Here is a 55,693-nt window from a genome sequence, read left to right on the forward strand (position 1 = left end):
CGCAGCGCCGTGCGGCGAAGCCGCATACATCGAGAGGAGGTGCAGCGAAGCAAACCGTAGGCGATGCCCCCTGATGGACACCGTAGCGAGGGAACACTGAGCCTAAGCGAAGTGCCGTACGCCGGGGTCAAGACTTTTTGGTTACTTTTTTGGCGTTTGAAAAAAGTGACTCGCTGTAAGAGCGAAACCGCCAGCGGCAGCACCCGCAGAAACGGATATGTACTCAATCAACTAAGAACCCAGTCGGCCCAAAGGCCGCTGAGATACCCCAAACAAAAACGGCCCCCATTCTCATGGAGGCCGTTTCCGGTACAACGCTAAGACGCTATCGCAAGACAGCTTTATTTGCGGTCTTCCAGCTTGGTGATATCCCGCGACTCATAACCAGTGTACAGCTGGCGCGGACGGCCAATCTTGTACGGGCTGGAGAGCATTTCCTTCCAGTGCGAGATCCAGCCGACAGTGCGTGCCAGGGCGAAGATCACGGTGAACATGCTGGTCGGAATGCCGATCGCCTTGAGGATGATCCCCGAGTAGAAGTCGACGTTCGGGTACAGCGAGCGCTCGATGAAGTACGGGTCGGTCAGGGCGATCTCTTCCAGGCGCATGGCCAGTTCGAGTTGCGGATCGTTCTGGATGCCCAGTTCCTTCAACACTTCGTCGCAGGTCTGCTTCATCACGGTCGCACGTGGGTCGCGGTTCTTGTAGACGCGGTGACCGAAGCCCATCAGCTTGAACGGATCGTTCTTGTCCTTGGCCTTGGCGATGAACTTGTCGATGTTCGAGACATCACCGATTTCATCCAGCATGGTCAGCACGGCCTCGTTCGCACCGCCGTGGGCAGGGCCCCACAGTGCGGCGATACCGGCGGCGATACAGGCGAACGGGTTGGCACCCGAGGAGCCCGCCAGACGCACGGTGGAGGTCGAAGCGTTCTGCTCGTGGTCGGCGTGGAGGATGAAAATCCGGTCCATGGCCTTGGCGAGTACCGGGCTGATCGGTTTGATCTCGCACGGGGTGTTGAACATCATGTGCAGGAAGTTTTCCGCGTACGACAGGTCGTTGCGCGGGTACATCATGGGTTGGCCCATGGAGTACTTGTAAACCATCGCGGCCAGGGTCGGCATCTTGGCAACCAGGCGGATCGCGGAGATTTCGCGATGCTGCGGGTTATTGATGTCGAGGGAGTCGTGGTAGAAGGCCGAGAGGGCGCCGACTACACCACACATGACGGCCATCGGGTGGGCGTCACGGCGGAAGCCGTTGAAGAAGGTCTTCAGCTGTTCGTGAACCATGGTGTGGTTCTTCACGGTGCCGACGAACTGGGCCTTTTGCTCTGCAGTCGGCAGTTCGCCGTTCAGCAGCAGGTAGCAGGTTTCCAGGTAGTCCGACTTTTCAGCCAGCTGTTCGATCGGGTAGCCGCGGTGCAACAGGATGCCGTTGTCGCCGTCGATATAGGTGATCTTCGATTCGCAGGAAGCGGTCGACATGAAACCGGGGTCGAAAGTGAAGCGGCCCGTGGCCGTCAGGCCCCGAACATCGATTACATCGGGACCAACGGTGCCGGTTAAAATGGGCAGCTCGACGGGGGCTGCGCCCTCGATGATCAACTGCGCTTTTTTGTCAGCCATGTGGCCTCCTATTTATGCTTGAAATCATCAGACAGACCCCCCACGCAGGGCCCGCACCACTATAGTGAGATAAATTCGAATGTCAATTTGCCTAAAGTCTTGCTCCAGAAGGCTTTAACCGCACTTTTTCCTCGAAATTGCCTGCCATTTACGCCTTTTATACAACTTGTGCAATCAGCTATTGGGGGTAGGCGATTGCGTTGTCATTAGTAGCCTAACTGTCTATACTCGGCGACCGACCGCCAAGGGCTTTTGGGCTTGCTTTCATTGGGGGTCGCATCCCTGGGTGGTGGTTACCTGACCAGTGCACTCCCCAACAACTTTGCCCTGATTGTTAGGGGCTCTTCAGTGTGAAAAAAAAGCCGTGAAAAGCCAACGACCTGTAAACCTAGACCTAAGGACCATCAAACTCCCCATCACCGGCGTTACGTCGTTTCTTCACCGTGTTTCCGGCATCATCCTCTTCCTGGGCCTTGGCATCATGCTTTATGCATTGGGCAAATCCCTGGGTTCCGAGGAAGGTTATGTCGAGGTGAAGGCATGCTTGACCAGCCCGCTGGCCAAGTTCGTAGCATGGGGCCTCCTGTCCGCTCTGCTGTATCACCTGGTTGCCGGTGTGCGCCACTTGATCATGGACATGGGCATCGGTGAGACGCTGGAAGGCGGCCGCCTGGGCTCGAAACTGATCATCGCCGTTTCCGTGGTGCTGATCGTTCTGGCAGGAGTTTGGATATGGTAACCAGCGTTACAAACCTTTCGCGTTCGGGCCTCTATGACTGGATGGCACAGCGTGTGTCTGCGGTCGTTCTCGCGGCTTATTTCATTTTCCTGATCGGCTACCTCGCCGCTCACCCGGGCATCGGCTATGAACAATGGCATGGCCTGTTCGCCCACAACGGAATGCGTATCTTCAGTCTGCTGGCACTGGTTGCCCTGGGCGCTCACGCCTGGGTCGGCATGTGGACCATCGCGACCGACTACCTGACGCCGATGGCGCTGGGCAAGTCCGCGACTGCAGTACGTTTCCTTTTCCAGGCAGTATGCGGCGTCGCGATGTTCGCTTACTTCGTCTGGGGTGTGCAGATTCTCTGGGGTATCTGATTCATGGCTAACATTCCAACGATTTCTTTCGACGCCATCATCATTGGTGGCGGCGGTGCCGGCATGCGCGCTGCGCTGCAGCTGGCACAGGGCGGTCACAAGACTGCCGTGATCACCAAGGTCTTCCCGACCCGTTCGCACACTGTATCCGCCCAGGGCGGCATCACCTGCGCCATCGCGTCCGCTGACCCGAACGATGACTGGCGCTGGCACATGTACGATACCGTCAAGGGTTCCGACTACATCGGTGACCAGGACGCTATCGAATACATGTGTCAGGAAGGCCCGGCTGCCGTTTTCGAGCTGGACCACATGGGTCTGCCGTTCTCGCGTACCGAAACCGGCCGTATCTACCAGCGTCCTTTCGGCGGTCAGTCGAAGGATTACGGTAAAGGCGGGCAGGCCGCCCGTACCTGCGCCGCTTCCGACCGTACCGGTCACGCGCTGCTGCACACCCTTTATCAGGGCAACCTGAAAGCCGGTACCACGTTCCTGAACGAGTACTACGCTGTCGATCTGGTCAAGAACGATGCAGGCGACTTCGTCGGTGTGATCGCAATCTGCATCGAAACCGGTGAAACCACCTACATCCGCGCCAAGGCCACCGTGCTGGCGACCGGCGGTGCAGGTCGTATCTACGCGTCCACCACCAACGCCCTGATCAACACCGGTGACGGCGTCGGCATGGCTCTGCGTGCTGGCGTGCCGGTACAAGACATTGAAATGTGGCAGTTCCACCCGACCGGCATCGCCGGCGCCGGTGTACTGGTTACCGAAGGTTGTCGTGGTGAAGGTGGTTACCTGATCAACAAGCACGGCGAGCGTTTCATGGAGCGTTATGCTCCGAACGCCAAAGACCTGGCTGGTCGTGACGTGGTTGCCCGCTCGATGGTTAAGGAAATCATCGCCGGCAACGGTTGCGGTCCGAATGGCGACCACGTAATGCTCAAGCTCGACCACCTGGGCGAGGAAGTACTGCACAGCCGTCTGCCAGGCATCTGCGAACTGTCGAAGACTTTCGCACACGTTGACCCGGTGGTTGCTCCGGTTCCGGTTGTTCCGACCTGCCACTACATGATGGGCGGCGTTGCCACCAACATTCACGGCCAGGCAATCACCCAGAACGCCGAAGGCGTGGACCAGATCATTCCTGGTCTGTTCGCCGTAGGTGAAGTGGCTTGCGTATCGGTTCACGGCGCCAACCGTCTGGGCGGCAACTCGCTGCTCGACCTGGTGGTCTTCGGTCGCGCCGCCGGCCTGCACCTCGAGAAAGCTCTGACTGACGGCATCGAATACGATGACGCCACCGAAGCCAACATCGAGGCTGCCCTGGCACGCCTGAGCGCGCTGAACAACCGTACCGACGGCGAAGACGTCGCTACCCTGCGTCGCGAGCTGCAAAGCTGCATGCAGAACTACTTCGGTGTATTCCGTACCGGCGAATACATGCAGAAGGGTATTGCCCAGCTGGCCGATCTGCGCAAGCGCATCGCCAACGTGAAGATCAACGATAAGTCGCAGGCGTTCAACACTGCACGTATCGAAGCGCTGGAACTGCAAAACCTGCTGGAAGTGGCTGAAGCTACCGCCATTGCTGCCGAAGTACGTAAAGAGTCCCGCGGCGCTCACGCCCGTGAAGACTTCGAAGACCGTGACGACGAAAACTGGCTGTGCCACACCCTGTACTTCCCGGGTGAGAAACGTGTCGCCAAGCGTGCCGTGAACTTCTCGCCGAAGACTGTTCCGACTTTCGAACCAAAAGTCCGGACTTATTAAGGGTGACCGCCATGTTGAAAGTCAGTGTTTATCGTTACAACCCTGATCAGGACGCTGCGCCGTTCATGCAGGAATTCCAGGTCGATACCGGTGGTAAAGATCTGATGGTGCTGGACGTGCTGGCCCTGATCAAAGAGCAGGACGAAGGTTTCTCCTATCGTCGCTCATGCCGTGAAGGTGTTTGCGGCTCTGACGGCATGAACATCAACGGCAAGAACGGCCTGGCGTGCATCACGCCGCTGTCCGCTGTCGTCAAAGGTAACAAGCTGGTCATCCGTCCTCTGCCAGGTTTGCCGGTTATCCGTGACCTGGTCGTCGATATGAGCATCTTCTACAAGCAATACGAGAAGGTTAAGCCATTCCTGCAGAACGACACGCCGGCTCCGGCCATCGAGCGTCTGCAGTCCCCTGAAGAGCGTGAGAAGCTCGACGGTCTGTACGAGTGCATCCTGTGCGCCTGCTGCTCGACCTCTTGCCCGTCCTTCTGGTGGAACCCGGACAAATTCCTGGGTCCGGCCGCACTGCTGCAAGCGTACCGCTTCCTGGCAGACAGCCGTGACACCAAGACGTCCGAGCGTCTGGCGTCCCTCGATGACCCGTTCAGCGTCTTCCGCTGCCGGGGCATCATGAACTGCGTCAACGTATGTCCGAAAGGCCTGAACCCGACTAAGGCCATCGGTCACATCCGTAACATGCTGCTTTCGAGCGGCGTGTGATTCAGAAGCTGTAACTGCCGCTGTAAAAAGCGGCATCGCTGCACCGTACAGGTCAAGGCGCGGGCTTCAACCCGCGCCCTGGCTATAACCAGAGCAACAGCCATAAGCTGCGGCTCTTATTTTGAAGAAATGAGACAAGCAGGGGCATCCGGGCTGGTACCCGGACTATCAGTGTGATCCTAAGTGGCTTGTTTTGGTCGCTGCATTCGGACTTCTGCAAGTTTGCTCGGTGTCGACACCGGTGGTGTTCCCCTAACCGAGGGTGACCAAGCATGCAAGAAAGCGTGATGCAGCGCATGTGGAACAGCGCCTACCTTTCCGGAGGTAACGCTGCCTATGTGGAAGAGCTTTATGAGCTCTACCTGCACGACCCTAACGCTGTGCCAGAAGAGTGGCGCAACTACTTCCAGAAGTTGCCTGCCGACGGCAACTCCTCCACCGATGTTTCGCACTCCACAATTCGCGATCATTTTGTGCTGCTGGCGAAGAACCAGCGCCGCGCCCAGCCGGTTTCCGCCGGCAGCGTGAGCACTGAGCACGAGAAGAAGCAAGTTGAAGTGCTGCGATTGATCCAGGCCTACCGTATGCGTGGCCACCAGGCAGCCCAGCTTGACCCGCTGGGACTGTGGCAGCGTCCTGCACCTGCAGACCTGTCGATCAATCATTACGGCTTGACCAATGCCGATCTTGATACGACCTTCCGTGCCGGCGACCTGTTCATCGGCAAAGAGGAAGCGAGCCTACGCGAAATTCACGAAGCGTTGCAGCAGACATATTGCCGCACCATCGGCGCTGAATTTACGCACATCACCGATTCCGAGCAGCGCCAGTGGTTCCAGCAGCGTCTGGAAAGCGTACGTGGCCGTCCGGAATACTCCGCCGACATCAAGAGCCATCTGCTCGAGCGCGTGACGGCCGGTGAAGGCCTGGAAAAATACCTGGGTACCAAATACCCGGGCACCAAGCGTTTCGGTCTGGAAGGCGGCGAAAGCCTGATTCCGATGCTCGATGAACTGATCCAGCGTTCCGGTTCCTACGGTACCAAGGAAGTCGTCATCGGCATGGCCCACCGTGGCCGTCTGAACGTGCTAGTCAACACCTTCGGCAAGAACCCGCGCGAGCTGTTCGACGAGTTCGAAGGCAAGAAGAAGGTCGAGCTGGGTTCCGGTGACGTTAAATACCACCAGGGCTTCTCGTCCAACGTGATGACCGCCGGCGGTGAGGTTCACCTGGCCATGGCGTTCAACCCGTCCCACCTGGAAATCGTTTCCCCGGTGGTCGAAGGTTCGGTGCGTGCCCGTCAGGACCGTCGCAACGACGCGACCGGCGAAAAAGTACTGCCGATCTCCATCCACGGTGACGCTGCATTCGCAGGTCAGGGCGTGGTGATGGAAACCTTCCAGATGTCGCAGACCCGCGGTTTCAAGACCGGCGGTACCGTGCACATCGTGATCAACAACCAGGTCGGTTTCACCATCAGCAACCCGCTGGACTCGCGTTCCACCGAGTACGCCACCGACGTTGCGAAGATGATCCAGGCGCCGATCCTCCATGTGAATGGCGATGATCCGGAAGCCGTACTGTTCGTGACCCAGCTGGCCATCGACTACCGCATGCAGTTCAAGCGTGACGTGGTGATCGACCTGGTCTGCTACCGTCGTCGCGGCCACAACGAGGCCGACGAACCAAGCGGCACCCAGCCGCTGATGTATCAGCAGATCACCAAGCAGCGCACCACCCGTGAGCTGTACGCTGATCGTCTGACCCAGGGCGGTGTGCTGGATGCAGAGCGTGTTCAGGCGAAAGTCGACGAATACCGCAACGCGCTGGACAACGGTCTGCACGTAGTGAAATCGCTGGTCAAAGAGCCGAACAAAGAGCTGTTCGTGGACTGGCGTCCGTATCTGGGCCACGCCTGGACTGCGCGTCACGACACTCGCTTCGATCTGAAGACCCTGCAGGAACTGTCCGCCAAGCTGCTGGAAATTCCGGAAGGCTTCGTGGTTCAGCGTCAGGTCGCGAAGATCTACGAAGACCGTCAGAAGATGCAAGCCGGCGGCCTGCCGATCAACTGGGGTTACGCCGAAACCATGGCGTACGCGACCCTGGCGTTCGAAGGTCACCCGATCCGCATGACCGGTCAGGACATCGGCCGCGGTACGTTCTCGCACCGTCACGCTGTGCTGCACAACCAGAAAGATGCCGGCACCTACATTCCGCTGAAACACCTGTACGAAGGTCAGCCACGCTTCGACCTGTACGACTCGTTCCTGTCGGAAGAAGCGGTACTGGCGTTCGAATACGGTTACTCGACCACCACGCCGAACGCGCTGGTGATCTGGGAAGCCCAGTTCGGCGACTTCGCCAACGGTGCGCAGGTTGTTATCGACCAGTTCATCACCAGCGGCGAGCACAAGTGGGGCCGTCTCTGCGGTCTGACCATGCTGCTGCCGCACGGCTACGAAGGCCAGGGCCCTGAGCACAGCTCGGCACGTCTTGAGCGTTACCTGCAGCTGTGCGCCGAGCACAACATTCAGGTGTGCATGCCGACGACTCCGGCGCAGATCTACCACTTGCTGCGTCGTCAGGTGATCCGCCCGCTGCGCAAGCCGCTGGTAGTGCTGACTCCGAAGTCGCTGCTGCGTCACAAACTGGCAATCTCGACGCTGGAAGATCTGGCCGAAGGTTCGTTCCAGACCGTTATCCCGGAAATCGATGCACTGGACCCGAAAAAGGTCGAGCGCGTGGTTCTGTGCAGCGGCAAGGTCTACTACGACCTGCTGGAAAAACGCCGTGCCGAAGGCCGCGAAGATATCGCCATCGTGCGTATCGAGCAGCTGTACCCATTCCCTGAGGACGACTTGAAAGAAGTCCTGGCTCCTTACACCAACGCCAAAGCGGCTGTCTGGTGCCAGGAAGAGCCGATGAACCAGGGCGCCTGGTACTGCAGCCAGCACCACCTGCGTCGCAGCATCAGCAACCTCAACAAATCTCTCGTACTTGAGTACGCGGGCCGTGAGGCTTCTGCTGCACCTGCATGTGGTTACGCATCGATGCACGCCGAGCAGCAGGAAAAACTGCTGCAAGACGCGTTTACCGTTTAACGCCTTCGCGCACCTGAAACCGAATTTAAGGAACCACAGACAATGGCTATCGAGATCAAAGCCCCCACTTTCCCGGAATCGGTTGCCGATGGCACCGTTGCCACCTGGCACAAACAACCGGGCGACGCCGTCAAGCGTGACGAACTGATCGTCGACATCGAAACCGACAAGGTCGTTCTGGAAGTGCTGGCCACCGCCGACGGCGTGCTGGGCGCAATCGTCAAGGGCGAGGGCGACACCGTCCTGTCCGACGAAGTCCTGGGCTCCATCGTTGAAGGCGGCGCTGCTGCCGCTGCTCCGGCTGCCGCTGCTGCTCCGGCCGCTGCTGCCGCTGCCCCGGCTGCTGCCGGCACTGACGAAGATGCAATCGCTGCTCCGGCCGCTCGCAAGCTGGCCGAAGAAAACGGCATCAACCTGGCTTCCGTAAAAGGCACCGGCAAAGACGGCCGTGTGACCAAGGAAGACGTGGTTGCCGCTGTTGAAGCGAAGAAATCCGCTCCGGCTGCTGCACCGAAAGCTGCTGCTCCGGCCGCTGCCGCTCCTGTGTTCGCCGCTGGCGACCGCATCGAGAAGCGCGTTCCGATGACCCGCGTTCGTGCCACCGTTGCCAAGCGTCTGGTTGAAGCCCAGTCGAACATGGCGATGCTGACTACTTTCAACGAAGTCGACATGACCGAAGTCATGGCCCTGCGTTCGAAGTACAAGGACCTGTTCGAGAAGTCCCACAACGGCGTACGCCTGGGCTTCATGTCGTTCTTCGTGAAGGCTGCCACCGAAGCGCTGAAACGCTTCCCGGCGGTCAACGCTTCGATCGACGGCAACGACATCGTTTACCACGGCTACGCCGACATCGGCGTTGCTGTTTCCAGCGACCGTGGCCTGGTAGTTCCGGTTCTGCGTAACGCCGAACACATGAGCCTGGCTGAAATCGAAGGCGGCATCGCCACCTTCGGCAAGAAGGCCCGTGACGGCAAACTGTCGATGGACGAGATGACCGGCGGTACCTTCACCATCACCAACGGTGGTACCTTCGGTTCGATGATGTCGACCCCGATCGTCAACCCGCCGCAGGCAGCGATTCTGGGCATGCACAACATCATCCAGCGTCCGATGGCCATCAACGGTCAGGTCGTTATCCGTCCGATGATGTACCTGGCACTGTCCTACGATCACCGTCTGATCGATGGCAAAGAAGCTGTGACTTTCCTGGTGACCATCAAGAACCTGCTGGAAGATCCGGCTCGTCTGTTGCTGGATATCTGATAGAAGCAGCCATGAGCTGCAGGTTTCAGGCTGCCGGAAACGGCAGTCTGGCTTGCAGCTTGCGGCTTGAAGCTTTTCGCTAAAGAGGATTTTTTGAATGTCGCAGAAATTTGACGTAGTAGTGATCGGTGCCGGCCCTGGCGGCTACGTAGCTGCCATCAAGGCCGCGCAACTCGGTCTGAGCACTGCCTGCATCGAGAAGTACACCGATGCTGAAGGCAAGCAAGCCCTGGGCGGCACCTGCCTGAACGTAGGCTGCATTCCGTCCAAGGCGCTGCTGGACAGCTCCTGGAAATACAAGGAAGCCAAAGAAAGCTTCAACGTTCACGGTATCTCGACCGGCGAAGTCAAAATGGACGTCGCTGCGATGGTCGGCCGCAAGGCCGGCATCGTCAAGAACCTGACCGGCGGCGTTGCCACCCTGTTCAAGGCCAACGGCGTTACTTCGATCCAGGGCCACGGCAAGCTGCTGGCCGGCAAGAAAGTCGAAGTCACCAAGCCGGACGGCTCGGTTGAAGTCATCGAAGCTGAAAACGTCATCCTGGCTCCAGGTTCGCGTCCGATCGACATTCCACCGGCTCCGGTTGATCAGAAAGTCATCGTCGATTCGACTGGCGCTCTGGAATTCCAGGCCGTACCTAAGCGTCTGGGCGTGATCGGCGCTGGCGTGATCGGTCTGGAACTGGGTTCGGTATGGTCGCGTCTGGGTGCAGAAGTGACTGTCCTGGAAGCCCTGGACACCTTCCTGATGGCAGCGGACACCGCCGTTTCCAAGGAAGCGCTGAAAACCCTGACCAAACAGGGTCTGGACATCAAGCTGGGCGCTCGCGTTACCGGTTCGAAAGTGAACGGCGACGAAGTCGTTGTGAACTACACCGATGCCAACGGCGAACAGACCATCACTTTCGACAAGCTGATCGTAGCCGTTGGTCGCCGTCCGGTGACCACTGATCTGCTGGCTGCCGACAGCGGCGTGACCCTGGACGAGCGCGGTTTCGTGCACGTTGACGATCACTGCGCCACCACCGTACCGGGCGTCTATGCCATCGGTGACGTGGTTCGCGGCATGATGCTGGCTCACAAGGCCTCGGAAGAGGGCATCATGGTTGTCGAGCGCATCAAGGGTCACAAGGCCCAGATGAACTATGACCTGATCCCTTCGGTTATTTATACTCACCCGGAAATCGCATGGGTTGGTAAAACCGAGCAGGCCTTGAAAGCTGAAGGCGTTGAAGTTAACGTCGGCACCTTCCCGTTCGCAGCATCCGGCCGTGCCATGGCCGCCAACGATACCGGTGGTTTCGTCAAGGTCATCGCCGATGCCAAGACTGACCGCGTATTGGGCGTGCACGTGATTGGCCCGAGCGCTGCAGAACTGGTTCAGCAGGGCGCGATCGGTATGGAATTCGGCACCAGCGCTGAAGACCTGGGCATGATGGTTTTCTCCCATCCGACCCTGTCCGAAGCCTTGCACGAAGCAGCTCTGGCAGTGAATGGCGGCGCCATCCACATTGCCAACCGCAAGAAGCGTTAAGACACAATAAGAAACCACGGCGGTACGGCCCGTCGTGAGCCTTGCGTGCAAGACTCACCGCGGAATGTCCGCTGGACGCAGCCTTGCGTAGCTGCACCGGGTATCCGGAAAGGCTACGCAAGCAGCAGTCACAGGTGGCGCGGCACTCATCAAGAGCGCAGCGCCGAATGCGCAGTACCTAACGAAGACGGTAAAAAGCATGAATCTTCACGAGTATCAGGGTAAGCAGCTGTTCGCTGAATACGGCCTGCCAGTTTCCACTGGTTTCGCAGTAGACACCCCGGAAGCAGCAGCAGAAGCTTGCGACAAAATCGGCGGCAACGAGTGGGTTGTCAAAGCCCAGGTTCACGCCGGTGGTCGCGGTAAAGCGGGCGGCGTCAAGCTGGTTCGCAGCAAAGAAGACGCCAAAGCCTTCGCACAGCAGTGGCTGGGCAAGCGTCTGGTGACTTACCAGACTGATGCCAATGGCCAGCCAGTCACCAAGATCCTGGTTGAATCGTGCACTGATATCGCTAAAGAGCTGTACCTGGGCGCTGTCGTTGACCGTTCGAGCCGTCGCATCGTGTTCATGGCTTCCACCGAAGGTGGCGTGGACATCGAGAAAATCGCTCACGACACTCCAGAAAAAATTCTGAAAGCCACCATCGATCCACTGGTTGGCGCTCAGCCGTTCCAGGGTCGCGAGCTGGCATTCCAGCTGGGTCTGGAAGGCAAGCAGGTTGCTCAGTTCGCCAAGATCTTCGTAGGTCTGGCCAAGCTGTTCAAGGATCACGACCTGGCTCTGCTGGAAGTGAACCCGCTGGTGATCAAGGCTGACGGCGATCTGCACTGCCTGGACGCCAAGATCAACATCGACGCCAACGCAATGTACCGTCAGCCTAAGCTGAAGACTTTCCACGATCCGTCCCAGGACGATCCGCGCGAAGCGCACGCTGCCAAGTTCGAACTGAACTACGTGGCGCTGGAAGGCAACATCGGCTGCATGGTGAACGGTGCCGGCCTGGCCATGGGTACCATGGATATCGTCAACCTGCACGGCGGCAAGCCAGCCAACTTCCTCGACGTAGGTGGTGGTGCTACCAAAGAACGCGTTACCGAAGCTTTCAAGATCATTCTGTCCGACAGCAATGTCGCAGCAGTACTGGTTAACATCTTCGGCGGCATCGTTCGTTGCGACATGATTGCCGAAGGCATCATCGGTGCAGTGAAAGAAGTCGGCGTGAAAATCCCGGTTGTTGTTCGTCTTGAAGGCAACAACGCTGAACTGGGCGCTAAAGTACTGGCAGAAAGCGGTTTGAACATCATCGCTGCTACCAGCCTGACCGACGCTGCTCAACAAGTCGTTAAAGCTGCGGAGGGCAAGTAATGAGCGTCCTGATCAATAAAGACACCAAAGTAATCTGCCAGGGCTTCACCGGCGCGCAGGGTACTTTCCACTCCGAACAAGCCATTGCCTACGGCACCAAAATGGTTGGCGGCGTGACTCCAGGCAAGGGTGGCACCACTCACCTGAACCTGCCTGTGTTCAACACCGTGAAAGAAGCCGTAGAAGCCACTGGCGCCACCGCCAGCGTGATCTACGTTCCGGCTCCTTTCTGCAAGGACTCGATCCTGGAAGCAGCATTCGGCGGCATCAAGCTGATCGTCTGCATCACCGAAGGCATTCCTACCCTGGACATGCTGGACGCGAAAGTTAAGTGCGACGAGCTGGGTGTTACCCTGATCGGCCCTAACTGCCCAGGCGTGATCACTCCGGGCGAGTGCAAGATCGGCATCATGCCAGGTCACATCCACTTGCCAGGCAAGGTCGGTATCGTTTCCCGTTCCGGCACCCTGACCTACGAAGCTGTTAAGCAGACCACTGACGCCGGTTTCGGTCAGTCGACTTGCGTCGGCATCGGCGGTGACCCGATCCCGGGTTCGAACTTCATCGACATCCTGAAGCTGTTCCAGGAAGACCCGAAGACCGAAGCGATCGTAATGATCGGCGAGATCGGCGGTTCGGCTGAAGAAGAAGCGGCTGCCTACATCAAGGCCAACGTGACCAAGCCGGTTGTTTCCTACATCGCTGGTGTGACTGCTCCTCCGGGCAAGCGCATGGGCCATGCTGGCGCAATCATCTCCGGCGGCAAAGGCACTGCAGACGAGAAATTCGCTGCTCTGCAAGACGCAGGCGTGAAAACCGTGCGTTCGCTGGCAGACATCGGCAAGGCCCTGGCCGAGCTGACTGGCTGGGAAGTGAAGAAGTAAGCTTCGGCTGACTTTTAGCTCCAGCAACAAAGGCCACCTTCGGGTGGCCTTTGTCGTTTCTGATGTTCGGTTTGACGATGGCGATTTATAGGCAGCTGCCCAATTACATGCAAAAACGCGACACAGACACGTCGCGTATCGGATAGTTCGCCCTCAAACAGTGCGTTTGTCAGACAAATTCGTTAGGCTAGCAGCCATTTTTGCGTCTGCCGCCCACAAGGCATGCAACGCGCTAAACGGGTCAGTCTTATACGGATTGACAGCATTTCCCTAACCCCACAGGGAAATCCCCCTCTAAATTCCGATTCAGTAGTGTGGTATTTCCTTAATGAAAGTTTTGAAAGGTCAGGACATCCTGGCACTTGGCTTTATGACATTCGCCCTGTTCGTCGGGGCCGGCAACATCATCTTCCCGCCTATCGTCGGTTTGCAGTCCGGGCCAAACGTCTGGATGGCGGCGCTGGGCTTCCTGATCACGGCGGTCGGTCTGCCGGTGATCACCGTTGTCGCGCTGGCCAAGGTCGGCGGGGCGATGGATGCCTTGAGTACGCCGATCGGCAAGATCGCCGGTGGTGTGCTGGCAGCCGCGTGCTATCTGGCGGTCGGCCCGTTGTTCGCCACGCCGCGTACCGCGACCGTATCGTTCGAGGTAGGTCTGGCGCCACTGACCGGCGAAAGCCCGCTGGCGCTGTTCCTCTACAGCTCGGTGTATTTCCTGCTGGTGTTCTTCATCTCGCTTTATCCGGGCCGTCTGCTGGATACCGTGGGGCGTTTCCTCGCGCCGCTGAAGATCATCGCCCTGGCGGTACTCGGCATCGCTGCGTTCGCGCTGCCGGCCGGTGACATCGGCGTGGCCACTCCGGAATACGTCGCTGCACCGTTCTCTCAAGGCTTCATCAATGGTTATCTGACCATGGATACTCTGGGCGCCCTGGTGTTCGGTATCGTCATCGTCAACGCGATCCGTTCCCGTGGCGTTGAATCGCCGGCGCTGATCACCCGTTACGCGATCATCGCCGGGCTGATCGCCGGCGTCGGTCTGGCGCTGGTGTACGTCAGCCTGTTCCGTCTGGGTTCCGGCAGCCATGAAGTGGCTGCGGGTGCAACCAACGGCGCGGCGGTGCTGCATGCTTATGTGCAACATACCTTCGGTTCGCTGGGCAGCGGTTTCCTCGCGGTGCTGATCTCCCTGGCGTGTCTGGTGACGGCGGTCGGCCTGACCTGTGCCTGCGCCGAATACTTCAGCCGCATCGTGCCACTGTCCTACAAGACGCTGGTGATCATCCTCGCGGCGTTTTCGCTGCTGGTGTCCAACCTGGGCCTGACCAAGCTGATCGCGTTCTCGATCCCGGTGCTGACCGCGATCTACCCGCCGTGCATTGTGCTGGTGGCCCTGAGCTTCTGTGCCGCGTTCTGGCATGAGCAGAGCCGCATCATGGGCCCGGTGATGCTGGTGTCGTTCGTGTTCGGCACTATCGACGCACTGAAAGGCGCCGGTCTGGCCGACTGGATGCCATCGCAACTGTCCCACTTGCCGCTGAGCGAGCAGGGTCTGGCGTGGCTGGTGCCATGCGTGATGACCCTGGTGGTCGCAGTGGTTTGTGACCGCCTGCTGGGCAAACGCGCCGAAGCCTTGGCCTAAGATGGCCGGCCCGTCACAAGCGGGCTTGGGCGATTAAACAGAAATGCCCCGTATCAATCGATACGGGGCATTTTTTATGGGCGTCAGGCAGTGTCTTTTCCTTTCGGCTAACGTCGAAGGGGAGCCGAAATCTTCCACACAGGAATTTGCATGTCGTTCATCCAAGCCAACCTGATCCACCTGCTTGCCGCGCTCTGGTTCGTCATCTGCTGGGGCGGTTACACCCGTTATGCCACCTGGAAGGCCCGTGACACGGCGTGCCTGGCCAGCGTGTTGCACCTGTACCGCGAAGACTGGATGCGCCGCATGCTTATGCGTGACAACCGCATTGCCGATGCCAGTGTGATCGGCAACCTGGAGCGCAACGCCTCGTTCTTCGCGTCCAGCACACTGATCATCCTGGCCGGCATCCTGACTGTGCTCGGTGCCTCTGAACGTGCAGTGTCGTTGCTGGCGGACATCCCGATGGTGCAGCAGGCCTCCCAGGGCATGTCGGAGATCAAGTTGCTGTGCCTGGCGCTGGTGTTTGTCTATGCGTTCTTCACATTCAGCTGGTGCATGCGTCAGTACAACTTTGCGGCGGTTCTGGTGGGCTCGGCGCCGATGATCGGTGAGCGTCAGGTGTCCGAGCAGGAGCGCAAGGCGTTCGCTTCCCGGGCGGCGCGGGTGATTTCGATGGCGGCGAACCAGTTCAACTTCGGTCTGCGCTCCTATTACTTCGGCATGAGCATGCTGGCGTGGTTCGTCAGCCCGTGGCTGTTCATGCTGATGAGTGCGGGGGTGGTACTGGTGTTGTATCGCCGCGAGTTTCATTCCGACGTGCTCGATGTAATGGTCTATACCCCTACAGAGGCGCCGTTGCCCGAAACGATCAAAGAGGCTCCTTGATGAGTATTCCATTCTGGTGTGTGTTTATCAGTGCGTTGTTGATTTACGTGGCGCGCATGCCCGTTGGCAAAGCCATGAAAGAGCAGGGTGGTTACAACAATCACCTGCCGCGTCAGCAACAGGCGCAGCTCACCGGCTACGGCGCCCGGGCACTGGCGGCACATCAGAACAGCATCGAAGCGTTCATCCTGTTTGCCGTGGGTGTGTTGATGGCGCATACCACGCAAACGGCAGGATGGTTGATCGATACGCTGGCGATCATCTTTGTGATCGCACGGATTCTCTACTTGTGGTTTTACCTGGCCGATATCCCGAAGCTGCGCAGCCTGGTGTGGCTGATCGGCTTAGTGTGTTCATTGTTGCTGATGATTAGTCCGACTTTTAAAACCGCATTGCTCTAACAAGGCATTACCAAAAAATGACAGGCAAAAGAAAACCCGCACTTGGCGGGTTTTCTTTTTTGCCATCGAGAAGCGGCTTATTGCTTCTTGGCAGCTTCTTCTTGCGCTGCAGCGTTCGATTCGGCCTGATCTTTGGCGGCTTCGGCGTTTTCTTTCGCCGCGTCGTTCACTTTATCCTGAGCTTCATTCATTTTCTGCTGAGCTTGTTCAGCATGTTGGTTGGCATCTTGAGCTTTGTCCTCGGATTTTTTATCGCAGGCAGCGAGACCGAGGGAAGCGGTCAACATCAAGGCAATAGCTAAAGTCTTACGCATGGGGTGTTTCTCCTTATGGAAAATAACTACTGGCCTTAAGAGCGCACCCCCAAGGGTTAAGTTCCTCATTTCTCACAGATATATAAGTTTGTTTTGCAATGGAACTTTTGCTGTTCTTTCCACTACCGGGAACAGTGACTAACAAGAGTAATGATCAAATGGCCGAAAACCCTGTTTTTGAGCGTGCGACCCGCTTTCTCTCGGCCCTGCGCCACTGCCAGGTACTGGGTTTGAAAGTGCACAGCGCCAGCAGCGAAGGCCTGACGGTGGTCTTGCCGTACAGCGCACAAATCGTTGGCAACCCGCTGACTGGCGTGGTCCACGGCGGGGCGATCACGTCGCTGATGGACACTGCGTGTGGCATGGCCACCTTGTGTGTTTTACCGGAATTTGAAGTCTGCCCGACCCTGGATTTGCGTATCGACTATATGCACGCCGCCGAACCGCACAAAGACGTCTACGGTTTCGCCCAGTGCTACCGGGTCACCACCGACGTGATCTTCGCCCGAGGCTTCGCCTATCAGGACGATCCCGAGCACCCCATTGCCCACGTCGTCGGCACCTTCATGCGCATGGGCAAGGGACTCAAAGGAACCAAGGGCTTTGATGGTGCGATCAAGGGAGAAACCCCATGAGCGATGATTTCAAGCGGCAACTGCAAGAAGCCCACGAGAAGGGTGACTATGCGCCGCTGTTGGCGTTGATCCCCTACGCCGGACTGATCGGCGTCGAGTGCGCTCGGGTCGGGGATGACCTGCTGTTCAAGCTGCCGGCAAACAAGGACAACATTGGTAACCCTTTATTGCCGGCAATCCACGGCGGGGTGATTGCCGGGTTCATGGAGCTGTCCGCTGCGCTATACCTGCTGATTTTCACCGGTGCGCCTGGTGTGCCGAAGATCATAGACTTTTCCCTCGATTACCTGCGGGCCGGGCAGTTCCGCGATACCTGGGCCCGGTGTCAGGTCTGCCGTCAGGGGCGGCGGGTGGCCAACGTCGCGGTCACGGCCTGGCAAAGCACCGAAAGCGAACCGATTGCCACCGCCCGCGCCCACTTCAAAATTGACGAGCCCTTGAAATCCTGAACGCCGCCCCCAACTCAGTGAACAACCCGCCGCAGACCATCTGGGTCGCGGCCAATGCCATCTGATTGGAGTTTGATGACCATGAGTGTGGAAACTCAAAAGGAAACCCTGGGCTTCCAGACCGAGGTGAAGCAACTGCTGCACCTCATGATCCATTCGCTGTATTCCAACAAGGAAATCTTCCTTCGCGAATTGATCTCGAACGCCTCCGACGCCGTCGACAAATTGCGCTTCGAAGCCCTGGCCAAGCCTGAGTTGCTCGAAGGTGGCGCTGAACTGAAAATCCGTGTGAGCTTCGACAAGGACGCCAAGACCGTCACCCTCGAAGACAACGGCATCGGCATGAACCGCGACGATGTGATCACCCACCTGGGTACCATCGCCAAATCCGGCACCGCCGATTTCATGAAAAACCTGTCGGGCGACCAGAAGAAGGATTCGCACCTGATCGGTCAGTTCGGCGTGGGTTTCTATTCCGCTTTCATCGTTGCCGACCAGGTTGACGTATACAGCCGTCGCGCCGGCTCCGCAGCCAGCGAAGGCGTGCACTGGTCGTCGAAAGGCGAGGGCGAGTTCGAAGTCGCCACCATCGACAAGCCAGAGCGCGGCACCCGTATCGTCCTGCACCTGAAATCCGGTGAAGACGAGTTCGCCGATGGCTGGCGTCTGCGCAACATCATCAAGAAGTACTCCGACCACATCGCGCTGCCGATTGAGCTGCCGAAAGAAGTGGCCGCTGCCGAAGGCGAAGAGAAGCCTGAAGTTGAATGGGAAACCGTCAACCGCGCCAGCGCCCTGTGGACCCGTCCTCGCACTGAAGTGAAAGATGAGGAATACCAGGAGTTCTACAAACACATCGCCCACGACTTCGAAAATCCGCTGTCGTGGAGCCACAACAAGGTCGAAGGCAAGCTCGAGTACAGCTCGCTGCTGTACGTACCGGCCCGTGCCCCGTTCGATCTGTACCAGCGTGAAGCGCCGAAAGGCCTGAAGCTGTACGTACAGCGCGTGTTCGTGATGGATCAGGCCGAATCGTTCCTGCCGCTGTACCTGCGCTTCATCAAGGGCGTGGTCGATTCCAACGACCTGTCGCTGAACGTGTCGCGGGAAATCCTGCAGAAAGACCCGATCATCGACTCGATGAAGTCGGCGCTGACCAAGCGCGTGCTGGACATGCTGGAAAAACTGGCGAAGAACGAACCTGAGCAATACAAGGGCTTCTGGAAAAACTTCGGTCAGGTCATGAAAGAAGGCCCGGCAGAAGATTTCGCCAACAAGGAAAAAATTGCCGGTCTGCTGCGTTTCGCATCGACCACCGAAGGCGACGGCGAGCAGATCGTCGGTCTGGCCGACTACCTGGCTCGCGCCAAGGAAGGTCAGGACAAGATCTACTACCTCACCGGCGAAACCTACGCGCAGGTCAAGAACAGCCCGCACCTGGAAGTCTTCCGCAAGAAAGGCATCGAAGTGCTGCTGCTGACCGACCGCATCGACGAGTGGCTGATGAGCTACCTGAGCGAATTCGACGGCAAGAGCTTTGTCGACGTCGCGCGCGGTGACCTGGACCTGGGCAACCTGGACTCGGAAGAGGACAAGAAGGCCGCAGAAGAAGTCGCCAAGTCGAAGGAAGGTCTGGTCGAGCGCCTGAAAACCGCGCTGGGCGAGTCCGTTGCCGAAGTCCGCGTTTCCCATCGCCTGACCGATTCGCCGGCCATCCTGGCCATCGGCGAGCAGGACCTGGGTCTGCAAATGCGTCAGATCCTCGAGGCCAGCGGGCAGAAGGTGCCGGATTCGAAGCCGATCTTCGAGTTCAACCCGAGCCACCCGCTGATCGCGAAGCTCGACAACGAGACCAGCGAAGAGCGTTTTGGCGACCTGTCGCACATCCTCTTCGACCAGGCCGCCCTGGCGGCTGGCGACAGCTTGAAAGACCCGGCTGCTTACGTAAGCCGTCTGAACAAGCTGCTGGTTGAGCTGTCCGCTTGATCAAGCTGTAGAAAAACCCGCTTCGGCGGGTTTTTTCATTCTGGTATTCAACCCATCAGGAGTCAGAAATGAGCCAAGTCACTGTACGTTCCGTGGTCTATCAGATCGATGGCCAGCCTTATGAAGGTCGATTGGCGTTCGACACCGAGCACAAAGGCGCGCGTCCGGGCCTGTTGATGGCACCGAACTGGATGGGTGTCAGCGCTGGCGCGGAAGAGATCGCCAAATCCGTGGCGGCCAAGGGTTATGTGGTGCTGATCGCCGACGTGTATGGGCAAGCCGTGCGTCCGCAGAATGGCGATCAGGCGGGTGCGGCGATGATGCCGCTGAAGAATGACCGTGCACTGCTGCGCAAGCGTATGCAGGCTGCGTTCGAACAATTGCAGAAGCAGGGCGAAGCCGCAGTCGATACCTCGAAACTGGCGGTGTTCGGTTTCTGCTTCGGCGGTTGCTGTGCACTGGATCTGGCCCGTACCGGTGCAGCGGTCAAGGCTGCCGTGTCGTTCCACGGCACGCTGGATTCGCCGAACCCGGCGGACGCGAAGAACATCAAGGGCTCGGTGCTGGTGCTGCACGGTGCTTCCGATCCGCTGGTGCCGAAAGAGCAACTGCCGGCATTCGAAGACGAGATGAACGCGGCCGGTGTGGACTGGCAATTGCTGAGCTACGGCGGCGCGGTGCACTCGTTCACCGACCCGCACGCCAATGTGCCGGGCAAGATGATGTACGACGCAAAAACCGCCAAGCGCGCTTTCAAGTCGATGCATGATTTGCTGGAAGAAGTGTTCAAGGGCTGATTCGGTTGAAAGCACTCCCACGCCTGGCGTGGGAGTGTTCGTTTACAGCGGTGTCGGCTCGCTGCGGGATTTCGGCAGTTCGATCCGCTCGACTTCCCCCGGCACCGTCGGCCAATCCCCGGCCGCCCACTTGCGCCGCGCTTCATCGATCGCCGCCGGATCGCTCGCGACGAAATTCCAGTTGATCCGCCGTGGCCCATCCAGTGGCGCGCCGCCGAACAGCACGGCATGACTGTCGCTCTCGGCGAACAGGCTCATCTCTTCCCCGGCCGGCAACACCACCAGATCGTGGGGCTCCACGGTTTCCCCGTTCAATTGCACATCACCGCTCAACACGTAGAGCGCTCGCTCCTCATGTTCGGTGGGGATCAGCAGGGTGGTTGCAGTCTGCATCTTCAGTTCGGCATACAGCGTCGGAGAAAGCACCGGCACCGGCGATTCCAGGCAAAAGCCTGACCCGGCAATCATGCGGATCTGCACGCCGAGGTTATCGCTGACCGGCAGCGTCGCCGCCGGGTGATGGCTGTAATGTCCCGGACCTTGCTCGTGATCCTTGGGCGAGGCGAGCCAGATTTGCAGCCCGTGCATCTTGAAGCTTTGGTCCCACAGCGGTTCGGGGGTGCGCTCGACGTGAGCGATTGCCGTGCCCGCGGTCATCCAGCTGACATCGCCAGCATTGACGACCTGATCCGAGCCGAGGCTGTCCTTGTGCTGGATCTGTCCTTCAAACAGATAGGTCAGGGTCGACAGACCGATGTGCGGATGCTGTCGGATGTTCATCCCTTTGCCTGCGGGATAAAGCGTTTCAAGCATGTGGTCGAAAAACACGAACGGCCCGACGCTGCGGCATTTGGCTGAAGGCAGCGGACGCAGGATCGGCTGGCCTTCGACGTCTTCGGCGCGCGGGCGGATGATCAGGGGTTGGGTGTCCATGGTCCATTCCAGGCTGGGCGGGTGATGCGTGGAGCATAACCCGCCGGTGTCATCGTGGTGATTACTGGCTGTCGAAGCCTTGTGGGGCGTGGGTTTCGATGGTGACTTCGCTGGTGGTCATCAGTTTGTGAATCGGGCAGCGATCGGCGACGCGCAGCAGTTCTTCGCGCTGGGCATCGGTGAGCACGCCTTTGAGTGTCAGGGTCACGTGCAGGGCGTATTTGCCTTTCTGTTCCTGACTGTTGTCACGCTTCACCTCTACGCCGACGCCCGTGAGCGGAATGTCTTTTTTCTTCGCATACAGCTTCAGGGTCAAGGCCTTGCAGGCGCCGAGGGCGGCGTCGAAATAATCGTGGGGTTCAGGCGCGGAGCCTTCTCCGCCAGCCGTGGTCGGGACATCGGTAAACAGTTCGTGCTCATCGATCTGTACGGTGTGACGGAAACCTTCGGCGGACACGGTATTGACGGTAACGGTCATGTGAACCTCGCAAGCAACAGGAAAAGTCATTCGATCAAATAAGACCTTGCAGGTATAGAGCATTCCCGCAGGGGCGCGTTCCACTTTCTTGCCGGCGTGCGGCAGATCGTCAGGTTATGCCGGTGAGTCGAAGAATACTTGTGCCGGTGTTTCGTCTGCCGACCTGCTTCAAGGTTTTCAGGTAACTTGCCGTTGATCATGCGGCGAACAGCGCTCAAGTCCGGCAAAAGCGTCGCTGAATCGTTAATGCCGAGGGTTCGAAGTATTAAGGCCTTTTGATATCACCTTTTGGTCTTACGCAAATTTTCGCCGGGCCGATACCTTCTAAAGCAGCCAGCTGCAGGGTTGATGCAGCGCTTTTGGAAGGAACCAGAGCAATGAGTATCCGCAGTCTCAATATTGCCCCCCGTGCCGGGCTGGGCTTCGGTCTGTTGGCGCTGATGGTGTTTGCCCTCGGGGCGTTCGCCCTGCTGCAGATGTCGAACATGCGGGCCCAGTCCGACGAGGTCGACAAGAACTGGCTGCCCAGCGTGATGGCGGTGGGCGAAATGAGTCAGGACATGCTGCGTCTGCGCGCCCTGACCATGCGTCTGTTGCTCAATCGCGATCCGCAGGCCCTCGACCAGAATGTCGCCAAGCTCAATGAGCTGCGCAGCGTACTGAGCGAAGCCCAGCAACGTTACGACATATTGATCGTGCTGCCTGAGGAACGGGCGTTGTTCGACCGTTTCAAAGTCGCGGAGCACAAGTACCTGGAATTGCAGGCCCAGGTGATGGCGTTGTCTGCTCAGGGGAAAGTGGAAGACGCCGCAAACATTCTCAATACCCAGATGAACCCGCTGGCCGACGACATCGCCGCGACCCTCAAAGAGCTGGTCGAGTTGAACAAACACAATGCCAACCTCGCCACCGAAGCAGCGCGACTGGTGTTCATCAATTCGCGGGTCTGGGTCGGGGTGATGATCGGCATCACGGCGCTGATCACCATTGGCCTGGCGCTGCTGCTGACCCGCAGCATCGTGGTGCCGCTCTCGCAATCGCTGGGGGTCGCCGAAGTGGTGGCCGGCGGCGATCTGACCGGTGATATCAGCATCATCGGCAAGGATGAGCCGGCGCGGCTGCTGCATGCGCTCAAAAGCATGCAGCACAGCCTGCGCGACACCATCCGACAGATTTCGGAGTCATCCAGCCAATTGGCTTCGGCCTCGGAAGAGTTGAGCTGCGTCACCGAAGATGCGACGCGCGGGTTGCATCAGCAAAGCCTGGAAATCGAGCAGGCCGCCACGGCGGTGAATCAGATGACCGCCGCCGTTGAAGAGGTCGCCAGCAACGCCGTGGCGACTTCCGAGGCATCACGGGAGTCGGACCGCATCGCCCAGCATGGCCGTGAGCAAGTGCAGCAGACCGTGTCGTCCATCGAGCTGCTGGCCGACGATGTCACCGCCAACGCCACGCAGGTGGAGGATCTGGCGCAGAAGGTCTACAGCATCAGCAAAGTGCTGGAGGTGATCCGTTCGATTGCCGAGCAGACCAATCTCCTTGCGTTGAACGCGGCGATCGAAGCGGCCCGCGCCGGTGATGCCGGCCGCGGCTTCGCGGTGGTGGCCGACGAGGTGCGGGCGCTGGCCCATCGCACTCAGCAGTCGACCCAGGAAATCGAACAGATGATCGGCGGTATTCAGCAGGGCACCGATTCGGCGGTCAGTTCGATGCAGCAGAGTAATGTTCGTGCGCGCTCGACACTGGAGCTGGCGAAAGCGGCGGGCGTGGCGCTGGAGGAAATCGCTTCTGCATTCACCTTGATCAACGAACGCAATCTGGTGATTGCCAGTGCTTCTGAAGAGCAGGCTGCCGTGGCGCGGGAAGTGGATCGCAACCTGATGAACATCCGCGACCTGGCGATGCAGACCTCGGCGGGGGCAAATCAGACCAGTGCCGCGAGCCAGGAGTTGTCGCGGCTGGCGGTGGACCTGAACAACATGGTGGCCAAGTTTTCAGTTTGATCACTGAAAGACAGGCGAAAAAAAGCCCCGCGTTTGCGGGGCTTTTCGTTGAATCAGCTGCCTTTGACTGTCTTGCCGTTGACCGTGCCGTCCTGGAGCATGATGTTGTACTCCTTGCCGTCGGTCTCGACCTGTTGCAGACGAACCAGCAGGTAATCCCAGTCCTTGGCGAACCACATGACAGTGGTGCGCTTGCTTTGTGTCGGATCACGCACGCGCTCGACCTTGATCGCGTCGATCTTGCCGGCCTTGGTCTCAACTTTTTCGGTACCCAGGACGCGGAAGTCATAGGTATCGACATCGCCACCGTCGACTACTTGGTAGCTCATGGTCTTCTTGCCGGAGGCGACATCATGCTGCAGCGCCAGCTGGTAGGTGGACTTGTCGACCATGCCGCGGTTCAGCGGGACTTTGACCGCGTCGCCACGGTCGGTGCCGGTGACCAGTTTGTTGTTCCAGTCGAAGTCCAGATCAGCCTTTTTCGCCTTGCCCAGGCCACCACGTTCGAAGTGGTAGGACTGCGGAAGCAGGGTGTCCTTGTCCAGGGTCAGGGTGCTTTCCTCGGACAGGCTGGCGATCATCATCGAAGCCTTGAAGCTGAGCTTCCAGACGCCGTTGGCTTCCTTGGTCAGGCTGCGTTCGGCGGTACCGCTCATGGGCAACTGTTTCCAGTCGGCGGTGTAGCTGGCGGAGAACGGTTGAAGGTCTGCCGCCTGGGCGAAAGGCAGGGCGAGCAGAGCGCAAGCGAAGAGCAGGGCGCGACGCATAAAATCTCCTAGTTTCGAATCAAGTGACCGCTGGCCCCGAGTATCTGGCCATCCAGTAAAGCACCTTGCTCGCCGAGGGTCAGCCGTCCTTCGGCAAACCAGCGTACGGCCATCGGGTAGATCAGGTGTTCCTGAACGTGAACCCGTTGCGCCAGACTCTGCGGCGAATCGTGCAACTCTACCGGTATTACTGCCTGTACGACCAGTGGTCCGCCATCGAGTTCCTCGGTGACGAAGTGCACGGAGCAGCCGTGTTCGGCGTCGCCGGTTTCCAGCGCGCGCTGATGAGTGTGTAACCCTTTGTATTTGGGCAGCAGCGACGGATGGATATTGAGCAGGCGACCCTGATAGTGCCGGACGAAGTCAGCGCTGAGAATGCGCATGAAGCCGGCCAGTACCACGAGTTTCGGGTTGAATTCGTCGATCAGTTCGATCAGGGCGGCATCGAAGGCCTCGCGACCTTCGAAACCCTTGTGATCCAGCGAGCGGGTGGCGATACCCGCGTCACTGGCGCGTTGCAGGCCGTAGGCGTCGGCGCGGTTGGAAATCACCGCAGCGATGCGGACCGGGCTGTCGCCGGTCCGCGTGCTGTCGATCAGGGCCTGCAAGTTACTGCCGGTGCCGGACAACAGCACCACGACATCACAGGTATTAGGCATTAGTGAGCCTTGAGGTTTTTCAGCTCGACCTGGGCAGCGCCTTCGGCAGCGACACCGATCTGGCCGATGACCCAAGGCTGTTCGCCGGCATCACGCAGGGTGTTCAGGGCAGTTTCAACGTGCTCCTGAGCCACGCAGATCACCATGCCCACGCCGCAGTTCAGTACGCGGTGCATCTCGGTTTCGTCAACGTTGCCTTTCTCTTGCAGCCAGTCGAAGACGGCCGGGCGAGTCCAGCTGGCCACGTCAACCACGGCTTGAGCGCCTTTTGGCAGAACGCGCGGGATGTTGTCCAGCAGGCCGCCACCAGTGATGTGGGCCATGGCCTTGACGGCGCCGGTGTCCTTGATCAGCTTGAGCAGCGGCTTGACGTAGATGCGGGTCGGGGCCATCAGCAGATCGGTCAGCGGCTTGCCGTCGAGCTGAACGGTTTCGATGTCGGCGCCGGATACTTCGATGATCTTGCGGATCAGCGAGTAGCCGTTGGAGTGCGGGCCGGACGATGGCAGGGCGATCAGGGCGTCACCGGTGGCGACTTTCGAGCCGTCGATGATTTCGGCTTTTTCCACGACGCCGACGCAGAAACCGGCCAGATCGTAGTCTTCGCCTTCGTACATGCCAGGCATTTCAGCGGTTTCGCCGCCAACCAGCGAGCAGCCAGCCAGTTCGCAGCCTGCACCGATACCGGTGACGACAGTGGCGGCCACGTCGACGTTCAGCTTGCCGGTGGCGTAGTAGTCAAGGAAGAACAGTGGCTCGGCGCCGCACACCACCAGGTCGTTGACGCACATGGCGACCAGGTCCTGGCCGATGCTGTCGTGCTTGTTCAGGTTCAGTGCCAGACGCAGCTTGGTGCCGACGCCGTCGGTGCCGGAAACCAGTACTGGCTGCTTGTAGCCGGCCGGGATTTCGCAGAGGGCGCCAAAACCGCCCAGGCCGCCCATGACTTCCGGGCGCGCAGTGCGCTTGGCGACGCTCTTGATGCGTTCGACCAATGCTTCACCGGCGTCGATGTCTACACCGGCGTCCTTGTAGCTCAGGGAGGGTTGCTTGCTCATGATCCAGGCCTTTAGGGGAGGGGATTCAGGGGTAACGACCGAGTTCAGCGGGAACTTCGAAATCGAGGGGGCGATGGCCTCACGCGAGTTTCGAGGTGCCCGGCTGTTGCCGGTCTGCGAAGGCGCGCGATTTTATCAGGCTTGAGGGGCAGCGGCCATCCTCACGCCGACGGGCAGGGGCATATCGGCCGAAATTTTTTGCAAATGAAGCTGTGGGTGACATCACGGGTGCCTGTATAAGGAACCGTCTATCGTTAGGGCTGTGCAAAAACTTATCGCCAGCGTGTGAATGTTTTGCAACGGCCAGTGGTCACAGGCTTGCTCAATCCGGTTCACGCGGCCTGTTCCAGCCGCTCTTGTCGACGGGAATTCTCCATGCGTTTGTGTAAATTGCTGTTAGTGGGCTGCTTGTCTCTGGTCAGCCTGGCGAGCCAGGCCGAAAACGTCAAAGGGCTTTATCAGGTGCGCGAGCCGGTCAGCGGCCAGTCGCCGGAGGAGCGTGATCGTGCCACGCAAGCGGCGCTGGATACGCTGGTGCTGCGTCTCACGGGGGATCCGAAGGCGCTGCAGAATCCCGGGCTGGCGCCGATTCGCAAGGATCCGCAACAGATCATCAGCCAGTTCGGTTTCGATGCCGGGCCGCCGGAAGTGTTGAAGGTCGACTTCGACCCGGCGACCACCGAGCAGGCGCTGCGCCGTGCCGGGTTGTCGCTGTGGGGCGCCAGCCGGCCGTCGATCCTGAGCTGGTGGCTGAACGACTCCACCGAAGGCTCAAGCCTGGTGGGCGACGGTCAGGCCAGTGCGGCGCCGTTGCGGCGTGCCGCCCAGCACCGAGGGTTGCCGTTGCGTCTGCCGCTGGCGGATCTGAGTGAGCAACTGGTCGCGACCGCGCCGACGCTCGAAGGCACCGATCCGGCACCGCTTCATGCAGCGTCTGAACGTTACAGCGCTGATGCCTTGCTCGCCGTGCATGCCCGCGAAGAGGGCGGTCAGTGGCAAGCCAAATGGCATTTGTGGCTGGGCGATCAAAAGGAAGCGGGAAGTGTGCAGGGGGCAGATCAGGCCGCCGTCGCCGACGCCGTGATGCTGGCGGTGGCCGAGCGACTGGCGCCGCGCTTTGTTGCCAAACCGGGTGCCTCGGGGCAGCAGACGCTGGAAGTGCAGGGCATGAACCTGGAGCATTACGCGACGTTGCTGCGGATGCTCGAACCCTTTGGCGTGCGGCTGCAGAGTGTCGATGCCGATCGCATTGTGTGTCGGGTCAACGGCAGCGCCGATCAGTTGCGGGCGCAGTTGTCGCTGGCGAAGTTGCAGGAAATGCCGGCCGAGGCGCCGGCTCCGGTGGCTCCGCAGCCTGTGGTGCCAGGCGGTGCGCCTGTCGTTGCGCCGGCACCTGCGGCGCCGTCGTTGCGATTCCGCTGGTAGGTTTTTCTTTCATATATAGAAGCAATGGAGTGTTACATGGCCGATACGCGGCGTTGGTTCTGGCTCGGTGGGGTGCTCCTGCTTTGCGCGTTTGTCTGGTTGCTGCATCCGATCCTCACGCCGTTTCTGGTGGCGCTGTTGCTCGCTTATCTGTTCGATCCTTTGGTTGATCGTCTTGAGCGGCTCGGCCTGTCTCGCACCTGGGGCGTGATTGCGGTGTTCGCCTTGTTCACCCTGATCTTCACCACGTTGCTGCTGGTGCTGGTGCCGATGCTCGCCAAGCAGTTGCTGCGTCTGTACGAACTGGCACCGCAGATGCTCGACTGGCTGCAGCACACGGCGTTGCCATGGGCGCAGTCGAAGCTGGGGCTGTCGGATGGCTTCTGGAAGTTCGACAAGGTCAAGGCAGCGATCACCGAGCACATGGGCCAGACCACCGACATCGTTGGCGTGGTGCTGAGTCAGGCCACCGCTTCCAGCCTGGCGCTGATTGGCTGGCTGGCGAATCTGGTACTGATCCCGGTGGTGAGTTTCTACCTGCTGCGCGACTGGGACGTGATGATGGCCAAGATCCGCAGCCTGTTGCCGCGTGATCGTGAAGAGCGCGTGGTGGCGCTGGCAGGCGAATGTCACGAGGTTCTCGGGGCGTTCGTGCGCGGACAGTTGCTGGTGATGCTGGCGCTGGGCGTGATCTATGCGGCGGGGCTGATGATTGTCGGTCTGGAGCTGGGCCTGTTGATCGGCCTGATCGCCGGTCTGGCGGCCATCGTGCCTTATATGGGGTTTGTGATCGGGATCGGCGCGGCGCTGATTGCCGGGCTGTTCCAGTTCGGCGGCGACCTGTACCCGATGATCGGGATCGTTGCGGTGTTCATGGTCGGTCAGGCCCTGGAAGGCATGGTGCTGACGCCTTTGCTGGTGGGTGATCGGATCGGGCTGCATCCGGTGGCGGTGATCTTTGCGATCCTTGCCGGCGGTGAGCTGTTCGGCTTCACCGGTGTGCTGCTGGCGTTACCGGTGGCGGCGGTGATCATGGTGCTGGTGCGCCACGTCCATGATTTATACAAGGACTCCGAAATGTATAGCGGAGTCGATGATCCGAAGCTGTAAGGCGAGGTAAGGCCGCCCGGTGAATTGCCGGGTTGGCCCGTCTCATGCAGGCGATGCCGGCACTCGGGCGCCAAAGAAACTGTCATAAAACCAGCAAGTTAACGCAAACCTTTGATTTTGCTTGGGGTCTGTCGCATTGTGCGCTCCGCTTCACGGGTATAAACTTCGCACACTTTACACAGAGGCCACTAACGGTTCCTTGGGAACTGTTCAGTCAGCATGAAACCGATTCAGCTGCCCCTAGGTGTGCGTCTGCGTGACGACGCCACCTTCATCAACTACTACCCAGGCGCCAATGCCGCTGCACTCGGCTATGTCGAGCGTCTATGCGAAGCCGACGCCGGCTGGACCGAAAGCCTGATCTATCTGTGGGGCAAGCACGGAGTAGGGCGTACGCATCTGTTGCAGGCCGCGTGCCTGCGTTTCGAGCAGATGGGCGAACCGGCGGTGTACCTGCCGCTGGCCGAGTTGATGGATCGCGGCATCGAAATCCTCGACAACCTCGAACAGTACGAACTGGTCTGCCTGGACGACTTGCAGGTGATCGCCGGCAAGCCCGACTGGGAAGAGGCGATGTTTCACCTGTTCAACCGTCTGCGCGACAGCGGTCGTCGGTTGCTGATCGCCGCCTCCACCTCGCCGCGTGAGTTGCCGGTAAAACTGGCTGACTTGAAGTCGCGCCTGACCCTGGCGCTGATTTTCCAGATGCGTCCTCTCTCAGATGAAGACAAATTGCGCGCCCTGCAATTGCGCGCATCCCGTCGCGGGCTGCATCTTACCGACGAAGTCGGGCATTTTATTTTGACTCGCGGCACCCGCAGCATGAGCGCGCTTTTTGACCTGCTCGAGCAGCTCGATCAGGCCTCTTTGCAGGCTCAACGCAAGCTGACCATTCCCTTCCTGAAAGAAACCCTGGGCTGGTAAAACCGGGGCTTTCAGCGGGTTTCGGCATATTTCAGGCGCCAGAAAATCCGCTTTCCTGTGCATTGCGCAGGCTGCGTCTCGATTCAAATAGGCTTAAGCGCTTAGATGTAAACGAGAAACCGGGAAGTCACAAAAAGATCGATTGAATTTGCAAATGAGGCTGATAGCGGGCATAGTCTCGGCTTCTTTACAACTATCAGCCACGGTCGTGCCCATGCTAAAGCGCTTCGCACCCCTCGTGCCTCTCGCACTCGTCACCCTGTTGTTCGGTTGCGCTGCTCATTCACCTGTTCAAGAGCAGCAACAACAGGCTAAAAATTCTGCCACCGCCCAGTCTTCCGTTATTTACCAGGAAGAGCTGGACACCGAAAAGGAACTGGCCGCTTTCAACGGCAAGAAGCCTTACCAGCTTCCGGTTCTGGCCGACAGCATTCTTGAACGCGGCATGTCTCTGATCGGTACCCGTTACCGTTTCGGCGGCACCTCTGAAGCCGGGTTCGATTGCAGCGGTTTCATCGGCTACCTGTTCCGCGAAGAAGCCGGCATGAACCTGCCGCGCTCCACCCGCGAAATGATCAACGTGGATGCTCCGCTGGTATCGCGCGGCAACCTCGAGCCGGGCGATCTGCTGTTCTTCGCCACCAATGGTCGTCGCGGTCGTGTAAGCCACGCCGGGATCTACCTGGGCGACAACCAGTTCATTCACTCCAGCAGTCGTCGCAGCGGCGGTGTCCGTATCGACAGCCTGGGTGACAGCTACTGGAGCAAGACCTTCATCGAAGCCAAACGCGCTTTGGCGAACGCTCCAACCGTGGTTACCGCTCGCAAGTAATCACGTTTTTGTCGCCACGCTCGTGGCGACAGGCGGTCCTTCAGAGGCAATAGACTTAAACTTTACAAGGTGAAGTTAAAGTCTTACTTGAAGTTTGCCGCGTAGCCGCTAGAATCCTGATCTATATTGATGGCAAACCGCCTGCGTCCCAACGCAGGCGGTTTTGTTTTCTGTCGAATCGGCAGTAAAAGCCGCAGCCAGATCAGGATGTTCTGCTTATGACGATGACGGCCCGCCTTGCCCTGATGTTCTTCGCAGCGCTGCTCAGCGCTTGCGCCAGCCGCACTCCGCCGCCAGCCCCCGTGGTTCGCGCGCCGATTGTGTTCGGATCCTCCCAGGCTTTCTCTCCCGCTGCCGAAGACGTGCTGTTCCGCGCGCTCGGGCTGGTGGGTACGCCTTATCGCTGGGGCGGCAACACGCCGGATTCAGGCTTTGATTGCAGCGGCCTGATCGGTTTTGTCTACCGCGATGCGGCCGGCATCAGCCTGCCGCGTTCGACCCGCGAGATGATCGTCATGCAGGCACCGAATGTCGGCAAGGAAGGGCTGCAGACTGGCGACCTGATCTTCTTCGCCACCAATGGCGGCTCTCAGGTCAGTCATGCGGGGATTTACGTCGGGGAGGGGCGCTTCGTTCATGCACCGGCCACCGGTGGCACGGTTAAGCTCGACAGCCTGTCGAAAGCGTATTGGCAGAAGGCCTATCTGAGTGCCAAGCGCGTTCTGCAGCCGGAGCATCTGGCGCACAACCCGTAAAGCTGCGTATCAATAAAAAACCGTGGGAGCACATTGGCTCCCACGGTTTTTTTGTTTCAGGGCTTGGGCTATTTAGCCGCCGACACCCGCCACACCTTGTTCCCCACATCGTCCGCCACCAGCAATCCGCCTTGCTGATCAATCACGACGCCAACCGGGCGACCTAAGGCGTTCTCATCCTTGTCGAGGAAACCGGTCAGTACATCCACCGGCGTTCCGCTCGGTTTGCCGGCGCTGAATGGCACGAAGATCACCTTGTAGCCACTGTGCGGCTTGCGGTTCCACGAGCCGTGCTGGCCGATGAATGCGCCCTCCTTGAATTGGGCCGGCAGTGTGGCGCCCTCGGCGAAGGTCAGGCCCAGTGAGGCGGTGTGCGGGCCGACGGCGTAATCCGGAGCGATGGCCTTGGCCACCAGATCCAGGTTTTGTGGCTCGACGCGGACATCGACGTGCTGGCCGTAATAGCTGAACGGCCAGCCATAGAAACCGCCATCCTTGACCGAGGTGATGTAGTCCGGCACCAGATCACTGCCGATCTCATCACGCTCGTTTACCGCAGTCCACAGCGCGCCGCTTTTCGGCTCCCAGGCCAGGCCGTTGGGGTTGCGGATGCCTGAGGCGAAGATCCGGTGATTGCCGGTCGCCCGATCCACTTCCCAGATCGCCGCGCGACCTTCTTCCTGATCCAGGCCGTTTTCGCCGACGTTGCTGTTCGAACCGACGGTGACGTACAGCTTGCTGCCGTCCTTGCTGGCAATGACGTTCTTGGTCCAGTGATGGTTGAGCGGGCCGCCCGGCAGATCCGCAATTTTGATTGGCTGGCTCTTGATTTCGGTTGCGCCGGGCTCGTAGCGAAAGCGCAGCAGGCGGTCGGTGTCGGCGACGTATAGATCGTTGCCGACCAGCGTCATGCCGAACGGTGAATTGAGGTTTTGCAGAAACACCGTGCGCGTCTCGGCCACGCCGTCGTGATCGGCATCGCGCAACAGGGTGATGCGGTTCGGGCTCGGTACGCCGGCACCGGCGCGGCCCATGACTTTTTTCATCACCCAACCGCGTATGCCCTTGCCGTCGTCCGGTTTTGGCGGGGCATTGGTTTCCGCCACCAGCACATCGCCGTTGGGCAGCACGTAGAGCCAGCGCGGGTGATCGAGGTTTTCGGCAAATGCCGCCACCTGAGTGCCTGCCGCTGGCGTCGGTTTCGCGCCCGCCGGCCAGCCGATCGCCGGGGCGATGTTCACCGTCGGGATCAGGGTCTTGTTCGGTTCGGGCAGTTTGGGGGACGGGCCGGTGCCGTCCGAGACTTGCAGGCTGGAGGATTCACCACAGGCGGTGAGCCCTCCGGCGAGTGCGATGACGAAAACGAGCTGGGGCTTGCGCATTACTGATCTTCCCTATGAATGCATTCCTAATCATAGAGAAGCACACGAGCCCGATGGTTCAACCCCTCAGCCGCGCGCCTCCTTGAACAGCACGGCAATACCGGGGTGATAGTTGCCGACCTCGCTGCGCAATTTGCGGTAGGCATACGGGAAGTACCAGGCGACGGCGCAGGTGTGTTCCTTTTGCAGGTCGTCGACCATGTCCTGCAGTTCTTCCGGGCTGGCGCTGTGCTGGGCTTTCTGTGGGGCGACGAACAGGCAGCCGAGTTTGAGATCGCTGGCGTAGCTGATGCGCTTGGCGTCGCTGGTGATATCGGCCAGGGCCTGAGTCAGATTCAGGCTGTTGACGCGTGGCCAGCGCTGGGTCGCCTGGATATAGGCGCGATCTTCGGCGCCGGCCAGGAACAGGTCGGCCCGGGCATTGCGCTCGCCTTCCTCGTTCTGTTTGCGCGTGGCGGTGTCGCGCAGGGTCACCAGTTCGGCCATCCAGGCGGCGGCAGACAACAGGCCGAGGTTGGCTTTTTCGTCGTGCCAGTAGGGTGTGTCGTTGTCGCCGCGCACGGCGTTGTAGCGGTCGATACAGTCAAACCATCGTTCCAGCACCGGGCGCAGGAATTCCAGCCGCGGATTGCTGATGATCATGCCTTGCATGGTGCTCTCCCTTGTTATTGTGATGTGCTCTCTGCAGTCAAAAAGCATGGCTCTTTGATATCACTGCTGACAGTGTGGCACAAGATTGGCGTCAGATAATTGATCGACGGCAGTTATTTGCCGCACGACCCCCTCTTCATTTGACGCTCCACCCCCAACCCTCTAACCTTCGCGGCTTGTTTCAGGTGCTCTGTGACCGCTGTCGACAGAGTGAAACAGGGAAGCCGGTGAGGATTGTCTTCAAGCGAAGAACCATCACGATCCCGGCGCTGCCCCCGCAACGGTAAATGAGTGAAAGCTGCGTCGAATGCCACTGCTGCAAAGCGGGAAGGCGCGCAGCCAGGCGAACGCCGCTCATGAGCCCGGAGACCGGCCTGATCCATCCAGCGGCATCACGGTGGGCGATGCCAGGCTTGTTGCCGTCCATTCTTGTGCCTGCCCGCCGTTATCCAGCCTCAACGGAGAGCTCCCCCATGACTGATTCCCCCGAACGCGACGAGCGCCACCTGGCGCGCATGCAGCGCAAAAAAGCCGTGATCGACGAGCGTATCGCCAATTCACCGGACGAATGCGGCCTGGTGCTGGTGCTGACCGGCAACGGCAAAGGCAAAAGCAGCTCGGCGTTCGGCATGCTCGCTCGCGCCATGGGCCATGGCATGAAGTGCGGCGTAGTGCAGTTCATCAAGGGCCGCAACAGCACCGGCGAAGAGTTGTTTTTCCGCCGCTTCCCCGAGCAGGTGCGTTTTCATGTGATGGGCGAGGGCTTCACCTGGGAAACCCAGGACCGCCAGCGCGACATCGCCGCCGCCGAGGCTGCATGGGAAGTCTCCCGTGAACTGCTGCGTGATCCGTCGATCGGTCTGGTGGTGCTCGACGAACTGAACATCGCCCTCAAGCACGGTTACCTCGATCTGGATCAGGTGCTCAGCGATCTGCAGGCCCGTCCGCCGATGCAGCACGTGATCGTCACCGGCCGCGCCGCCAAGCCGGAAATGATCGAGATGGGCGACACCGTCACCGAAATGGGCATGATCAAGCACGCCTTCCAGGCTGGCATCAAAGCGCAGAAAGGCGTCGAACTTTGAATCAACCACGTCACTGTCCGGCGGTACTGATCGCCGCCCCGGCCTCCGGCCAGGGCAAGACCACCGTCACTGCAGCACTGGCCCGTTTGCATCGCAATCAGGGCCGCAAGGTCCGCGTCTTCAAGTGCGGCCCGGACTTTCTCGACCCGATGATCCTCGAGCGCGCCAGCGGTGCGCCGGTCTACCAACTCGACATGTGGATGGTCGGCGAGCAGGAAAGTCGTCGTCTGTTGTGGGAAGCCGCCGCCGAAGCGGATCTGATCCTGATCGAAGGCGTGATGGGCTTGTTCGATGGCACGCCATCGAGCGCCGATCTGGCGCGGCATTTCGGCGTGCCGGTGCTCGGCGTGATCGACGGCACGGCCATGGCCCAGACCTTCGGCGCCTTGGCGCTGGGCCTGGCGCGCTATCAGCCGGACTTGCCGTTTGCCGGCGTGCTGGCCAACCGTGTCGGCACGGTGCGCCACGCGCAATTGCTCGAAGGCAGTCTCACTGAAGGCCTGCGTTGGTACGGCGCGTTGTCCCGGGAAACCGGGATCGAGCTGCCAAGCCGCCATCTGGGCCTCGTGCAGGCCAGTGAACTCAATGATCTCGATGTACGTCTCGACGCCGCCGCCGAAGCGCTGGCCGGCACCTGCGAGGTAGCGCTGCCGCCGGCCGTGGAATTCGCTGCACCTGAAGTCGTGAAGACCGAAAGACTGCTTGACGGCGTGCGAGTTGCTGTTGCCCGTGACGAAGCCTTCGCCTTCACCTACGGCGCCAGTCTCGATCTGTTGCGGGCGATGGGCGCGGAGTTGAGCTTCTTCTCGCCGATCCGCGATACGCAATTGCCCGAAGCCGACAGCTTGTACCTGCCCGGCGGTTATCCGGAATTGCACCATGTTGCCTTGTCGCAGAACGCCGACATGCTCAAAGCGATCCGCGCACATCACGCCGCCGGTAAACCGCTGCTCGCCGAATGTGGCGGCATGCTCTATCTGCTGGATTCGCTGACCGATGTCGAAGGCACCCGCGCCGAACTGGTCGGGTTGCTCAAAGGTGATGCGGTGATGCAGAAGCGTCTGGCAGCCCTGGCCCTGCAATCCGTCGAATTGCCGGAAGGCGTGCTGCGCGGTCACACCTATCACCATTCCCTGACCACTACCGAACTGACGCCGATTGCCCGGGGCCACAGCCCCAATGGCGGGCGCGGTGCCGAAGCGGTGTATCGGGAAGGGCGGATGACTGCCTCGTACGTGCACTTTTACTTTCCGTCGAACCCGTCGGCGATTGCCGCATTGTTGGTGCCATGACCGACAACGCCTTCACTGAAACCGAGCGCGCAGCGGTCTACCGCGCCATCGCCGAACGCCGCGACATGCGCCACTTCAGCGGCGGCACGGTCGAGCCGGAACTGCTGCGCCGTCTGCTGGAAGCCGCGCATCAGGCACCGAGCGTCGGCCTGATGCAGCCGTGGCGCTTCATCCGCATCAGCGACCGCGCCTTGCGCGGACAGATCCAGAATCTTGTTGAAGAAGAACGGGTACGCACCGCCGAAGCCCTCGGCGAGCGCAGCGACGAGTTCATGAAGCTCAAGGTCGAAGGCATCAACGACTGTGCGGAAGTGTTGGTTGCAGCCTTGATGGACGATCGCGAGCGACACATTTTCGGCCGTCGCACGCTGCCGGAAATGGACATGGCGTCGCTGTCCTGCGCGATCCAGAACCTGTGGCTGGCGGCGCGCGCCGAAGGTCTGGGCATGGGCTGGGTGTCGCTGTTCGAACCGCAAGCGCTGGCCGATCTGCTGCAACTGCCGGCCGGGGCCAAGCCGCTGGCGGTGCTTTGCCTGGGGCCGGTCAAGGAATTCTATCCGGCGCCGATGCTGGTACTCGAAGGGTGGGCGCAGGCGCGTCCGCTCAATGAGCTGCTGTATGAAAATTTCTGGGGAGTGAGTCAATGAGTGTGGCGTTGCTGAGTGTCGCCGCGGTCGCGCTGGACGCGCTGCTGGGTGAACCGAAACGCTGGCATCCGCTGGTGGCGTTCGGCAATTTTGCCGGGCGCATCGAGCAACGTTTCAATACCGGCGGGCGCGGCTGGCGCAGCCATGGTGTCACCGCGTGGGTGATCGCGGTGCTGCCGCTGACGTTACTTGCCACGGCCTTGTCCTGGGCGCCTTATGTGGGCTGGATCGTCGAGATCGTCGCGCTGTATTGCGCTCTCGGCATGCGCAGCCTCGGCGAGCACGTCGAGCCGGTGGCCAGGGCCCTGCGCAGCGATGATCTGGAAGAGGCGCGCAAACGCGTAGGGTATCTGGTCAGCCGCCAGACCAGTGAACTGGACAGTACCGCCGTCGCCCGCGCTGCCACCGAATCGGTGCTGGAGAACGGCAGCGATGCGGTGTTCGCCGCGATCTTCTGGTTTGTCGTGGCCGGTGCGCCGGGCGTGGTGCTCTATCGCCTGAGCAATACCCTCGACGCAATGTGGGGCTATCGCAACGAACGTTTCGAGCGTTTCGGCTGGGCCGCGGCAAAGATCGACGACGTCCTCAACTACATTCCTGCACGTCTGGTGGCGTTGACCTACGCGCTGCTGGGCAAGACTCGACTCGCGCTGAAATGCTGGCGCACCCAGGGTCCGAAATGGGACAGCCCGAACGCAGGCCCGGTGATGGCTGCCGGCGCAGGCGCCTTGGGCGTCGAGCTGGGCGGGCCGGCGATCTATCACGGTGAGCTGCACGAGCGTCCGCAGTTGGGCGAGGGTGCGCCGGCGGATGCCGATTCCATTGATCGCGGCTGGCAATTGGTCCAGCGCGGGGTATGGTTATGGCTGCTGATTCTCTGCGTGGGGGCTGAATTCTATGCTTGAGCACGGTGGCCGACTGCGCAGGGCGGCGCTGGAATACGGCATCGCCGAAGAAGACTGGCTCGACCTGTCCACCGGTCTGGCACCGTGGCCGTTTCCGGTCCCGGAGATCCCGCTGCGGGCCTGGGCGCGTCTGCCGGAAACCGATGACGGTCTGGAGCAGGCGGCGTGCGACTACTACGGTGCCGCTCAGGTGTTGCCGGTGGCCGGTTCGCAGATGGCCATTCAGTTGCTGCCGCGATTGCGCCGGGCCGGCAAGGTCGGCGTGCTGTCGCCGTGTTATGCCGAGCATGCCGAGGCCTGGCGGCGCAGTGGTTACATCGTCCGCGAGGTTCTGGAGCAGGAAGTCGATTTCTTTCTCGACAGCCTCGACGTGCTGGTGGTGGTCAACCCGAACAATCCTACCGGCCTGAGCCTGACGCCGGCGAAGTTGCTCGACTGGCACGCACGGCTGGCCCAGCGCGGCGGCTGGCTGGTGGTGGATGAAGCGTTCATGGACAACACCCCGCAATTGAGCCTGGCGCCGCATACCCATCAGGTCGGACTGATCGTGTTGCGTTCGTTCGGCAAGTTTTTCGGGCTGGCCGGTGTGCGGCTCGGGTTCGTGCTGGCCGAGCGCAAGTTGCTCCGTTTACTGGCCGAGCAGGTGGGTCCCTGGGCTGTCAGCGGGCCGACCCGGGTGCTGGGGCAGGCCTGCCTGCAAGACACCGAAGGCCACACTCGTCAGCGAATTCGCAGCGATGAAGCCAGCGAACGACTGGCCGCGCTGCTCGAACGCTACGGCTTCAAACCTCAGGGTGGCTGTGCGCTGTTCCAGTGGCTGATCACCGAGCATGCTCACGCACTTCACGAATTCATGGCCCGTCGCGGCATCCTCCTGCGTCTCTTCACGCACAACAGCAGCCTGCGTTTCGGTCTGCCGGCCAATGCCGCCGATGAGGCGCGGCTTGAGCAGGTCCTGCAAGCGTTCGCCGTGGACCGCTCTATGGACAAGAAACCCGCATGACTACGTTAATGGTGCAAGGCACCACTTCCGATGCCGGCAAAAGTACGCTGGTGACGGCGCTGTGTCGCTGGGCGACCCGTCAGGGTGTTGCCGTGGTGCCATTCAAACCGCAGAACATGGCGCTCAACAGCGCGGTGACTGCCGACGGCGGCGAAATCGGCCGGGCGCAAGCGGTGCAGGCGCAGGCCTCGCATCTTGAACCGCACACCGACATGAACCCGGTGCTGCTCAAACCCAACAGCGACACCGGCGCCCAGGTCATCATCCACGGTCGTGCGGTCACCAGCATGAACGCCGTTGCCTATCACGACTACAAAGTCATCGCCATGCAGGCCGTGCTCGCCTCTCACGAGCGCTTGAGCGCCGCGTATCCGCTGGTAATGGTCGAGGGCGCGGGCTCGCCGGCGGAGATCAATCTGCGCGCCGGCGACATCGCCAACATGGGCTTCGCCGAAGCGGTGGACTGCCCGGTTTTGTTGATTGCCGACATCAATCGAGGCGGCGTGTTTGCCCATCTGGTGGGCACGCTGGAACTGTTGTCACCGAGCGAGCAGGCACGGGTGAAGGGCTTCATCATCAACCGTTTTCGTGGCGATATCGCCTTGCTGCAACCCGGCCTCGACTGGCTGGAGCAGCGCACCGGCAAACCGGTGGTGGGCGTCCTGCCTTACGTGATGGACCTGCATCTGGAGGCTGAGGACGGTATCGATCAGCGCCAGACCGACAAAGCCGAGCAAGTCCTGAAAGTGGTGGTGCCGGTGCTGCCGCGCATCAGCAATCACACCGATTTCGATCCCCTGCGTTTGCATCCGCAGGTTGACCTGCAATTCATCGGCCCGGGGCAAGCGATCCCGCCAGCTGACCTGATCATCCTGCCGGGCTCGAAAAGCGTCCGTAGCGATCTGGCTTATCTGCGCGCCAATGGCTGGGAATCCGCCATCAGCCGCCATCTGCGTTACGGCGGCAAGCTGCTGGGAATCTGCGGCGGTCTGCAGATGCTCGGCGAGCAGGTGCATGATCCGCTCGGCCTGGAAGGCGCGCCGGGTTCCAGCGCGGGGCTGGGCCTGCTGGCGTTTGAAACCCAGCTCGAAGCCGAGAAGCAGTTGCGCAATGTGCGCGGGCGTCTGGTGCTGGAAGATGCCGAGGTCAGTGGTTATGAAATTCATGCCGGTGTGACGACCGGATCTGCGCTGGAAAACGCCGCTGTCCATCTGGACGATGGCCGTTGCGACGGTGCGCAAAGTCCTGACGGTCAGATTTTCGGCACCTACCTGCACGGCCTGTTCGAATCACCGGCGGCCAGTGCGGCGCTGTTGCGCTGGGCCGGTTTGAACGATGTGCAGGAGGTGGATTACCACGGCCTGCGCGAGCGCGATATCGAGCGGCTGGCGGATCTGGTCGAGAAGCATCTCGATACCAGGTTGTTACGTGAACTCTGTGGAATGTCCCCATGCTCCAGTTGATCCTCGGCGGCGCCCGCTCCGGCAAAAGTCGCCTGGCCGAAAAACTCGCCACCGACAGCGCGCTGGCCGTGACGTACATCGCCACCAGCCAGCCGCTGGATGGCGAGATGAATGAACGCGTCGCCCATCACCGGGCGCGACGTCCTGCCGAATGGGCATTGATCGAAGAGCCACTGGAACTGGCCCGTGTGCTGCGCGAAACCGCCAGCGCCGAACGTTGCCTGCTGGTGGATTGCCTGACGCTGTGGCTGACCAATCTGCTGATGCTCGAAGACGCCGAGCGTCTTGCCGCCGAACGCGAAGCCCTGCTCGAATGCCTGGCGTCGCTGCCGGGTGAAATCATTTTTGTCAGCAACGAGACCGGAATGGGTGTCGTGCCGCTGGGCGAATTGACTCGCCGCTACGTCGATGAAGCCGGTTGGCTGCATCAAGCTCTGGCCGAGCGTTGTCAGCGAGTCGTCCTGACCGTCGCCGGCCTGTCCCTGACTCTGAAAGGACCTGCGTTATGACTCAAACCTGGTGGCTGAACCCGTGCAAACCGGTGGATACGGACGCCGTTGAAAACGCGGCGGCGCGTCAGCAGCAATTGACCAAACCTGCCGGCTCCCTCGGGCAGCTCGAATCGGTGGCGGTGCAACTGGCCGGATTGCAGGGCCGGATCAAGCCGACACTCGATCAGGTCTGGATCACGATTTTTGCCGGCGACCACGGCGTTGTCGCCGAAGGCGTTTCGGCTTTCCCGCAGGAAGTCACTGGCCAGATGCTGCTGAATTTTGTAAGCGGCGGTGCCGCGATCAGCGTGCTGGCGCGACAGCTCGGCGCGCAGTTGGAAGTAGTGGATCTTGGCACCGTGACGCCGTCGCTGAACCTGCCGGGCGTACGCCACTTGAACATCGGCCCGGGTACGGCGAATTTCGCCAAGGGCGCGGCGATGACTCAGGCTCAGGGTGAACTTGCCTTGCAGGGCGGTCGCGACAGCGTGCTGCGCGCGAAGTCGGCGGGCGCGCAATTGTTCATCGGCGGTGAAATGGGGATCGGCAACACCACGGCTGCCAGTGCGCTGGCCTGTGCGCTGCTCGATTGCCCGGTGGCGCATCTGACCGGCCCCGGCACCGGGCTGAACGCCGAAGGCGTCAGCCACAAGGCGCAGGTGATCGAGCGGGCGCTGGCGCTCCATGCGGCGCAACGTGGGGATGCGTTGCAGACGCTGTTCAATCTCGGCGGCTTCGAGATTGCGGCTTTGGTCGGCGCGTATCTGGCGTGTGCTCAGGAAAGTGTGGCGGTGCTGGTGGACGGTTTTATCTGCACCGTTGCGGCGCTGGTGGCGGTGCGGCTGAATCCTGCCTGCCGTGAATGGCTGCTGTTCGGCCATCGCGGCGCCGAGCCGGGTCATCGTCACGTGCTGGAAACCCTTGGCGCCGAACCGCTGCTGGAGCTGGGCCTGCGTCTGGGCGAGGGCAGCGGTGCGGCGCTGGCGGTGCCGTTGCTGCGCCTGGCCTGCGACCTGCACGGGCAGATGGCGACCTTCGCCGAAGCAGCGGTGGCGGATCGCCCGGCATGACCTTGCGTCTGGACCTGCTGCGCCACGGTGAAACCGAACTGGGCGGCGGCCTGCGCGGCAGTCTCGACGATGCACTGACCGAAAAAGGCTGGGCGCAGATGCGCGAGGCGGTGATCGGGCAGGGGCCGTGGGATCGGCTGGTCAGTTCGCCGTTGCAGCGTTGCGCGCGGTTTGCTGAAGAGTTGGGTGCGCAACGGGATCTGTCGGTGTCTCTGGACAAGGATCTGCAAGAGCTGCATTTCGGTGCCTGGGAAGGACAGAGCGCGGCGGCGTTGATGGAAACCGATGCCGAAGCGCTTGGGCTGTTCTGGGCCGATCCCTATGCGTTTACTCCGCCGCTGGGGGAGCCGGTCAGCGACTTTTCAGCGCGGGTGCTGGCGGCGGTCATGCGCTTGCATGCGGCACATGCGGGGGAGCGGGTGTTGCTGGTCAGTCATGGTGGCGTCATGCGTCTTTTGCTGGCCCGGGCCCGTGGTTTGCCCCGTGAACAATTGCTTAATGTCGAAGTTGCTCACGGCGCGCTGTTTTCGCTGATCGTCGAGGCCGATGGTTCGCTCAAGGAAGTGTGCTGACATGCTGCCCCTGTGGATCGCCCTGCAATTTCTCAGCAGCCTGCCGATTCGTCTGCCGGGCATGCCGGCGCCTGAGGATCTCGGGCGCTCGCTGCTGTTTTATCCGCTGGTGGGTGTGCTGTTCGGCGTGATTCTCTGGGCGCTGAACATCGCTCTGGCCGGCGCGCCTGTGCTGCTGCATGCCGCGTTGCTGCTGACGGTGTGGGTGCTGCTCAGCGGCGCGCTGCACCTCGACGGCCTGGCGGACAGCGCCGATGCGTGGCTCGGTGGTTTCGGTGATCGCGAGCGCACGCTGACAATCATGAAGGATCCGCGCAGCGGGCCGATCGCGGTGGTGACGCTGGTGCTGGTGTTGCTGCTCAAATACGCCGCGTTGTTGGCGTTGATCGAAAAACACCAAGGCATGGCGTTGATCATCGTTCCGCTGATCGGACGAGCAGCGCTGCTCGGATTGTTCCTCACCACGACCTATGTGCGGGCCGGCGGGTTGGGACAGGCGCTGGCCGATCATCTGCCGCGCAAAACGGGTTGGCGGGTGCTGGCGGTGAGTTCAGTGGTGTGCGTGCTGATCGCCGGGTTCAACGCTGTCGTGGCGCTGCTGTTGTCGGTCGTGGTGTTCATCTGGCTGCGGCATCTGATGGTGCGGCGACTGGGCGGAACCACCGGTGATACGGCGGGTGCGTTGCTGGAATTATTGGAGATGTCGGTGTTGGTCGGGCTGGCCTTGTTTTGATAAGTAACTTTGATCTGTAACTTGATTTAACAGACTCGCGGGTATATACACGCATCATGCTTCCTTCTCAGTGTTTGTGCACCAACCTGCGTCGCGCCGCCCGCGGCGTCAGCAGGCATTACGACGGCGCTCTCGACGGCTTCGGGATCAACGTTGCCCAGTATTCTCTGCTGTGCAACCTGCAGCGTCTGGATCAACCGAGCATTTCCGAACTGGCCGAAGCGATGGGCCTGGATCGCAGCACCCTCGGGCGCAATCTGCGGGTGCTGGAAGGCGAAGGTCTGGTGGCGCTGGCCGAGGGCGAAGACATGCGCAACCGCATCGTCCGGCTCACCGAAACCGGCGCACAACGCCTGTCAGCGGCCCTGCCGGCCTGGGAAGCGGCGCAGCAGCGGTTGATCGACCGACTGGGTGCCGAGAAGCGTGAAACCTTGCTGCGGCTGTTGGATGAACTGGCCTGAGGGCCGGTTTTTTCCGAATCTAAGCGGGTATATACCCGCGACTGGAGAATAACAATGAGTTCGATGTGGCGTACGTGCGGTTGGGTGTTGCTGGGGAGTGCGCTGATTCTGGCGTTGTCGTTGGGCGTGCGGCACGGCTTCGGGCTGTTTCTGTCGCCGATGAGCGCTCAGTTCGGCTGGGGCCGTGAGGTATTCGCCTTCGCCATCGCCTTGCAGAACCTGATCTGGGGCCTGGCACAACCTTTCACTGGCGCACTGGCCGACCGCTTCGGCGCGGCAAAAGTGGTGTTGATCGGTGGCGTGCTTTACGCCTTGGGCCTGGTGTTCATGGGGCTGTCGGAGACCGCTTTGGGTCTGTCCCTGAGTGCCGGTTTGCTGATCGGTATCGGGCTGTCCGGCACTTCCTTCTCGGTGATTCTCGGTGTGGTCGGGCGTGCGGTTCCGCCGGAAAAACGCAGCATGGGCATGGGTATCGCCAGCGCCGCCGGGTCCTTTGGCCAATTCGCCATGCTGCCGGGCACCCTCGGCCTGATTGGCTGGCTGGGCTGGTCGGCGGCATTGCTGGTGCTGGGCCTGCTGGTGGCGCTGATCGTGCCGCTGGTGAGCATGCTCAAGGACAAGCCGTTGCCGGTGCTCGGCCATGAGCAAACGCTGTCTGAAGCCCTGCGCGAAGCCTGCTCGCATTCCGGGTTCTGGCTGCTGGCATTCGGTTTCTTCGTCTGTGGCTTCCAGGTCGTGTTTATCGGCGTGCACCTGCCGGCCTATCTGGTCGACCAGCATCTACCGGCTACCGTCGGCACCACAGTGCTGGCGTTGATCGGGCTGTTCAACATCTTCGGTACCTACACTGCCGGCTGGCTCGGCGGGCGCATGTCCAAGCCGCGTTTGCTGACCGGGCTGTACCTGCTGCGGGCGGTGGTGATCGTGCTGTTCCTGTGGCTGCCGGTGACGACGACTACGGCGTATCTGTTTGGTATGGCGATGGGTTTCCTGTGGCTGTCGACGGTGCCGTTGACCAACGGTACGGTGGCGACCTTGTTTGGCGTGCGAAACCTGTCCATGCTCGGCGGGATCGTGTTCCTGTTCCACCAGCTCGGCTCGTTCCTCGGCGGCTGGCTGGGCGGGGTGGTGTATGACCGGACCGGGAGTTATGACTTGATCTGGCAAGTGGCGATTCTCTTGAGCCTGTTGGCGGCCGCGCTGAACTGGCCGGTGCGCGAGCGTCCGGTCGAGCGTCTGCAGGCCCGTACGAGCGCGGCATGATGCGAATCTGGCCACGAATCGCCATCACCGCACTCGGCGCTGTCTTGCTGGCGCTGGTGTGGTGGGGCTGGCATCAGGGCGGCCTGGCGCTGATGCAGTTGGGCATGGGCGCTTGCCTGTAGGCTTTGAGGGCGAGTAACGTCGGGTTCTGACGACTGCTCAAGGATGCCCGACATGCTCAAGCGCTGGTGTGCTGTTCCTGCGTTGCTGATGGCGTTGACCGGACTGGCCCAGGCCGCGGATTGTCCGGAATTGTTGCAAGGTTCGTTGCCCAAATTGCGGGCCAAGGAATCCATCGACCTGTGCCAGCGCTACGCCGACAAACCGCTGGTGGTGATCAACACCGCCAGCTTCTGTGGTTTCGCCCCGCAGTTCGAGGGCCTCGAAGCGCTCAACCAGCGCTACAAGGCGCAAGGGCTGGAAATGCTCGGCGTACCCTCCAATGACTTCAAACAAGAGTCCAAGGACAGCGCCGAGACCGCCAAGGTCTGCTACGCCAACTACGGCGTGACGTTCACCATGACCGAACCGCAGAAAGTCCGTGGTGACGGTGCCACCCATCTGTTCCAGGTGCTTGCCGCGCAAAGCAGCGCGCCGAAGTGGAATTTCTATAAATACGTGGTCGATCGTCAGGGCAAGGTGATCGCCAATTTCTCCAGCCTGACCAAACCGGATGATCCGGAGTTTCTTGCGGCCATTGAGAAAGCCATTGCGTCTAAACCGCTGAAACCCTGATCGATGCCTACTAAAAAGCCCCGCTTCTGCAAAGAGAGCGGGGCTTTTTGGTGGGTGAGGGCTCAGAGGGTAAAGCGCTCAGCCTCGTCGTGCAGCATCAGAAGCGGTAGGTCGCGCCTACACCGAAACCGTTTGCCGAGTTTTCATACTTGGCATCGTAGCTCTGACCACGATTGTTTTCGTTGCGGACTTTGACCGATTCTTCCTGCAAGTACGAGTAGGCGACGTCGATGGTCAGGTCTTCGGTCGGGCTCCAGCCGGCACCGATGCTGAAGATGGTCCGGTCACCGGTAGGAATGCGCGGCGAACGGTCGACGTTGTTGGTCGGCGCCTGGTCGAAGGTCAGACCGGTACGCAGTACCCATTCCTTGTTCAGCTGATACGAAGTACCGATGGCGTAAGCCCAGCTGTCATGCCAGTTCTGATCTTCGGTGATCTCGCCGAACTGACCGGCCAGCAGAGGCTGTACACCGGAGTTCTTGACGGTGATCTTTTCCAGCTGGCTCCAGCGGGTCCAGGTAGTACCGGCGTAGACGTTCCAGCGGTCGTTGATCGCCTGGGTTACCGAGAAGTCCACGGATTCAGGCGTGGTGATCTTCAGCGAAGCGTCGTACTTCTGGCTGGCGCCCAGGCCGACTGCGGCCAGTGCGCCGTAGTTGACCTTGGTGTTGCCTTCGAGCTTGTAGTCGACCTTGGAGTGGTAGGTCAGGCCCAGACGAGTGGTGTCGGTTGCCTGAACCAGCACGCCGATGTTGTAGCCCAGCGCTGTATCGTCACCCTTGATCTTGACCTTGCCATCCGGCGCGGCCTGAGTGACCGACAGGTTGGATTCCAGGGTGCCGTCGATACGGTTGATGGTCGGACCGAAACCGATCGACACCACGTCGTTGAACTTGTAGCTGACAGTCGGCTGGAAGGTGATGACCTGTACTTCGGACTTGCTGCCGAAGTAGCGGCCGGCGAAGCCTTTTTCATAGTCGGTAATCAGGCCGAAGGGTACGTACACACCCAGGCCGAATGCCCAATGCTCGTCGATCGGCTTGACGTAGTAGCCCATAGGTACGGAGGTGAAGGGCACCATGTCGCCTTTGTTGCTGCCGCCGTTGGGGCTGGAGCTGGCGTCGCTGATATCGGTCTTGGCATCGAGGAATGCAACGCCACCGGTGACTTGTTCGCGAGTGAGGCGCGACATGCCGGCAGGGTTGCCGTAAACAGTGCTTGCGTCGTCGGCAGAAGAAGATCGCCCGGCGTACCCAGTCCCCATCCCGCTGATGCTGTGTTCGTTGATGGCAAAGCCAGCGGCGAAAATCTGCGTGGATGCCAGGGAAACGGCGAGGCTGATGGTGGTTTTGAGCATTACTTTTTTCATTATTAGAACTCCTGGTGATCACCGGGGCGAAAATTACCAACATTTTCGTCCCAGCGCTATAGTCCGTATGGCTTGAGTTAGAGCGGTTTTGTAGGACAATCCGACCAGATTCGCGACCCGTTGGCCGATCTTGCGAAACCGGTGAGTCAGCACGCGACCTGATTCAGCGGTGAAACACAGGTCTGCCATGCACAGGTGAAGTCGCGCAGGCGACCCTGGGGTTGAAAGGTCTGACGCCAGATACGGGCCATTGCGAGCAGGTCGTCCGGGTCGGGGAGGGTGAGGGTCTGTTCTTCCACCAGCAGCCAGGCAATGGCAGTGGCGTAACGCAGATTGACGGTCAGTTCGAGGTGCGGGCTGCTGAGAAAGGCGTGCTGACTGGCGAGGCCGCGAACCAGGCTGGCGCGCTCCGGATCGAGCGCCAGGTAATGATCCCAGAGCGCCTGATGGCGATGCTCGGCAATCCGGTACAGGCCGTGGCCACGGCGGTCATGCAGGGCGGAACCCAGGGCGGACTGGCTGGCGGCGATGCCCAGCAGCAGGGATTCGGCGGTGGCGCAGTGGCGTCCCAGATAAATCAGCGTGGGACGGATCACATAGCGGCACAGTTCGCTGGCAGCGATACCCATAAAACCCTCGGATCTTGTTATTGGGCGGCGAGACCTGAAGGGGAGCTTGGCAGCTGTGGATCGAATCAGGCTCGCCGGAAGCGGATCACGCCGCTTGAGTTGAAGTGTAGTGTCATATTCACGACGTAAAGGCCTGTTTTTAAAATATTTCCGGCGGGCCGTTATAACCGTTATATCGGTTGGTGCTTAAACGCGAAGGGTAAAAAGAGAAACATCGGGCAATAAAAAGCCCCGCGTTTCAGGCGGGGCTTTTGCTTTTGCAGCCATTTCGGCCTCTCAGGCGATCAATGCCTGACGGGTGCGATCAATCACGGCCTGCAGCGGTTCGGCGCTGGAGTATTGATCCGGGTACAGACGCTCGCTGTGGCGGGCGATCCCGTGTTCATTGACCACGGTGAAGCTGAAGCAGCCTTTGCGAGCGGCCATGATCAGGCAGTTCATTGGAGCAAAAGCATTGGTTAGGGTGCGAATGGCATCCTGAGTCTGGATTTGAGTAGACATAGTTATTAGGTGTTCCTACAAATGACACGGATAAGAACCGTGCAACGTTAAAACGTTCCAGTAACGCAGACCACCATTGGTCGAACGAAGAACCCGACTGGAACAAAGCAGCCAGTTTGAAGCGCTGACAAGTTGGCGCGCTTGGGCTGGCAGGTAGGTACTTAGGAGGACAGGCAACACATCGAGGGCAGAGGTTCTGGGCCCGGGGTGAAGATCCTGATCAATTTGCAGGTTGGTTCGGTCAGAGTAAGGATTCTTTGCAACATCCTTTGATTCGGCTCAAAGGCTGTGTCGTCGCAAGATTTACCTGGAAACCATCGAGGGGTCGGGCCCGCTTTTTCGGTGGAGGCTTCTTCGAGAGAAGGCTGACCGTGGGGTTTGTTCGACCGGAATTGACTTTCAGCTTGGTACTAACGCCGCGGATACTAACGGAACACATCGAGGAAGGCAAACCTGATTTTTAAAAAGAACAGACGGACTGTTCCTTGAGCCCCGGCCCCGCCCCGATTTGGCTCACATTCCGACCGTCGGTCGTAGCGGTGGGCAAGCCTGACAAGCGCAGAACCGGGGCTTATCCCCAGCCCGGCAGGCAAAACGACCCGAAAAAGCGCACCGATATAACCGCGTAACAGGTACTTGTGCACATTAGTTGCGCGGACGGTAACGACGCTGTCACATCGAACCTGACCCCGGTGGCTGCCTGTAACGAAAGTTTAAGTCAATGAAAAACATCGCTTTTTTTTACTGGTGAAAAAATCGTCAGTTTGACTGCGGGCCCCATTCCACAAGGCTTTGCGGCGAGTCGGGGGCGGTTGTCCACTGAGTTATCCACAGCTTCTGTGGATTGTCCCGAGCGCTTGCTCTAGCACGGGCGTGCCGGGTTTTTTTCGACTTTACCTGTGCGAAAAAAAGAGTAGAGTGGCGCGCCCTTCGATCTGTCCCACAGTGCTTTATGAAGTTTCGTTCATCTCCAGATTCTGTTACTTCCCAACCCCCTCGTGTTACCGCTCCCAAGCGATTTTCCGTGCGCGTGGCCGAATGGCTGCTCGACAGCCCGCGCCTGGGCGACAGCCAGAACGCCAAACACCTCGCCGGCCGCCTGCTCAAACAACCGGCCCGGGAAGGCGTGGTCGCGGCGCAAAGCCGCCTTGGCCAGTTGATGTGCCGTGAGTGTGGCAACGCGCGGGATCGTCGTATCGGCCAGGATCTGCTGCGTCAGGCCGCCCGTGCGGGTGATCGGCGTGCGCAACAGGAACTCGGCCTGATCGAAGACTGAGCTGTCCAAGACCTGACGCCTTGGTTAACCTTCAGGCTTTATCGGATCGGCGGGAATCACTATGGCGATGGACTTGACCAGCATCTTGCTCGGCTTGGCAGGCGCGGCGTTACCGCTGCTGGCGCTGGCCTGGCAGCTGCAGCGCCGGGCCAGTCATGGCGAGTCCGAAGTTGCGTTGCTCGAAGAGCGGCTGGCCATGGCGCAGATGGCCCAGGACGGCCTCAACGCCCAGCTCGAAGCCTGTCGCGACGAAATCGCCGACCTCGGCCAGGCCAATGCCGCCAAACAAGCCGATCTCGCGGCCGTGCGCCGTGAGGTCGAACTGTTGCAGATCGAGCGTGACGACGCCCGTGACGCCGCCCATGCCTGGAACCTCGAGCGTGCCAGCAAGGAAGCCGAACTGCGACGCCTGGATGCTCAGGCTGCTTCATTGAATGCCGAATTGCGCGAGCAGCAGGAAAGCCATCAGCAGCGCCTCGATGACCTGCAAGGTTCCCGCGACGAGTTGCGCGCCCAGTTTGCCGAGCTGGCGGGGAAGATCTTCGACGAGCGTGAACAGCGTTTCGCCGAAACCAGCCAACAGCGCCTCGGCCAATTGCTTGATCCCCTGAAAGAACGCATCCAGTCCTTCGAGAAGCGCGTCGAGGAAAGCTATCAAGCCGAAGCCCGTGAGCGCTTCTCTCTGGCCAAGGAGCTGGAGCGTCTTCAGCAACTGAACCTGCGCCTGAGCGATGAAGCCACCAACCTGACCCGCGCCCTGAAAGGCCAGAAAACCCAGGGTAACTGGGGCGAACTGATCCTGGAGCGGGTGCTGGAACATGCCGGGCTGGAGAAGGGCCGCGAGTACCAGACCCAGGTCAACCTCAAGGGGCCGGACGGCGAGCGCTTCCAGCCGGACGTGATCATTTACCTGCCGGGCGACAAGCAGGTGGTGGTCGACTCCAAGGTCAGCCTCACGGCGTACCAGCAATACGTGGCGGCCGACGACGATGCCATCGGCCAGATCGCCATGAAGCAGCACGTACTGTCGCTGCGCAGTCACGTCAAAGGTCTGGCCGGAAAAGACTACAAGCGTCTGGAAGGCCTGCACAGCCTCGATTTTGTCTTGCTGTTCGTGCCCATCGAAGCGGCGTTTTCCGCAGCGCTGCAAGCCGAGCCGACGCTGTTCCAGGAAGCCTTCGACCGCAACATCGTGATCGTCAGCCCGACCACGCTGCTCGCCACCCTGCGGGTCATCGACAGCCTGTGGAAACAGGAACGCCAGAGCCAGAACGCCCGGGAAATCGCCGAGCGTGCCGGATGGCTGTACGACAAGTTCGTGCTGTTCATTCAGGATCTGGACGAAGTCGGCAATCGTCTGCAGCAACTGGACAAAGCCTACAGCGCAGCGCGAAACAAACTGACAGAAGGGCGCGGCAACCTGGTCAGCCGCAGCGAACAGCTGAAATTGCTCGGCGCACGAGCGAGCAAGAGCCTGCCGGCAGATCTGCTGGAGCGCGCCATGACCGATGCCGACGGCCTGGTCGAACTGCCTGAATAAGCCGCTCTTCTAGAGCGGCAAATAGCGACTCAACAACGCCCGCAGCGCCGCCGGTTTCACCGGTTTGGCCAGATAATCCAGCCCCGCCGCGTGTACCCGCGCCACGGTTTCCGGATGCCCGTCGGCGCTGATCACCACACCGGGCACCGGTTCGCCCAGGCTTGTACGCAACCACGCCATCAGGTCGGTGCCGGTTTCACCGTGATCGAGGTGGAAGTCCACCAGGGCCAGTTGCGGCCGTACGCCATCGCTCAGCAATGCCGCGCACTCCTCGCGGTTGCGCGCCGTCCACACCTGACAACCCCAACGCGTGAGCAGGCTGTTCATGCCGATCAGAATGCTGTCTTCGTTGTCGATGCACAGCACCTGCGCGCCGCTGTGCAACTTGCCGTTGAGTTCGACCGCCGCGCTCGGCTGGGCAGTCTGCGTCCGCGCCAGCGGCACCCGCACACTGAACACACTGCCGCGTCCCGGCCATGAACGTACGCGCAAGGTGTGCCCGAGCACCCGGCACAAGCCGTCGGCAATCGCCAGGCCCAGGCCCAGGCCTTTCTCGGCGCGGGTCTGGTGGCTGTCGAGGCGTTTGAACTCTTCGAAAATCACCTGCTGCTTGTCCTCCGGAATCCCCGGCCCGCGATCCCAGACCTCCAGGCAAACCTCGCCCTGACGCCGGCGCACGCCCAGCAACACCGGGCCTTTGGCGTAGCGGAAGGCATTGGTCAGGAAGTTTTGCAGGATCCGTCGCAGCAACTTGATGTCGCTGTCGATGCGCAAGTGGCTGCCGCGTACCCGGAAGCTCAAGCCCTGTTCCTGCGCCAGAACCTTGAACTCGGCACCGAGGGTGTCGAACAGCTCATTGACCGCGAACGGCTTGCGATCCGGGTTGATCTTGCCGTTTTCCAGGCGGGAAATGTCCAGCAGGTCACTGATCAGGTCTTCGGCCGAACGCAGCGAACTGTCCAGATGCTGCACCAGTTTCTGCGCCTCGCCGCTCAAGCCATCGTCCTGATGGGAGAGGGCGGCGGAGAACAGCCGTGCGGCATTCAAGGGTTGCATCAAGTCGTGGCTGACCGCCGCAAGGAAGCGGGTTTTCGACTGGTTGGCCGCCTCGGCATTACCCTTGGCTTCCGTCAGCGCGACGTTGAGTTGCGACAGTTCCTGAGTCCGCTCGCTGACCCGTTGCTCCAGCCCTTCGTTGGCCTCGGTCAGTGCCTGTTCGGCTTCGCGGAATGCGGTGATGTCAGTGAAACTCATGACGAAACCGCCGCCGGGCATCGGGTTGCCGATCAGCTCGATCACCCGGCCATTGGGGAACAATCGCTCGGAGGTGTGGGCGCGGCCCTGACGCATCCAGTGCAGGCGTCGGGCGACGTGGACTTCCGCTTCGCCGGGGCCGCACAAGCCGCGTTCGGCGTTGTAGCGAATGATGTCGGCAATCGGTCGGCCGACGCTGATCAAGCCGTCCGGGTAATTGAACAGCTCCAGATAGCGGCGGTTCCAGGCAACCAGTTTCAGCGACTGGTCGACCACGCTGATGCCCTGGGTGATGTTTTCGATGGCGCCTTGCAGCAGCGCACGGTTGAACTGCAGCACCTCCGAGGCTTCGTCGGCGATCCGGACGACGTCCTCCAGCTGCATTTCCCGACCTTCGATGGCGGCTTTTACTACAGCTCGCGTCGAAGAAGCGCCGAGGACACCGGCCAGCAAGCGTTCGGTGTGGGCAATCCATTCACCATCGGCGTTCTGGTTCGGGTTGAAGCCTTTGCCTTGGCGGTAGGCGAAGCGGATGAAGCTCTGGCGTGCGCGCTCCTCACCGACAAACCGTGCCGCCAGTTGCAGCAAGTCGTCGATCTGCACCGCCAGCATCGAGCGTGCACTCGGCCGGGCGCTGATTTCCTGACCGATGAAGCGCCCGGCCTGCCAGTGTTCCGACACCCGGGTACGGGACAGTACCGAGACCCAGGCGAACAACGTGAAATTACCCGCCAGCGACAGCACCACGCCTTGGGTCAGCGGGGTGATCGGCAGGTTCAAGGGGTTGCTGTGCAACCAGGCCAGGCCGGGGAACGTGTCCAGCGACCAGCCGAGGCTGCGGGCGGCGATCGGCAGAATCAGGGTGTAGAACCAGAGGAATGTACCAGCGGCGAGGCCGGCGAACACGCCCCGGCGGTTGGCCTGTTTCCAGTACAGCGCGCCGAGCATCGCCGGCGCCAGTTGGGTCACGGCGGCGAAGGCGATCTGGCCGATGGTTGCCAGGCTCGCGGTGGATCCGAGCAAGCGGTAGCTGACGTAAGCCAGCAACAGAATGACCACGATGCTGACCCGGCGTACCGAGAGCATCCACTGACGGAACACTTCGAACGGCCGCTCGGCGTTGTTGCGGCGTAGCAGCCAGGGCAACAGCATGTCGTTGGATACCATGGTCGACAGCGCCACGCTCGCCACGATCACCATGCCGGTGGCCGCCGAGGCTCCGCCGATGAAGGCCAGCATTGCCAGCGCCGGGTGGGCCTGGGCCAGTGGCAGGCTGATGACGAAAGAATCCGGGATTACAGAGCTCGGCAACATCATCTGACCGGCCAGCGCGATCGGAACTACAAACAGTGCGGCCAAGGCCAGATAAGTCGGAAACACCCACTTGGCCAGGCGCAGATCCTGCGGGTCGATGTTTTCCACCACGGTGACGTGGAACTGCCGGGGCAGGCAGATGATCGCCATCATCGCCACACCGGTCTGCACCACCATCGAGGGCCAGTTGATGGTTTCTTTCCAGTATTCCTCAAGGCGCGGGGCAAGCATCGCCTGATTGAACAGGTCGTCGAAGCCGTCATACAGGCCATAGGTGACGAAGGCGCCGACGGCGAGGAAGGCGAACAACTTCACCAGCGACTCGAACGCAATTGCCAGCACCATGCCCCGGTGGTGCTCCGTGGCGTCGAGGTTGCGCGTACCGAAAACGATGGTGAACAGCGCCAGCACCAACGACACGATCAGCGCCGTGTCCTGGGCGCGGGTGCCCATGGCGTCGGCGCCGGCGCCGATCAACAGGTTCACGCCGAGGACAATGCCTTTGAGTTGCAAGGCTATATAAGGCAGGACGCCGACCAGACAGATCAGCGCCACGACCACTGCCAGCGATTGGGACTTGCCGTAGCGGGCGGCGATGAAGTCGGCGATGGAAGTGATGTTCTCCTGCTTGCTGATCATCACCATTTTTTGCAGGACCCACGGCGCGCCCAGCAACAGCAGGATCGGCCCGAGGTAAATCGGCAGGAATGACCACAGTTGTTCGGCGGCCTGACCGACTGCGCCAAAGAATGTCCAGCTGGTGCAATAGACCGCCAGCGACAGGCTGTACACCCAGGCACGCATCCGCGGCGGCAACGGCGCGCTGCGACGGTCGCCGTAGAAGGCGATGGCGAACATGATGGCCATATAGGCCAGGGCGACGGCGGCGATCAGCCCGGTGGACAACGACATGGAGCACTCCCGACAAAATACGACCGGACTCGCGCCCGGCCAGACAGTCTCGCATGTGCGCGGCGGTTAGTCAGTGTCGACCAAGGTCGTGGCGTGGCGGGGTGTCGCAGGCGCAGAACCGGACGGTTCTGCGCTGTCAGTCCTGACGCAGCGCGATGTCGATCAGCCGGTGCAGTTCTTCGACTTCCAGCGGTGCCACGGCAAACAGAATGCGGAACACCGTCGGCGAAACCACCAGGTTGATCAGGTGATCCACGCTCGGCGCCGGTTCCTCGGAATGGCGCTCGATGATGGTCTGCAACTGCGCGCCGATGATCGTCACGCAATAACCTGGCGTCGCGCTCGCCTGCACGTCGCGCATCATGTTACGCCCGGGTTCCGAACTCATTTCGTCGAGATATTGTTCGGCCCACGCACGCATATCGCTGCGCAGGCTGCCGGTTTCAGCCGGCTCGCTGTCGGGGCGCATGCGGGCGAGGGCGACGTCAGCCAGCAAGGCGGCCAGATCTCCCCAGCGTCGATAAATCGTCGATGGCGTCACGCCCGCACGCGCCGCGATTTGCGGGACGGTCACCGTTGAGCGCTCCTGTTCTTGCAGGAGTGCGCGGACTGCCGAGTGAATCGACTCTTGCACCCGGGCACTGCGACCGCCCGGGCGTAAACCTTCTTTAATAGCCATGCGGCAGACCTTAACACAAAGAATTTGCTTTAAGCGCAAGCCAAGAGCACACTCCGCAAAAGCAAAAAATTAGCTTTTGCGGAGTGTGCCCATGACCAGCCTTGCTTCCCACCGTTCCAGCCTGTGGTTTCTGGCGATCACCTTACTCAGTTTTCTCGCCGCTTCCACCGCGCCGACGCCGTTGTATCACTTGTATCAGGACCACCTGCATTTCTCGGCAGCGGTGCTGACCCTGATTTTCGGCGTTTACGCGCTGAGTCTGCTGGCCGCGCTGCTGACGGTCGGTTCGCTGTCGGATCATTTGGGACGCAAACCGGTGATTTTCACCGCGGTTGTCCTGAATGCCCTGGCGATGTTGCTGTTTATCTACGCCGACAGCGTCGGCTGGCTGATCGGAGCGCGAGTGCTGCAGGGATTTGCCACCGGCATGGCTACCGCCGTGTTGAGCGCGACGCTGCTGGACACTGACCGTCAACAAGGGCCACTGATCAACAGCGTGGCACCGTTGCTTGGCATGGCGCTAGGTTCGATGGGCTGCGGTTTGCTGGTGGAATTCGCGCCTGCGCCATTGCAACTGACCTATTGGCTGCTGCTCGTGCTGTTTGTGTTGCAAGGCGTTTATGTCTGGCGCTTGCCGGAAAGCGTTTCGCCGCAAGCCGGAGCATGGGCCTCGCTGTGGCCGACCCTGCATGTGCCGGTTCAGGCGCGCTCGACGCTATGGCGAGTATTGCCGCTGAACACCGCGACCTGGGCGCTCGGCGGTTTCTATGCCTCGCTCGCTCCGTCGCTGGTACGCACGGCGACCGGTTCCACTTCCAATCTGATCGGCGGTGCGACCGTGGCGGCATTGACCGTGACCGGCGCCCTGATGATTTTCACACTGCGCAATCGTCCTGCATCAAGAGCCCTGCAACTCGGCGCAAGCCTGCTGCCGGCCGGCATCGTGTTGATGCTGCTGGGCGTGCACAGCGCCAGTCTATCGTTGTTCTTCTTCGGTACGCTGGTCGCCGGGTGTGGATTCGGCTCCGGGTTTCT

53 protein-coding genes and 1 riboswitch (1 of these 54 cut by a window edge) are annotated in these 55,693 nt (G+C 60.5%); of the genes, 39 read left to right on the top strand and 14 right to left on the bottom strand.

What is annotated here, in order from left to right; all coding sequences use genetic code 11:
• Positions 1-341: 341 nt before the first annotated feature.
• Positions 342-1,631, bottom strand: a complete 1,290-nt coding sequence (gene gltA, locus DXT77_RS26650; protein WP_007959044.1) for a citrate synthase — start codon at positions 1,629-1,631, stop codon at positions 342-344.
• Positions 1,632-1,995: 364 nt separating this feature from the next.
• Here gltA and sdhC point away from each other — a divergent pair, with 364 nt between their 5' ends.
• The 12 genes from sdhC (at position 1,996) to DXT77_RS26710 (ending at position 16,306) form a co-directional block, all read left to right on the top strand.
• Complete coding sequence (gene sdhC / locus DXT77_RS26655; RefSeq protein ID WP_011333113.1) at positions 1,996-2,370, top strand: succinate dehydrogenase, cytochrome b556 subunit; 375 nt, start codon at positions 1,996-1,998, stop codon at positions 2,368-2,370.
• Positions 2,364-2,732: a succinate dehydrogenase, hydrophobic membrane anchor protein gene (gene sdhD / locus DXT77_RS26660; protein ID WP_085710546.1), complete on the top strand. Its 369-nt coding sequence runs from the start codon at positions 2,364-2,366 to the stop codon at positions 2,730-2,732. Before sdhC ends, sdhD begins: the two co-directional genes overlap by 7 nt.
• Before the next feature lie 3 nt (positions 2,733-2,735).
• Positions 2,736-4,508 carry a succinate dehydrogenase flavoprotein subunit gene (gene sdhA / locus DXT77_RS26665; RefSeq protein ID WP_085710547.1) on the top strand — a complete coding sequence of 591 codons (1,773 nt, stop codon included), beginning with the start codon at positions 2,736-2,738 and terminating at the stop codon, positions 4,506-4,508.
• An 11-nt stretch (positions 4,509-4,519) separates the two neighbouring features.
• Positions 4,520-5,224, top strand: coding sequence for a succinate dehydrogenase iron-sulfur subunit (locus DXT77_RS26670; protein ID WP_065260469.1), 705 nt, complete (start codon positions 4,520-4,522; stop codon positions 5,222-5,224).
• A 272-nt stretch (positions 5,225-5,496) separates the two neighbouring features.
• Positions 5,497-8,328, top strand: a complete 2,832-nt coding sequence (locus DXT77_RS26675) for a 2-oxoglutarate dehydrogenase E1 component (RefSeq protein WP_119429799.1) — start codon at positions 5,497-5,499, stop codon at positions 8,326-8,328.
• Positions 8,329-8,370: 42 nt separating this feature from the next.
• The gene (gene odhB, locus DXT77_RS26680; protein ID WP_119429800.1) at positions 8,371-9,591 is read left to right on the top strand and encodes a 2-oxoglutarate dehydrogenase complex dihydrolipoyllysine-residue succinyltransferase; all 1,221 of its coding nucleotides are present in this window, start codon (positions 8,371-8,373) and stop codon (positions 9,589-9,591) included.
• 97 nt (positions 9,592-9,688) lie between these two features.
• Complete coding sequence (lpdA, locus tag DXT77_RS26685) at positions 9,689-11,125, top strand: dihydrolipoyl dehydrogenase (RefSeq protein ID WP_114881939.1); 1,437 nt, start codon at positions 9,689-9,691, stop codon at positions 11,123-11,125.
• 199 nt (positions 11,126-11,324) lie between these two features.
• On the top strand, positions 11,325-12,491 hold the full coding sequence (gene sucC / locus DXT77_RS26690; protein WP_007959029.1) for an ADP-forming succinate--CoA ligase subunit beta: 1,167 nt from the start codon (positions 11,325-11,327) through the stop codon (positions 12,489-12,491).
• Complete coding sequence (gene sucD, locus DXT77_RS26695; protein ID WP_011333119.1) at positions 12,491-13,375, top strand: succinate--CoA ligase subunit alpha; 885 nt, start codon at positions 12,491-12,493, stop codon at positions 13,373-13,375. The genes sucC and sucD overlap by 1 nt, the downstream gene beginning before the upstream one ends.
• Positions 13,376-13,703: 328 nt before the next feature.
• Positions 13,704-15,017, top strand: a complete 1,314-nt coding sequence (brnQ, locus tag DXT77_RS26700) for a branched-chain amino acid transport system II carrier protein (RefSeq protein WP_085710552.1) — start codon at positions 13,704-13,706, stop codon at positions 15,015-15,017.
• Positions 15,018-15,167: 150 nt separating this feature from the next.
• Positions 15,168-15,905 carry a DUF599 domain-containing protein gene (locus DXT77_RS26705; RefSeq protein WP_119429801.1) on the top strand — a complete coding sequence of 246 codons (738 nt, stop codon included), beginning with the start codon at positions 15,168-15,170 and terminating at the stop codon, positions 15,903-15,905.
• Positions 15,905-16,306, top strand: a complete 402-nt coding sequence (locus DXT77_RS26710) for an MAPEG family protein (RefSeq protein ID WP_114881941.1) — start codon at positions 15,905-15,907, stop codon at positions 16,304-16,306. The genes DXT77_RS26705 and DXT77_RS26710 overlap by 1 nt, the downstream gene beginning before the upstream one ends.
• Positions 16,307-16,383: 77 nt before the next feature.
• On the opposite strand, the gene DXT77_RS26715 is transcribed toward DXT77_RS26710, so the two are convergent.
• The gene (locus tag DXT77_RS26715; RefSeq protein WP_011333123.1) at positions 16,384-16,620 is read right to left on the bottom strand and encodes a hypothetical protein; all 237 of its coding nucleotides are present in this window, start codon (positions 16,618-16,620) and stop codon (positions 16,384-16,386) included.
• Between the two features lie 158 nt (positions 16,621-16,778).
• Here DXT77_RS26715 and DXT77_RS26720 point away from each other — a divergent pair, with 158 nt between their 5' ends.
• From DXT77_RS26720 to DXT77_RS26735, 4 genes are all read left to right on the top strand, one after another.
• Entirely contained in the window at positions 16,779-17,255 is a 477-nt protein-coding gene (locus tag DXT77_RS26720; RefSeq protein ID WP_119429802.1) for a PaaI family thioesterase, read from the top strand.
• Positions 17,252-17,704 carry a PaaI family thioesterase gene (locus DXT77_RS26725; protein ID WP_119429803.1) on the top strand — a complete coding sequence of 151 codons (453 nt, stop codon included), beginning with the start codon at positions 17,252-17,254 and terminating at the stop codon, positions 17,702-17,704. The genes DXT77_RS26720 and DXT77_RS26725 overlap by 4 nt, the downstream gene beginning before the upstream one ends.
• Before the next feature lie 81 nt (positions 17,705-17,785).
• The gene (gene htpG, locus DXT77_RS26730; RefSeq protein ID WP_085710674.1) at positions 17,786-19,690 is read left to right on the top strand and encodes a molecular chaperone HtpG; all 1,905 of its coding nucleotides are present in this window, start codon (positions 17,786-17,788) and stop codon (positions 19,688-19,690) included.
• A gap of 68 nt (positions 19,691-19,758) precedes the next feature.
• Entirely contained in the window at positions 19,759-20,487 is a 729-nt protein-coding gene (locus DXT77_RS26735) for a dienelactone hydrolase family protein (RefSeq protein ID WP_119429804.1), read from the top strand.
• Between the two features lie 42 nt (positions 20,488-20,529).
• On the opposite strand, the gene DXT77_RS26740 is transcribed toward DXT77_RS26735, so the two are convergent.
• Both DXT77_RS26740 and DXT77_RS26745 read right to left on the bottom strand, forming a co-directional pair.
• A complete protein-coding gene (locus DXT77_RS26740) occupies positions 20,530-21,420 on the bottom strand; it encodes a pirin family protein (protein ID WP_119429805.1) in 891 nt (296 codons plus the stop codon).
• Positions 21,421-21,481: 61 nt separating this feature from the next.
• Positions 21,482-21,898 carry an OsmC family protein gene (locus DXT77_RS26745; RefSeq protein WP_065260454.1) on the bottom strand — a complete coding sequence of 139 codons (417 nt, stop codon included), beginning with the start codon at positions 21,896-21,898 and terminating at the stop codon, positions 21,482-21,484.
• 377 nt (positions 21,899-22,275) lie between these two features.
• Between DXT77_RS26745 and DXT77_RS26750 the strand changes: the two genes are divergently transcribed.
• On the top strand, positions 22,276-23,901 hold the full coding sequence (locus DXT77_RS26750; protein WP_119429806.1) for a methyl-accepting chemotaxis protein: 1,626 nt from the start codon (positions 22,276-22,278) through the stop codon (positions 23,899-23,901).
• 53 nt (positions 23,902-23,954) lie between these two features.
• Here the strand turns inward: DXT77_RS26750 and DXT77_RS26755 are convergent, their stop codons facing one another.
• The 3 genes from DXT77_RS26755 to purM are packed head-to-tail and all read right to left on the bottom strand — an operon-like array spanning position 23,955 to position 26,385.
• Complete coding sequence (locus tag DXT77_RS26755) at positions 23,955-24,668, bottom strand: DUF3108 domain-containing protein (protein WP_085710569.1); 714 nt, start codon at positions 24,666-24,668, stop codon at positions 23,955-23,957.
• Between the two features lie 8 nt (positions 24,669-24,676).
• Positions 24,677-25,327: a phosphoribosylglycinamide formyltransferase gene (gene purN, locus DXT77_RS26760; protein WP_119429807.1), complete on the bottom strand. Its 651-nt coding sequence runs from the start codon at positions 25,325-25,327 to the stop codon at positions 24,677-24,679.
• Entirely contained in the window at positions 25,327-26,385 is a 1,059-nt protein-coding gene (gene purM / locus DXT77_RS26765; RefSeq protein WP_114881949.1) for a phosphoribosylformylglycinamidine cyclo-ligase, read from the bottom strand. Before purM ends, purN begins: the two co-directional genes overlap by 1 nt.
• A 375-nt stretch (positions 26,386-26,760) precedes the next feature.
• Between purM and DXT77_RS26770 the strand changes: the two genes are divergently transcribed.
• The 5 genes from DXT77_RS26770 (at position 26,761) to DXT77_RS26790 (ending at position 31,431) form a co-directional block, all read left to right on the top strand.
• Complete coding sequence (locus DXT77_RS26770; protein WP_119429808.1) at positions 26,761-27,810, top strand: DUF2066 domain-containing protein; 1,050 nt, start codon at positions 26,761-26,763, stop codon at positions 27,808-27,810.
• A 36-nt stretch (positions 27,811-27,846) separates the two neighbouring features.
• Positions 27,847-28,920: an AI-2E family transporter gene (locus tag DXT77_RS26775; RefSeq protein WP_085710575.1), complete on the top strand. Its 1,074-nt coding sequence runs from the start codon at positions 27,847-27,849 to the stop codon at positions 28,918-28,920.
• 219 nt (positions 28,921-29,139) lie between these two features.
• On the top strand, positions 29,140-29,844 hold the full coding sequence (hda, locus tag DXT77_RS26780) for a DnaA regulatory inactivator Hda (RefSeq protein ID WP_025111852.1): 705 nt from the start codon (positions 29,140-29,142) through the stop codon (positions 29,842-29,844).
• Between the two features lie 214 nt (positions 29,845-30,058).
• Positions 30,059-30,676 (top strand): C40 family peptidase, encoded by a 618-nt coding sequence (locus DXT77_RS26785; RefSeq protein WP_085710576.1) that lies wholly within the window; start codon positions 30,059-30,061, stop codon positions 30,674-30,676.
• Positions 30,677-30,894: 218 nt separating this feature from the next.
• Entirely contained in the window at positions 30,895-31,431 is a 537-nt protein-coding gene (locus DXT77_RS26790; RefSeq protein WP_085710577.1) for a C40 family peptidase, read from the top strand.
• 68 nt (positions 31,432-31,499) lie between these two features.
• Here DXT77_RS26790 and DXT77_RS26795 read toward each other — a convergent pair whose 3' ends face one another.
• Both DXT77_RS26795 and DXT77_RS26800 read right to left on the bottom strand, forming a co-directional pair.
• Positions 31,500-32,813, bottom strand: coding sequence for a sorbosone dehydrogenase family protein (locus DXT77_RS26795; protein ID WP_119429809.1), 1,314 nt, complete (start codon positions 32,811-32,813; stop codon positions 31,500-31,502).
• A gap of 66 nt (positions 32,814-32,879) precedes the next feature.
• On the bottom strand, positions 32,880-33,464 hold the full coding sequence (locus tag DXT77_RS26800) for a hypothetical protein (protein ID WP_119429810.1): 585 nt from the start codon (positions 33,462-33,464) through the stop codon (positions 32,880-32,882).
• Between the two features lie 166 nt (positions 33,465-33,630).
• Positions 33,631-33,857, top strand: a riboswitch (cobalamin riboswitch).
• Positions 33,858-33,937: 80 nt separating this feature from the next.
• Between DXT77_RS26800 and cobO the strand changes: the two genes are divergently transcribed.
• The 14 genes from cobO to DXT77_RS26865 are packed head-to-tail and all read left to right on the top strand — an operon-like array spanning position 33,938 to position 45,184.
• Positions 33,938-34,549, top strand: a complete 612-nt coding sequence (gene cobO, locus DXT77_RS26805) for a cob(I)yrinic acid a,c-diamide adenosyltransferase (RefSeq protein WP_119429811.1) — start codon at positions 33,938-33,940, stop codon at positions 34,547-34,549.
• Positions 34,546-35,841 (top strand): cobyrinate a,c-diamide synthase, encoded by a 1,296-nt coding sequence (locus DXT77_RS26810; protein WP_119429812.1) that lies wholly within the window; start codon positions 34,546-34,548, stop codon positions 35,839-35,841. The genes cobO and DXT77_RS26810 overlap by 4 nt, the downstream gene beginning before the upstream one ends.
• On the top strand, positions 35,838-36,488 hold the full coding sequence (bluB, locus tag DXT77_RS26815; RefSeq protein WP_085710584.1) for a 5,6-dimethylbenzimidazole synthase: 651 nt from the start codon (positions 35,838-35,840) through the stop codon (positions 36,486-36,488). Before DXT77_RS26810 ends, bluB begins: the two co-directional genes overlap by 4 nt.
• Positions 36,485-37,393: an adenosylcobinamide-phosphate synthase CbiB gene (gene cbiB, locus DXT77_RS26820; RefSeq protein WP_119429813.1), complete on the top strand. Its 909-nt coding sequence runs from the start codon at positions 36,485-36,487 to the stop codon at positions 37,391-37,393. The genes bluB and cbiB overlap by 4 nt, the downstream gene beginning before the upstream one ends.
• Positions 37,386-38,396, top strand: a complete 1,011-nt coding sequence (cobD, locus tag DXT77_RS26825; RefSeq protein WP_119429814.1) for a threonine-phosphate decarboxylase CobD — start codon at positions 37,386-37,388, stop codon at positions 38,394-38,396. Before cbiB ends, cobD begins: the two co-directional genes overlap by 8 nt.
• Positions 38,393-39,859, top strand: a complete 1,467-nt coding sequence (locus tag DXT77_RS26830; protein WP_119429815.1) for a cobyric acid synthase — start codon at positions 38,393-38,395, stop codon at positions 39,857-39,859. Before cobD ends, DXT77_RS26830 begins: the two co-directional genes overlap by 4 nt.
• A complete protein-coding gene (gene cobU / locus DXT77_RS26835) occupies positions 39,847-40,368 on the top strand; it encodes a bifunctional adenosylcobinamide kinase/adenosylcobinamide-phosphate guanylyltransferase (RefSeq protein WP_119429816.1) in 522 nt (173 codons plus the stop codon). Before DXT77_RS26830 ends, cobU begins: the two co-directional genes overlap by 13 nt.
• Positions 40,365-41,420 (top strand): nicotinate-nucleotide--dimethylbenzimidazole phosphoribosyltransferase, encoded by a 1,056-nt coding sequence (gene cobT, locus DXT77_RS26840; RefSeq protein WP_119429817.1) that lies wholly within the window; start codon positions 40,365-40,367, stop codon positions 41,418-41,420. The genes cobU and cobT overlap by 4 nt, the downstream gene beginning before the upstream one ends.
• The gene (cobC, locus tag DXT77_RS26845; RefSeq protein ID WP_119429818.1) at positions 41,417-41,992 is read left to right on the top strand and encodes an alpha-ribazole phosphatase family protein; all 576 of its coding nucleotides are present in this window, start codon (positions 41,417-41,419) and stop codon (positions 41,990-41,992) included. The genes cobT and cobC overlap by 4 nt, the downstream gene beginning before the upstream one ends.
• A 1-nt stretch (position 41,993) precedes the next feature.
• Complete coding sequence (locus DXT77_RS26850; RefSeq protein ID WP_119429819.1) at positions 41,994-42,725, top strand: adenosylcobinamide-GDP ribazoletransferase; 732 nt, start codon at positions 41,994-41,996, stop codon at positions 42,723-42,725.
• Between the two features lie 56 nt (positions 42,726-42,781).
• On the top strand, positions 42,782-43,186 hold the full coding sequence (locus tag DXT77_RS26855; RefSeq protein WP_119429820.1) for a MarR family winged helix-turn-helix transcriptional regulator: 405 nt from the start codon (positions 42,782-42,784) through the stop codon (positions 43,184-43,186).
• 54 nt (positions 43,187-43,240) lie between these two features.
• On the top strand, positions 43,241-44,449 hold the full coding sequence (locus DXT77_RS26860; RefSeq protein ID WP_085710595.1) for an MFS transporter: 1,209 nt from the start codon (positions 43,241-43,243) through the stop codon (positions 44,447-44,449).
• A complete protein-coding gene (locus DXT77_RS30200) occupies positions 44,446-44,571 on the top strand; it encodes a hypothetical protein (protein WP_256663051.1) in 126 nt (41 codons plus the stop codon). The genes DXT77_RS26860 and DXT77_RS30200 overlap by 4 nt, the downstream gene beginning before the upstream one ends.
• Positions 44,572-44,623: 52 nt before the next feature.
• Positions 44,624-45,184 (top strand): glutathione peroxidase, encoded by a 561-nt coding sequence (locus DXT77_RS26865; RefSeq protein WP_085710596.1) that lies wholly within the window; start codon positions 44,624-44,626, stop codon positions 45,182-45,184.
• 97 nt (positions 45,185-45,281) lie between these two features.
• Here DXT77_RS26865 and DXT77_RS26870 read toward each other — a convergent pair whose 3' ends face one another.
• From DXT77_RS26870 to DXT77_RS26880, 3 genes are all read right to left on the bottom strand, one after another.
• Positions 45,282-46,553: an OmpP1/FadL family transporter gene (locus DXT77_RS26870; protein ID WP_119429821.1), complete on the bottom strand. Its 1,272-nt coding sequence runs from the start codon at positions 46,551-46,553 to the stop codon at positions 45,282-45,284.
• Between the two features lie 146 nt (positions 46,554-46,699).
• The gene (locus DXT77_RS26875) at positions 46,700-47,182 is read right to left on the bottom strand and encodes a hypothetical protein (RefSeq protein WP_119429822.1); all 483 of its coding nucleotides are present in this window, start codon (positions 47,180-47,182) and stop codon (positions 46,700-46,702) included.
• A 276-nt stretch (positions 47,183-47,458) separates the two neighbouring features.
• Positions 47,459-47,683 (bottom strand): hypothetical protein, encoded by a 225-nt coding sequence (locus DXT77_RS26880; protein WP_007950419.1) that lies wholly within the window; start codon positions 47,681-47,683, stop codon positions 47,459-47,461.
• A 952-nt stretch (positions 47,684-48,635) separates the two neighbouring features.
• Here DXT77_RS26880 and DXT77_RS26890 point away from each other — a divergent pair.
• The gene (locus tag DXT77_RS26890) at positions 48,636-48,959 is read left to right on the top strand and encodes a hypothetical protein (RefSeq protein ID WP_085710599.1); all 324 of its coding nucleotides are present in this window, start codon (positions 48,636-48,638) and stop codon (positions 48,957-48,959) included.
• 175 nt (positions 48,960-49,134) lie between these two features.
• Positions 49,135-50,499: a DNA recombination protein RmuC gene (rmuC, locus tag DXT77_RS26895; RefSeq protein ID WP_170931591.1), complete on the top strand. Its 1,365-nt coding sequence runs from the start codon at positions 49,135-49,137 to the stop codon at positions 50,497-50,499.
• Positions 50,500-50,508: 9 nt separating this feature from the next.
• Here rmuC and DXT77_RS26900 read toward each other — a convergent pair whose 3' ends face one another.
• Entirely contained in the window at positions 50,509-53,979 is a 3,471-nt protein-coding gene (locus DXT77_RS26900) for a hybrid sensor histidine kinase/response regulator (protein WP_119429823.1), read from the bottom strand.
• A 136-nt stretch (positions 53,980-54,115) separates the two neighbouring features.
• The gene (locus DXT77_RS26905) at positions 54,116-54,658 is read right to left on the bottom strand and encodes a TetR/AcrR family transcriptional regulator (protein ID WP_119429824.1); all 543 of its coding nucleotides are present in this window, start codon (positions 54,656-54,658) and stop codon (positions 54,116-54,118) included.
• A gap of 91 nt (positions 54,659-54,749) precedes the next feature.
• On the opposite strand from DXT77_RS26905, the gene DXT77_RS26910 reads away from it, so the two are divergent.
• A protein-coding gene (locus DXT77_RS26910) for an MFS transporter (protein WP_119429825.1) crosses the window boundary here: on the top strand, positions 54,750-55,693 show its 5' portion. The gene runs 244 nt beyond the window's last position; the window shows 944 of its 1,188 coding nt (coding positions 1-944); it begins with the start codon at positions 54,750-54,752; its stop codon lies off the right edge, out of view.

Source organism: Pseudomonas sp. 91RF (genome assembly GCF_003576265.1).
Lineage (GTDB): Bacteria > Pseudomonadota > Gammaproteobacteria > Pseudomonadales > Pseudomonadaceae > Aquipseudomonas > Aquipseudomonas kribbensis.

What these genes read in the sequence shown, in the direction of transcription:
- gltA (WP_007959044.1), bottom strand. Translation starts at nt 1,631, where the DNA reads ATGGCTGACAAAAAAGCGCAGTTGATCATCGAGGGCGCAGCCCCCGTC.
- sdhD (WP_085710546.1), top strand. Translation starts at nt 2,364, where the DNA reads ATGGTAACCAGCGTTACAAACCTTTCGCGTTCGGGCCTCTATGACTGG.
- sdhA (WP_085710547.1), top strand. Translation starts at nt 2,736, where the DNA reads ATGGCTAACATTCCAACGATTTCTTTCGACGCCATCATCATTGGTGGC.
- DXT77_RS26670 (WP_065260469.1), top strand. Translation starts at nt 4,520, where the DNA reads ATGTTGAAAGTCAGTGTTTATCGTTACAACCCTGATCAGGACGCTGCG.
- DXT77_RS26675 (WP_119429799.1), top strand. Translation starts at nt 5,497, where the DNA reads ATGCAAGAAAGCGTGATGCAGCGCATGTGGAACAGCGCCTACCTTTCC.
- odhB (WP_119429800.1), top strand. Translation starts at nt 8,371, where the DNA reads ATGGCTATCGAGATCAAAGCCCCCACTTTCCCGGAATCGGTTGCCGAT.
- lpdA (WP_114881939.1), top strand. Translation starts at nt 9,689, where the DNA reads ATGTCGCAGAAATTTGACGTAGTAGTGATCGGTGCCGGCCCTGGCGGC.
- sucC (WP_007959029.1), top strand. Translation starts at nt 11,325, where the DNA reads ATGAATCTTCACGAGTATCAGGGTAAGCAGCTGTTCGCTGAATACGGC.
- sucD (WP_011333119.1), top strand. Translation starts at nt 12,491, where the DNA reads ATGAGCGTCCTGATCAATAAAGACACCAAAGTAATCTGCCAGGGCTTC.
- brnQ (WP_085710552.1), top strand. Translation starts at nt 13,704, where the DNA reads ATGAAAGTTTTGAAAGGTCAGGACATCCTGGCACTTGGCTTTATGACA.
- DXT77_RS26705 (WP_119429801.1), top strand. Translation starts at nt 15,168, where the DNA reads ATGTCGTTCATCCAAGCCAACCTGATCCACCTGCTTGCCGCGCTCTGG.
- DXT77_RS26710 (WP_114881941.1), top strand. Translation starts at nt 15,905, where the DNA reads ATGAGTATTCCATTCTGGTGTGTGTTTATCAGTGCGTTGTTGATTTAC.
- DXT77_RS26715 (WP_011333123.1), bottom strand. Translation starts at nt 16,620, where the DNA reads ATGCGTAAGACTTTAGCTATTGCCTTGATGTTGACCGCTTCCCTCGGT.
- DXT77_RS26720 (WP_119429802.1), top strand. Translation starts at nt 16,779, where the DNA reads ATGGCCGAAAACCCTGTTTTTGAGCGTGCGACCCGCTTTCTCTCGGCC.
- DXT77_RS26725 (WP_119429803.1), top strand. Translation starts at nt 17,252, where the DNA reads ATGAGCGATGATTTCAAGCGGCAACTGCAAGAAGCCCACGAGAAGGGT.
- htpG (WP_085710674.1), top strand. Translation starts at nt 17,786, where the DNA reads ATGAGTGTGGAAACTCAAAAGGAAACCCTGGGCTTCCAGACCGAGGTG.
- DXT77_RS26735 (WP_119429804.1), top strand. Translation starts at nt 19,759, where the DNA reads ATGAGCCAAGTCACTGTACGTTCCGTGGTCTATCAGATCGATGGCCAG.
- DXT77_RS26740 (WP_119429805.1), bottom strand. Translation starts at nt 21,420, where the DNA reads ATGGACACCCAACCCCTGATCATCCGCCCGCGCGCCGAAGACGTCGAA.
- DXT77_RS26745 (WP_065260454.1), bottom strand. Translation starts at nt 21,898, where the DNA reads ATGACCGTTACCGTCAATACCGTGTCCGCCGAAGGTTTCCGTCACACC.
- DXT77_RS26750 (WP_119429806.1), top strand. Translation starts at nt 22,276, where the DNA reads ATGAGTATCCGCAGTCTCAATATTGCCCCCCGTGCCGGGCTGGGCTTC.
- DXT77_RS26755 (WP_085710569.1), bottom strand. Translation starts at nt 24,668, where the DNA reads ATGCGTCGCGCCCTGCTCTTCGCTTGCGCTCTGCTCGCCCTGCCTTTC.
- purN (WP_119429807.1), bottom strand. Translation starts at nt 25,327, where the DNA reads ATGCCTAATACCTGTGATGTCGTGGTGCTGTTGTCCGGCACCGGCAGT.
- purM (WP_114881949.1), bottom strand. Translation starts at nt 26,385, where the DNA reads ATGAGCAAGCAACCCTCCCTGAGCTACAAGGACGCCGGTGTAGACATC.
- DXT77_RS26770 (WP_119429808.1), top strand. Translation starts at nt 26,761, where the DNA reads ATGCGTTTGTGTAAATTGCTGTTAGTGGGCTGCTTGTCTCTGGTCAGC.
- DXT77_RS26775 (WP_085710575.1), top strand. Translation starts at nt 27,847, where the DNA reads ATGGCCGATACGCGGCGTTGGTTCTGGCTCGGTGGGGTGCTCCTGCTT.
- hda (WP_025111852.1), top strand. Translation starts at nt 29,140, where the DNA reads ATGAAACCGATTCAGCTGCCCCTAGGTGTGCGTCTGCGTGACGACGCC.
- DXT77_RS26785 (WP_085710576.1), top strand. Translation starts at nt 30,059, where the DNA reads ATGCTAAAGCGCTTCGCACCCCTCGTGCCTCTCGCACTCGTCACCCTG.
- DXT77_RS26790 (WP_085710577.1), top strand. Translation starts at nt 30,895, where the DNA reads ATGACGATGACGGCCCGCCTTGCCCTGATGTTCTTCGCAGCGCTGCTC.
- DXT77_RS26795 (WP_119429809.1), bottom strand. Translation starts at nt 32,813, where the DNA reads ATGCGCAAGCCCCAGCTCGTTTTCGTCATCGCACTCGCCGGAGGGCTC.
- DXT77_RS26800 (WP_119429810.1), bottom strand. Translation starts at nt 33,464, where the DNA reads ATGCAAGGCATGATCATCAGCAATCCGCGGCTGGAATTCCTGCGCCCG.
- cobO (WP_119429811.1), top strand. Translation starts at nt 33,938, where the DNA reads ATGACTGATTCCCCCGAACGCGACGAGCGCCACCTGGCGCGCATGCAG.
- bluB (WP_085710584.1), top strand. Translation starts at nt 35,838, where the DNA reads ATGACCGACAACGCCTTCACTGAAACCGAGCGCGCAGCGGTCTACCGC.
- cbiB (WP_119429813.1), top strand. Translation starts at nt 36,485, where the DNA reads ATGAGTGTGGCGTTGCTGAGTGTCGCCGCGGTCGCGCTGGACGCGCTG.
- cobD (WP_119429814.1), top strand. Translation starts at nt 37,386, where the DNA reads ATGCTTGAGCACGGTGGCCGACTGCGCAGGGCGGCGCTGGAATACGGC.
- DXT77_RS26830 (WP_119429815.1), top strand. Translation starts at nt 38,393, where the DNA reads ATGACTACGTTAATGGTGCAAGGCACCACTTCCGATGCCGGCAAAAGT.
- cobU (WP_119429816.1), top strand. Translation starts at nt 39,847, where the DNA reads ATGCTCCAGTTGATCCTCGGCGGCGCCCGCTCCGGCAAAAGTCGCCTG.
- cobT (WP_119429817.1), top strand. Translation starts at nt 40,365, where the DNA reads ATGACTCAAACCTGGTGGCTGAACCCGTGCAAACCGGTGGATACGGAC.
- cobC (WP_119429818.1), top strand. Translation starts at nt 41,417, where the DNA reads ATGACCTTGCGTCTGGACCTGCTGCGCCACGGTGAAACCGAACTGGGC.
- DXT77_RS26850 (WP_119429819.1), top strand. Translation starts at nt 41,994, where the DNA reads ATGCTGCCCCTGTGGATCGCCCTGCAATTTCTCAGCAGCCTGCCGATT.
- DXT77_RS26855 (WP_119429820.1), top strand. Translation starts at nt 42,782, where the DNA reads ATGCTTCCTTCTCAGTGTTTGTGCACCAACCTGCGTCGCGCCGCCCGC.
- DXT77_RS26860 (WP_085710595.1), top strand. Translation starts at nt 43,241, where the DNA reads ATGAGTTCGATGTGGCGTACGTGCGGTTGGGTGTTGCTGGGGAGTGCG.
- DXT77_RS30200 (WP_256663051.1), top strand. Translation starts at nt 44,446, where the DNA reads ATGATGCGAATCTGGCCACGAATCGCCATCACCGCACTCGGCGCTGTC.
- DXT77_RS26865 (WP_085710596.1), top strand. Translation starts at nt 44,624, where the DNA reads ATGCTCAAGCGCTGGTGTGCTGTTCCTGCGTTGCTGATGGCGTTGACC.
- DXT77_RS26870 (WP_119429821.1), bottom strand. Translation starts at nt 46,553, where the DNA reads ATGAAAAAAGTAATGCTCAAAACCACCATCAGCCTCGCCGTTTCCCTG.
- DXT77_RS26875 (WP_119429822.1), bottom strand. Translation starts at nt 47,182, where the DNA reads ATGGGTATCGCTGCCAGCGAACTGTGCCGCTATGTGATCCGTCCCACG.
- DXT77_RS26880 (WP_007950419.1), bottom strand. Translation starts at nt 47,683, where the DNA reads ATGTCTACTCAAATCCAGACTCAGGATGCCATTCGCACCCTAACCAAT.
- DXT77_RS26890 (WP_085710599.1), top strand. Translation starts at nt 48,636, where the DNA reads ATGAAGTTTCGTTCATCTCCAGATTCTGTTACTTCCCAACCCCCTCGT.
- DXT77_RS26900 (WP_119429823.1), bottom strand. Translation starts at nt 53,979, where the DNA reads ATGTCGTTGTCCACCGGGCTGATCGCCGCCGTCGCCCTGGCCTATATG.
- DXT77_RS26905 (WP_119429824.1), bottom strand. Translation starts at nt 54,658, where the DNA reads ATGGCTATTAAAGAAGGTTTACGCCCGGGCGGTCGCAGTGCCCGGGTG.